This is a genomic window from Actinoallomurus sp. NPDC052274 (assembly GCF_040679475.1).
Lineage (GTDB): Bacteria > Actinomycetota > Actinomycetes > Streptosporangiales > Streptosporangiaceae > Actinoallomurus > Actinoallomurus liliacearum.
Genome location: NZ_JBFAUT010000018.1, coordinates 1 through 54,393 on the forward strand (window position 1 = coordinate 1; position 54,393 = coordinate 54,393).

General features: G+C 71.4%; 59 protein-coding genes and 3 riboswitches (1 of these 62 only partly in view). Of the genes, 38 read left to right on the forward strand and 21 right to left on the reverse strand.

What is annotated here, in order from left to right:
- Positions 1-79 precede the first annotated feature (79 nt).
- From AB0K82_RS17265 to AB0K82_RS17285, 5 genes are all read right to left on the reverse strand, one after another.
- The gene (locus AB0K82_RS17265) at positions 80-232 is read right to left on the reverse strand and encodes a hypothetical protein (RefSeq protein ID WP_364397928.1); all 153 of its coding nucleotides are present in this window, start codon (positions 230-232) and stop codon (positions 80-82) included.
- A 12-nt stretch (positions 233-244) separates the two neighbouring features.
- Complete coding sequence (locus AB0K82_RS17270; protein WP_364397930.1) at positions 245-1,036, reverse strand: ECF transporter S component; 792 nt, start codon at positions 1,034-1,036, stop codon at positions 245-247.
- Between the two features lie 55 nt (positions 1,037-1,091).
- Entirely contained in the window at positions 1,092-2,693 is a 1,602-nt protein-coding gene (locus AB0K82_RS17275; RefSeq protein WP_364397932.1) for an ATP-binding cassette domain-containing protein, read from the reverse strand.
- Positions 2,690-3,742, reverse strand: coding sequence for an energy-coupling factor transporter transmembrane component T (locus AB0K82_RS17280; protein WP_364397934.1), 1,053 nt, complete (start codon positions 3,740-3,742; stop codon positions 2,690-2,692). The genes AB0K82_RS17275 and AB0K82_RS17280 overlap by 4 nt, the downstream gene beginning before the upstream one ends.
- 200 nt (positions 3,743-3,942) lie before the next feature.
- Complete coding sequence (locus AB0K82_RS17285) at positions 3,943-4,569, reverse strand: SCO2322 family protein (protein WP_364397936.1); 627 nt, start codon at positions 4,567-4,569, stop codon at positions 3,943-3,945.
- A 114-nt stretch (positions 4,570-4,683) separates the two neighbouring features.
- Positions 4,684-4,762: riboswitch (cobalamin riboswitch) on the reverse strand.
- 177 nt (positions 4,763-4,939) lie between these two features.
- On the opposite strand from AB0K82_RS17285, the gene AB0K82_RS17290 reads away from it, so the two are divergent.
- On the forward strand, positions 4,940-5,152 hold the full coding sequence (locus AB0K82_RS17290; protein ID WP_345357895.1) for a hypothetical protein: 213 nt from the start codon (positions 4,940-4,942) through the stop codon (positions 5,150-5,152).
- Positions 5,153-5,351: 199 nt separating this feature from the next.
- On the opposite strand, the gene AB0K82_RS17295 is transcribed toward AB0K82_RS17290, so the two are convergent.
- Positions 5,352-6,353, reverse strand: a complete 1,002-nt coding sequence (locus AB0K82_RS17295; protein WP_364397938.1) for an aldo/keto reductase family protein — start codon at positions 6,351-6,353, stop codon at positions 5,352-5,354.
- Between the two features lie 22 nt (positions 6,354-6,375).
- Positions 6,376-6,963, reverse strand: coding sequence for a DUF3043 domain-containing protein (locus AB0K82_RS17300; RefSeq protein WP_364397940.1), 588 nt, complete (start codon positions 6,961-6,963; stop codon positions 6,376-6,378).
- 121 nt (positions 6,964-7,084) lie between these two features.
- Between AB0K82_RS17300 and AB0K82_RS17305 the strand changes: the two genes are divergently transcribed.
- The 8 genes from AB0K82_RS17305 (at position 7,085) to AB0K82_RS17340 (ending at position 12,222) form a co-directional block, all read left to right on the forward strand.
- Positions 7,085-7,900 (forward strand): PspA/IM30 family protein, encoded by an 816-nt coding sequence (locus AB0K82_RS17305; protein WP_364397942.1) that lies wholly within the window; start codon positions 7,085-7,087, stop codon positions 7,898-7,900.
- Positions 7,897-8,175, forward strand: a complete 279-nt coding sequence (locus AB0K82_RS17310) for a hypothetical protein (RefSeq protein WP_345357907.1) — start codon at positions 7,897-7,899, stop codon at positions 8,173-8,175. The genes AB0K82_RS17305 and AB0K82_RS17310 overlap by 4 nt, the downstream gene beginning before the upstream one ends.
- A 75-nt stretch (positions 8,176-8,250) precedes the next feature.
- Positions 8,251-9,177, forward strand: coding sequence for a zinc metalloprotease HtpX (gene htpX, locus AB0K82_RS17315; protein WP_364397944.1), 927 nt, complete (start codon positions 8,251-8,253; stop codon positions 9,175-9,177).
- Positions 9,178-9,179: 2 nt separating this feature from the next.
- A complete protein-coding gene (locus AB0K82_RS17320) occupies positions 9,180-9,749 on the forward strand; it encodes a hypothetical protein (protein ID WP_364397946.1) in 570 nt (189 codons plus the stop codon).
- Complete coding sequence (locus AB0K82_RS17325) at positions 9,746-10,417, forward strand: phosphate ABC transporter ATP-binding protein (RefSeq protein WP_364397947.1); 672 nt, start codon at positions 9,746-9,748, stop codon at positions 10,415-10,417. The genes AB0K82_RS17320 and AB0K82_RS17325 overlap by 4 nt, the downstream gene beginning before the upstream one ends.
- An 81-nt stretch (positions 10,418-10,498) precedes the next feature.
- A complete protein-coding gene (gene fetB, locus AB0K82_RS17330) occupies positions 10,499-11,266 on the forward strand; it encodes an iron export ABC transporter permease subunit FetB (RefSeq protein WP_364397949.1) in 768 nt (255 codons plus the stop codon).
- Positions 11,267-11,308: 42 nt separating this feature from the next.
- Positions 11,309-11,650, forward strand: a complete 342-nt coding sequence (locus tag AB0K82_RS17335; RefSeq protein ID WP_364397951.1) for a hypothetical protein — start codon at positions 11,309-11,311, stop codon at positions 11,648-11,650.
- Complete coding sequence (locus AB0K82_RS17340) at positions 11,647-12,222, forward strand: Fic family protein (RefSeq protein WP_364397952.1); 576 nt, start codon at positions 11,647-11,649, stop codon at positions 12,220-12,222. The genes AB0K82_RS17335 and AB0K82_RS17340 overlap by 4 nt, the downstream gene beginning before the upstream one ends.
- Positions 12,223-12,284: 62 nt before the next feature.
- On the opposite strand, the gene nadA is transcribed toward AB0K82_RS17340, so the two are convergent.
- Complete coding sequence (gene nadA / locus AB0K82_RS17345) at positions 12,285-13,436, reverse strand: quinolinate synthase NadA (protein ID WP_364397954.1); 1,152 nt, start codon at positions 13,434-13,436, stop codon at positions 12,285-12,287.
- A 196-nt stretch (positions 13,437-13,632) separates the two neighbouring features.
- Between nadA and AB0K82_RS17350 the strand changes: the two genes are divergently transcribed.
- Together AB0K82_RS17350 and AB0K82_RS17355 are read left to right on the forward strand one after the other, a co-directional pair.
- A complete protein-coding gene (locus AB0K82_RS17350; RefSeq protein WP_364397955.1) occupies positions 13,633-13,986 on the forward strand; it encodes an iron-sulfur cluster assembly accessory protein in 354 nt (117 codons plus the stop codon).
- 166 nt (positions 13,987-14,152) lie between these two features.
- A complete protein-coding gene (locus AB0K82_RS17355) occupies positions 14,153-15,118 on the forward strand; it encodes a carbohydrate kinase family protein (RefSeq protein ID WP_364397957.1) in 966 nt (321 codons plus the stop codon).
- A 157-nt stretch (positions 15,119-15,275) separates the two neighbouring features.
- Here the strand turns inward: AB0K82_RS17355 and AB0K82_RS17360 are convergent, their stop codons facing one another.
- Both AB0K82_RS17360 and AB0K82_RS17365 read right to left on the reverse strand, forming a co-directional pair.
- Entirely contained in the window at positions 15,276-15,503 is a 228-nt protein-coding gene (locus AB0K82_RS17360; protein WP_252810881.1) for a sulfurtransferase TusA family protein, read from the reverse strand.
- Positions 15,504-15,588: 85 nt separating this feature from the next.
- On the reverse strand, positions 15,589-16,725 hold the full coding sequence (locus tag AB0K82_RS17365) for a cysteine desulfurase family protein (protein ID WP_364397959.1): 1,137 nt from the start codon (positions 16,723-16,725) through the stop codon (positions 15,589-15,591).
- Between the two features lie 153 nt (positions 16,726-16,878).
- Here AB0K82_RS17365 and coxB point away from each other — a divergent pair, with 153 nt between their 5' ends.
- The 3 genes from coxB to AB0K82_RS17380 are packed head-to-tail and all read left to right on the forward strand — an operon-like array spanning position 16,879 to position 19,752.
- Positions 16,879-17,682, forward strand: coding sequence for a cytochrome c oxidase subunit II (gene coxB / locus AB0K82_RS17370; RefSeq protein WP_364397960.1), 804 nt, complete (start codon positions 16,879-16,881; stop codon positions 17,680-17,682).
- 8 nt (positions 17,683-17,690) lie between these two features.
- Positions 17,691-19,355, forward strand: a complete 1,665-nt coding sequence (gene ctaD, locus AB0K82_RS17375) for a cytochrome c oxidase subunit I (RefSeq protein ID WP_364398159.1) — start codon at positions 17,691-17,693, stop codon at positions 19,353-19,355.
- 1 nt (position 19,356) lies between these two features.
- Positions 19,357-19,752 (forward strand): cytochrome c oxidase subunit 4, encoded by a 396-nt coding sequence (locus AB0K82_RS17380; RefSeq protein ID WP_345357947.1) that lies wholly within the window; start codon positions 19,357-19,359, stop codon positions 19,750-19,752.
- A 402-nt stretch (positions 19,753-20,154) separates the two neighbouring features.
- Here the strand turns inward: AB0K82_RS17380 and trpD are convergent, their stop codons facing one another.
- Both trpD and AB0K82_RS17390 read right to left on the reverse strand, forming a co-directional pair.
- On the reverse strand, positions 20,155-21,204 hold the full coding sequence (trpD, locus tag AB0K82_RS17385; protein ID WP_364397961.1) for an anthranilate phosphoribosyltransferase: 1,050 nt from the start codon (positions 21,202-21,204) through the stop codon (positions 20,155-20,157).
- A 43-nt stretch (positions 21,205-21,247) separates the two neighbouring features.
- Positions 21,248-21,685 (reverse strand): hypothetical protein, encoded by a 438-nt coding sequence (locus AB0K82_RS17390; protein WP_364397963.1) that lies wholly within the window; start codon positions 21,683-21,685, stop codon positions 21,248-21,250.
- A 166-nt stretch (positions 21,686-21,851) separates the two neighbouring features.
- On the opposite strand from AB0K82_RS17390, the gene AB0K82_RS17395 reads away from it, so the two are divergent.
- From AB0K82_RS17395 to AB0K82_RS17410, 4 genes are read left to right on the forward strand one after another with little or no spacing between them, the layout of a single operon-like run.
- On the forward strand, positions 21,852-22,511 hold the full coding sequence (locus AB0K82_RS17395) for a heme-copper oxidase subunit III (RefSeq protein WP_345357956.1): 660 nt from the start codon (positions 21,852-21,854) through the stop codon (positions 22,509-22,511).
- Between the two features lie 22 nt (positions 22,512-22,533).
- On the forward strand, positions 22,534-23,346 hold the full coding sequence (locus AB0K82_RS17400) for a c-type cytochrome (protein WP_364397965.1): 813 nt from the start codon (positions 22,534-22,536) through the stop codon (positions 23,344-23,346).
- Positions 23,339-24,403, forward strand: coding sequence for a Rieske 2Fe-2S domain-containing protein (locus tag AB0K82_RS17405; protein WP_364397967.1), 1,065 nt, complete (start codon positions 23,339-23,341; stop codon positions 24,401-24,403). Before AB0K82_RS17400 ends, AB0K82_RS17405 begins: the two co-directional genes overlap by 8 nt.
- 49 nt (positions 24,404-24,452) lie before the next feature.
- A complete protein-coding gene (locus tag AB0K82_RS17410) occupies positions 24,453-26,129 on the forward strand; it encodes a ubiquinol-cytochrome c reductase cytochrome b subunit (protein ID WP_364397969.1) in 1,677 nt (558 codons plus the stop codon).
- A gap of 175 nt (positions 26,130-26,304) precedes the next feature.
- Here AB0K82_RS17410 and AB0K82_RS17415 read toward each other — a convergent pair whose 3' ends face one another.
- The 3 genes from AB0K82_RS17415 to AB0K82_RS17425 form a co-directional block, all read right to left on the reverse strand.
- Complete coding sequence (locus AB0K82_RS17415; protein ID WP_345357968.1) at positions 26,305-26,592, reverse strand: Lrp/AsnC ligand binding domain-containing protein; 288 nt, start codon at positions 26,590-26,592, stop codon at positions 26,305-26,307.
- Positions 26,593-26,676: 84 nt separating this feature from the next.
- Positions 26,677-27,426: a rhomboid family intramembrane serine protease gene (locus AB0K82_RS17420; protein ID WP_364397971.1), complete on the reverse strand. Its 750-nt coding sequence runs from the start codon at positions 27,424-27,426 to the stop codon at positions 26,677-26,679.
- An 8-nt stretch (positions 27,427-27,434) separates the two neighbouring features.
- Positions 27,435-29,186, reverse strand: a complete 1,752-nt coding sequence (locus AB0K82_RS17425; RefSeq protein WP_364397973.1) for a DEDD exonuclease domain-containing protein — start codon at positions 29,184-29,186, stop codon at positions 27,435-27,437.
- Positions 29,187-29,464: 278 nt separating this feature from the next.
- Between AB0K82_RS17425 and AB0K82_RS17430 the strand changes: the two genes are divergently transcribed.
- The 8 genes from AB0K82_RS17430 (at position 29,465) to AB0K82_RS17465 (ending at position 38,415) form a co-directional block, all read left to right on the forward strand.
- The gene (locus tag AB0K82_RS17430; protein ID WP_364397974.1) at positions 29,465-30,742 is read left to right on the forward strand and encodes an NYN domain-containing protein; all 1,278 of its coding nucleotides are present in this window, start codon (positions 29,465-29,467) and stop codon (positions 30,740-30,742) included.
- Between the two features lie 105 nt (positions 30,743-30,847).
- Positions 30,848-31,039 carry a hypothetical protein gene (locus AB0K82_RS17435; RefSeq protein WP_364397975.1) on the forward strand — a complete coding sequence of 64 codons (192 nt, stop codon included), beginning with the start codon at positions 30,848-30,850 and terminating at the stop codon, positions 31,037-31,039.
- Positions 31,040-31,225: 186 nt separating this feature from the next.
- Positions 31,226-31,357, forward strand: a riboswitch (cyclic di-AMP (ydaO/yuaA leader).
- A gap of 1 nt (position 31,358) precedes the next feature.
- The gene (locus AB0K82_RS17440) at positions 31,359-32,423 is read left to right on the forward strand and encodes an NlpC/P60 family protein (protein WP_364397977.1); all 1,065 of its coding nucleotides are present in this window, start codon (positions 31,359-31,361) and stop codon (positions 32,421-32,423) included.
- Between the two features lie 33 nt (positions 32,424-32,456).
- The gene (locus AB0K82_RS17445; protein ID WP_364397979.1) at positions 32,457-33,434 is read left to right on the forward strand and encodes an NlpC/P60 family protein; all 978 of its coding nucleotides are present in this window, start codon (positions 32,457-32,459) and stop codon (positions 33,432-33,434) included.
- Positions 33,435-33,719: 285 nt separating this feature from the next.
- Positions 33,720-33,889, forward strand: a riboswitch (cyclic di-AMP (ydaO/yuaA leader).
- A 57-nt stretch (positions 33,890-33,946) separates the two neighbouring features.
- Entirely contained in the window at positions 33,947-34,450 is a 504-nt protein-coding gene (locus AB0K82_RS17450) for a C40 family peptidase (RefSeq protein ID WP_364397981.1), read from the forward strand.
- A 139-nt stretch (positions 34,451-34,589) separates the two neighbouring features.
- Positions 34,590-35,651: an RNA-guided endonuclease TnpB family protein gene (locus AB0K82_RS17455; RefSeq protein WP_364397983.1), complete on the forward strand. Its 1,062-nt coding sequence runs from the start codon at positions 34,590-34,592 to the stop codon at positions 35,649-35,651.
- 29 nt (positions 35,652-35,680) lie between these two features.
- Positions 35,681-37,024, forward strand: coding sequence for a hypothetical protein (locus AB0K82_RS17460; protein WP_364397985.1), 1,344 nt, complete (start codon positions 35,681-35,683; stop codon positions 37,022-37,024).
- The gene (locus AB0K82_RS17465) at positions 37,021-38,415 is read left to right on the forward strand and encodes a M48 family metallopeptidase (RefSeq protein WP_364397986.1); all 1,395 of its coding nucleotides are present in this window, start codon (positions 37,021-37,023) and stop codon (positions 38,413-38,415) included. The genes AB0K82_RS17460 and AB0K82_RS17465 overlap by 4 nt, the downstream gene beginning before the upstream one ends.
- 84 nt (positions 38,416-38,499) lie before the next feature.
- Here AB0K82_RS17465 and AB0K82_RS17470 read toward each other — a convergent pair whose 3' ends face one another.
- Entirely contained in the window at positions 38,500-39,159 is a 660-nt protein-coding gene (locus AB0K82_RS17470) for an acetate uptake transporter (protein WP_364397988.1), read from the reverse strand.
- A 179-nt stretch (positions 39,160-39,338) separates the two neighbouring features.
- Between AB0K82_RS17470 and AB0K82_RS17475 the strand changes: the two genes are divergently transcribed.
- Positions 39,339-40,478, forward strand: coding sequence for a glycosyltransferase family 4 protein (locus tag AB0K82_RS17475; protein ID WP_364397989.1), 1,140 nt, complete (start codon positions 39,339-39,341; stop codon positions 40,476-40,478).
- Between the two features lie 64 nt (positions 40,479-40,542).
- Here AB0K82_RS17475 and AB0K82_RS17480 read toward each other — a convergent pair whose 3' ends face one another.
- Entirely contained in the window at positions 40,543-41,001 is a 459-nt protein-coding gene (locus tag AB0K82_RS17480) for a rhodanese-like domain-containing protein (protein ID WP_364397991.1), read from the reverse strand.
- Between the two features lie 72 nt (positions 41,002-41,073).
- Here AB0K82_RS17480 and AB0K82_RS17485 point away from each other — a divergent pair, with 72 nt between their 5' ends.
- Positions 41,074-42,042 (forward strand): helix-turn-helix domain-containing protein, encoded by a 969-nt coding sequence (locus AB0K82_RS17485; protein ID WP_364397993.1) that lies wholly within the window; start codon positions 41,074-41,076, stop codon positions 42,040-42,042.
- Between the two features lie 59 nt (positions 42,043-42,101).
- Here the strand turns inward: AB0K82_RS17485 and AB0K82_RS17490 are convergent, their stop codons facing one another.
- Positions 42,102-43,298 carry an MFS transporter gene (locus AB0K82_RS17490; protein WP_364397995.1) on the reverse strand — a complete coding sequence of 399 codons (1,197 nt, stop codon included), beginning with the start codon at positions 43,296-43,298 and terminating at the stop codon, positions 42,102-42,104.
- 74 nt (positions 43,299-43,372) lie between these two features.
- Here AB0K82_RS17490 and AB0K82_RS17495 point away from each other — a divergent pair, with 74 nt between their 5' ends.
- A complete protein-coding gene (locus AB0K82_RS17495) occupies positions 43,373-43,951 on the forward strand; it encodes a TetR family transcriptional regulator (protein ID WP_364397996.1) in 579 nt (192 codons plus the stop codon).
- Positions 43,952-43,972: 21 nt separating this feature from the next.
- Here the strand turns inward: AB0K82_RS17495 and AB0K82_RS17500 are convergent, their stop codons facing one another.
- Complete coding sequence (locus AB0K82_RS17500; protein WP_364397998.1) at positions 43,973-45,733, reverse strand: long-chain fatty acid--CoA ligase; 1,761 nt, start codon at positions 45,731-45,733, stop codon at positions 43,973-43,975.
- Between the two features lie 290 nt (positions 45,734-46,023).
- Here AB0K82_RS17500 and AB0K82_RS17505 point away from each other — a divergent pair, with 290 nt between their 5' ends.
- The 6 genes from AB0K82_RS17505 to AB0K82_RS17530 all read left to right on the forward strand — a co-directional run bounded on the left by AB0K82_RS17505 (position 46,024) and on the right by AB0K82_RS17530 (position 50,256).
- Positions 46,024-46,713 (forward strand): copper homeostasis protein CutC, encoded by a 690-nt coding sequence (locus tag AB0K82_RS17505; RefSeq protein ID WP_364398000.1) that lies wholly within the window; start codon positions 46,024-46,026, stop codon positions 46,711-46,713.
- Positions 46,714-46,814: 101 nt separating this feature from the next.
- Positions 46,815-47,582 carry a metallophosphoesterase gene (locus AB0K82_RS17510; RefSeq protein ID WP_364398002.1) on the forward strand — a complete coding sequence of 256 codons (768 nt, stop codon included), beginning with the start codon at positions 46,815-46,817 and terminating at the stop codon, positions 47,580-47,582.
- 74 nt (positions 47,583-47,656) lie between these two features.
- Entirely contained in the window at positions 47,657-48,091 is a 435-nt protein-coding gene (locus AB0K82_RS17515; RefSeq protein WP_364398004.1) for an SRPBCC family protein, read from the forward strand.
- 117 nt (positions 48,092-48,208) lie between these two features.
- Complete coding sequence (locus tag AB0K82_RS17520) at positions 48,209-48,559, forward strand: hypothetical protein (RefSeq protein WP_364398006.1); 351 nt, start codon at positions 48,209-48,211, stop codon at positions 48,557-48,559.
- A gap of 16 nt (positions 48,560-48,575) precedes the next feature.
- Positions 48,576-49,523 carry an ROK family glucokinase gene (locus AB0K82_RS17525; RefSeq protein WP_364398007.1) on the forward strand — a complete coding sequence of 316 codons (948 nt, stop codon included), beginning with the start codon at positions 48,576-48,578 and terminating at the stop codon, positions 49,521-49,523.
- A gap of 25 nt (positions 49,524-49,548) precedes the next feature.
- Positions 49,549-50,256, forward strand: a complete 708-nt coding sequence (locus tag AB0K82_RS17530) for an endonuclease/exonuclease/phosphatase family protein (RefSeq protein ID WP_364398009.1) — start codon at positions 49,549-49,551, stop codon at positions 50,254-50,256.
- A 22-nt stretch (positions 50,257-50,278) separates the two neighbouring features.
- On the opposite strand, the gene AB0K82_RS17535 is transcribed toward AB0K82_RS17530, so the two are convergent.
- The gene (locus AB0K82_RS17535; RefSeq protein WP_364398011.1) at positions 50,279-50,803 is read right to left on the reverse strand and encodes an RDD family protein; all 525 of its coding nucleotides are present in this window, start codon (positions 50,801-50,803) and stop codon (positions 50,279-50,281) included.
- Between the two features lie 355 nt (positions 50,804-51,158).
- The gene (locus AB0K82_RS17540; protein WP_364398013.1) at positions 51,159-51,866 is read right to left on the reverse strand and encodes a hypothetical protein; all 708 of its coding nucleotides are present in this window, start codon (positions 51,864-51,866) and stop codon (positions 51,159-51,161) included.
- 258 nt (positions 51,867-52,124) lie between these two features.
- Here AB0K82_RS17540 and AB0K82_RS17545 point away from each other — a divergent pair, with 258 nt between their 5' ends.
- The 3 genes from AB0K82_RS17545 to thiI all read left to right on the forward strand — a co-directional run.
- Entirely contained in the window at positions 52,125-52,892 is a 768-nt protein-coding gene (locus AB0K82_RS17545; RefSeq protein WP_364398015.1) for a lysophospholipid acyltransferase family protein, read from the forward strand.
- 133 nt (positions 52,893-53,025) lie between these two features.
- Positions 53,026-54,051 carry a 6-phosphofructokinase gene (locus tag AB0K82_RS17550; protein ID WP_345358043.1) on the forward strand — a complete coding sequence of 342 codons (1,026 nt, stop codon included), beginning with the start codon at positions 53,026-53,028 and terminating at the stop codon, positions 54,049-54,051.
- Positions 54,052-54,249: 198 nt separating this feature from the next.
- A protein-coding gene (gene thiI, locus AB0K82_RS17555) for a tRNA uracil 4-sulfurtransferase ThiI (RefSeq protein WP_364398017.1) crosses the window boundary here: on the forward strand, positions 54,250-54,393 show its 5' portion. The gene runs 1,110 nt beyond the window's last position; only the first 144 of its 1,254 coding nucleotides appear in the window; the start codon lies at positions 54,250-54,252; its stop codon lies beyond the right edge, outside the window.

Consider the following 54,393-nt stretch of genomic DNA (forward strand, 5'->3'; position numbering starts at 1 on the left):
GAGCATCAACGGCTACTGCGTGACGAACGGCGCCAACACCTCCATACGACTGCGGGTCCCCTCATATCAAACGCCTGTTCTACCGGATGCCGACCAGCGGGACGCCGTCGAGGAGGACGCGGGTCGGCTCAAGGGCGCGGCGCGCGGCGCGCATCCGGGTGCAGGAGGCGCAGCGGCAGCCGGCCTCGGGCCAGCCGCGCGGCCCCGCCGTGCCGAGCAGGTCGATCTCCATCCGCGCCTCCCGTCAGTCGCCGCGGCCGTCGGCCGGGGCCTCGAACGCCGCCCGGCGGGCGGCGCGGCGCAGGGCGAGGAGCACCGGACGGCCGGTGACGGCCACCAGGATCGCGGTGAAGATCGCTCGCGGCACGTCGAACCCGAGGGAGGTGGCGAGGCTGAACGCGACGAACCTCCCGAGATTGTCGGCGAGCGGGGCGCCCGGGTGGAAGGAGATCGAACTCGACATTCCCCCGACGAAGGGCCACGACCCCAGGTTCTGCAACCAGCCGTAGAGGAACGCGGCGACCGCGCCGTACGCCGCGAGCATCGCGATCTCCGCGCGGCCCCGTGGCCGCCGCGGCAGGCATCCGGCGAAGAACCCCACCCACGCCGCGCCGAGGATCTGGTACGGCAGCCAGGGACCGACGCCCGCCGTGATCAGGGCGCTGGCGAACATCGCCACCGAGCCCAGCAGGTAGCCGAACCCGCGCCCCAGCACCCGCCCGCCGTACACCAGGACGAAGAACATCGGCTCGAACCCCGCGACGTTCGTGCCGAGCGGCCGGAGCGCCGCCCCGACCGCGCCGAGCACGCCCAGCAGCGCGATCGCCTTGGCGTCGATCCCGCCCTCGGCGACCTCGGCGAGCGCCACCGCGAGCAGCAGCGGAAGGAGCAGCACGAACATCCAGGGGGCGAAGGTCGACTGGCCGATCCGCGCCCCTGGCGTGACGAGCAGCGGCCAGCAGAACGCGGCCAGTCCCGCCAGCGACACCAGCAGCAGCGCCGTCGCGGACCGCGCCCGCAGCCGGACCGCGGTCACGAGACCTCCTGCGTCGGCCAGGTGCCGTGCCTGTTGATTCCCTCGCTTCGCTCGGTCATGGCAGCACCTCCCTTGCCTGGCCCACCGTGAGGACCGGCGCCGGAGCGAGGATCTTGCCGACCTGCGGGGCGAACGCGGGCGAGGACACCACGACCTCGGCGGTCGGACCGTCGGCGACGATCTCGCCCTCGGCGACGACCACGGTGCGCGTCGCGACCTCGGCGACCAGCTCGACGTCGTGGGTGGCCAGCACCACCGCGTGCCCGTCGGCGGCCAGGTCGCGGACGATCTCCACCAGGCGTTCCTTGGCGGTGTAGTCCAGGCCGCGCGTCGGCTCGTCCAGCAGGACCAGCGGCGGCCGCCCGGTCAGGACCACGGCCAGCGCGAGAGCCAGCCGCTGTCCCTCCGACAGGTCCCGTGGGTGCAGCGCGTCGTCCACGCCGGGCGCGAGGCGCTCGAAGAGGGCGCGGCAGGTTCCCCGCTCGGCGGCCAGGTCGCGGTCCGCGGCGGCGCACTCGGCCGCGACCGTCTCGGCGTACAGCAGGTCGGCGGCGTCCTGCGGGACGAGGCCCGCGTTGCGGACCATGACGCGCGGCGGCGTCTCGTGCGGCGCCGCGTCGCCGACCCGCACCCGTCCGCCCGACGGGCGCACGAGGCCGACCAGGGCGCGCAGCAGCGAGGACTTCCCGGCGCCGTTCCGTCCCATCAGCGCGATCACCTCGCCCGAGGCGACGGACAGGTCGACGCCGCGCAGCGCCGGCAGGGGGCCGTACCTGACCTCCAGGCCGCGTACGGACGCGAGCGTCCGGCCATCGCCGGGTCCCGGTGAGGGGGCGGGCGGCGGCGCCGCGGCGAGGCGCTCCCGCAGGGGAGCGGCGGCGCGCCGGGCGTCCCGCACGGACAGGGGAAGCGGCGACCAGCCCGCCAGCCGGCCGAGCTGGACGACCGGCGGCGCCACCGGGGAGTCCACCATGATCGCGCCGGTCGGGCCGTACGCGGGCGGCCGCCCGTCGCCGGGCAGCAGCACCATCGTGTCGGCCAGGTGGACGACCCGCTCCAGGCGGTGCTCCGCGAGGAGGACGGTCAGGCCGAGGTCGTGGACGAGGCGCTGCAGCGTGGCCAGGACGTCCTCGGCGCCCACCGGGTCCAGCGCGGACGTCGGCTCGTCCAGGACGAGGACCCTCGGGTGCGTGGTGAGCACCGAGCCGATCGCGACCCGCTGCGCCTGCCCGCCGGACAGCGTGCCGAGGGGGCGGTCCCGCAGTCCGGCCAGACCGAGCAGGTCCAGGGTCTCCTCGACGCGCCGGCGCATGACGTCCGGCGGCAGGCCCAGGGATTCCATGCCGTACGCCAGCTCCTCCTCGACCACGTCGGAGACGAACCCGGCCCGCGGGTCCTGGCCGACGTAGCCGACGAGGTCGGCGAGCTCACGCGGCGGGTGGTCGCGGGTGTCCCGCCCCGCGACGGTCACCCGGCCGGTCAGCACGCCGCCGGTGAAGTGGGGGACCAGGCCGTTCACCGCGCGCAGCAGCGTGGACTTGCCCGTGCCGGTACGCCCGGCGACCAGGCAGAGCTCGCCCTCCTCGATCCTCAGGTCGACGTCGGTGAGCACCGGCGCGCCGCCGTAGTGGAAGCCGACCCGGTCGAAACGGATCATGTCCGGATCCCCCGCAGGAGCACCGGGGCGAGGGCGAGCAGCACCCCGGCGGCCGGGAGGATGGGCAGATCGGGCGCGGTCCCCGGCGTGGGCCGCAGGCCGTCCGTGCCGATGAGGCCGGCGACGGTCATCGCGGCGGCGGCCAGCACGCCCGAGCCGCCGGTGACCCACTCCGGCAGCGCCCACGGATCCGGGCGGTACCGGGTCCGCGGCGAACGGCGGCCCCCGAGCCACAGCCCGGCCGCGGCGGCGACCGCCCCCGCGACCAGCAGCGGCGTTCCCAGCGCCGCCGGCGCCTGCCCGTCCAGGAGCCCGTACAGCCCGGCGCACACCGCGAGGAGCCCGCCCAGGACCAGTGCCGCGGTGGCCCGCCGCCGGGCGCGCGGCACGGCGGCGGTACGGCCGTACCCGCGCGCGTCCATCGCGGCGGCCAACTGCACCGACCGGTCCAGCGCGCCCTCGAGCACCGGCATGGCGAGCCGCCGCAGCGACCGGATCCCCCGGTCGGCACGGCCGCGCAGGCGCTGGGCGTCGCGTACCCGCCGCACGTGCGCGACCGCCTGCGGCGCGAACGTCATCGCGACCACGACCGCGACGCCCACCTCGTACAGCGCTCCGGGCACCGACTTCAGCAGGCGGCTCGGGGCGGCCAGCGCATTCGCCGCGCCGACGCAGACCAGGACGGTGGCGAGCCGCAGCGCGTCGTACCCGGCGACGGCCAGGCCCTCGGCGGTCACCGGCCCGCCGACCCGCAGCCCCGCCATCCAGGACGGCAGGGTCACCGACGGCAGCGTGACCAGCGTGGTGCCCGGAGTCTGCGCCACGAACACCGCCCCGAACACCAGCCGCACCACGACCACGACGAGGCCGATCCGCAGGAACATCCCGTACGCCCGGGCCCAGGGGTCGTCCGTGCGGCGCACCGCCACGACCGTCCCGGTCACCGTGCCCACCAGCAGGAGGAGCAGCGGATCGGTGGTCCGCGTGGCCGCCGTCGCGAGCCCCAGCGCCCACAGCCACCAGGCCCCGGGATGCAACCGCCGGGTCACGTACCCTCCTTCGTCGGAGGGGCGACCAGGGGTGCTGTGCCCTTGGCTCGCTCGCTCCGCTCGCTCACGTGCCCTCCTCCGTCGGAGAGGTGACCAGGGGTGCTGTGCCCATGGCTCGCTCGCTCCGCTCGCTCACGGGCGCTCCTCCGTCGGAGGGATGGCCGGAGGCGTTGTGGTCCAGATCCGCTCGCTGGGCTCGCTCATCGACGCGACCGGCGCACCGCGACCAGCCCGCCGCCCGCGGCGACGAGCACGATCAGCCCGATCCCGGTGTACAGCCCGACCGGCGTGCCGGAGTCCTTCTTCTTCTCCGCGGTCGTCCTCGCCGTGGCGGAGGGGGACGCGGCGACCGGCGCGCCGCAGGGGCCGAAGGAGTCGATGGCGCAGATCAGGCCGCTCTTGTCCGTCTGCGGACGGCCCGCCGCCGCGAGGATGTCGGAGCCGGTGGCGCTCTGCGGGACGGTCGCGCAGTGCTGCTTGGCGGCCGGCGGGACCTGGCTCTTCGGGGCGTCGGCCGCCTCGCCGTAGTCGATGACGACGGCGACGCGCTTCTCGCCCGCCGGAGCCCCGGCCGTGGATCCGCAGATCGCGGCGAAGTCCGGCTTGGCGCGGGGCGGGGTGCCGGTGTTCCCGTTGGACCTGGCGAACCGCCAGCCCTCCACCGCGCCGTCCTTGGGGTGGGCCTGGGCCGGGCCCGTGCTGGCGAAGGCCCACGTGTCGCCCTTGGCCTGCCAGTACCCCCAGAACGCCACGGGGTCGGCGTGCGCCTCGGGCATCAGGGCGAACGGCAGGGCGGCGGCGAGGACACCGGCTGCGATCTTGCGCATGGGCGCCTTTCTGGGGGAAGGCGGTCCCGGGTGAAGCGGGCGCGCCGGACGCGGCACGCGCCCTGACTCCATCCGCAGACCACGACGGAACGACGGAGCCGCTCGCGCCGGCGCGGGCATTCCGGCTCGCCGCGGGCGGGTTGCCCGCAGGCCTACGGTTGCGGGTCAGCGCCGGACTTCGACCGGCTTCCCCCACGTGGCGCGTGTGCTGCTGCCGATGAGTTGACCACGGGGCGGTGAACGGCGTCAAAACGACCGGCCCCGGTAACCTGCGGATCATGAGGTGGGTCCGAGTGCGACGCCGACCTCGGAGGCTGCCGCGGCACCCGGTCGAAGCGGCCGGGCGAGCCGCACGGAGATGAGGAGAGCGATGCCCTGGAGCTGGCGGTACGAGAAGTCCGACGGGACACCGGTTGAGGCGCCCGGCTTCGGCGAGGAGACCTGGACCACTCAGGCCGACGCGGAGTCCTGGGTGGGGGAGAACTGGCGCGGCCTCCTGGAGGCGGGCGTCGACCAGGTGTCCCTCCTGGAGGACGGGCGCGTGGAGTACGGCCCGATGAGCCTCCACCCGCAGGGCGGCTGACCGGCGCGCTCCGCGACACGACCCGGCCGGCGGGCGGGCCGCGACACGGGGCCGGTGGCTGGGCGGCGACGCGGCCGGGCCGGTGGATGGGCCGGCCCGGCGGCCCCGTCCGCGATCGGCGCGCCCGGGCGGCCGGCCCGGACGCCGCGGTCGGCGTCCGCCGGGCTCTCGCGGAGGGAGACCGGCGGACGCGGCCCGGCTACGGGCGCCGCGACGGGCTGACGGTCTTGGCCGGGTCGCGCTCGACGACCGGCGCGAGGATCTCGTCGACGCGCTGCAGCAGGTCGGCCTCGAGCTTGACGCCGGCCGCCTTCACGTTGTCCCGCACCTGCTCGGGACGGCTGGCGCCGATGATGGCCGAGGAGACGTTCGGGTTCTGCAGGACCCACGCGACGGCGAGCTGCGCCATCGACAGGCCCGCCTCGTCGGCGAGCGGCTTGAGCCGCTGCACGCGGGTCAGGACCTCGTCGTCCAGGAGTCGCTGGATGAACGCCGCGCCGCTCTTCTCGTCGGTGGCGCGGGAACCCGAGGGCGGGGCGGCACCCGGCGCGTACTTGCCGGTCAGCACCCCTTGGGCGATCGGCGACCAGACGATCTGCCCGACGCCCTCCTTCTCGCACAGCGGCACGACCTCGGACTCGATGACCCGCCAGATCATGTTGTACTGCGGCTGGTTCGAGACGATCCGGTCCAGGCCCATCTCGTCGGCGATCTTCAGCGCCCGGGCGATCTCCTCGGCGCGCCACTCCGACACGCCGATGTAGAGCACCTTGCCCTGGCGTACGAGATCGTCGAAGGCCTTGAGGGTCTCCTCGAGCGGCGTCTCGTGGTCGAACCGGTGCGCCTGGTACAGGTCGATGTAGTCGGTCTGCAGGCGCCGCAGCGAGCCGTGGATCGACTCGAAGATGTGCTTGCGGGACAGGCCGCGGTCGTTGGGACCCGAGCCGGTGGGCCAGTAGACCTTGGTGAAGATCTCCAGGGACTCCCGGCGCTGACCCTTCAGGGCGCGGCCCAGGACCTCCTCCGCGCGGGTGCCGGCATAGACGTCCGCCGTGTCGAAGGTGGTGATGCCCTCCTCGAGGGCCGCCTGGACGCACGCCTTCGCGGCGTCCTCCTCCACCTGGGAGCCGTGCGTGATCCAGTTGCCGTACGAGATTTCGCTGACCATGAGGCCGCTGCGGCCCAAATGACGGAACTCCATGACCGCACCCTAAGGCGAGGGGTCAGACCTGGTCCTTCTGCCCCGGCTTGAGGCGCGGCTGCGGCATGCGGAACCGGCGGATCTGCATCGACCGGGTCGCGACGTAGAAGCCGAGACCGCGGAGGTTGTCGTCGGGGAAGCGCTCCAGGGCGAGCTTCTTGACCCGCCTGCCGAGGAGGATCGACTCGCCGATGATCAGCACCAGCATGACCGGCCAGCCGAACTGGTAGACGTACGCCTTGACGGTCAGCGGCGCGACCATCGCCAGCAGGAGGATCAGCAGGGTGAGGTACATGAAGTACTCGCCGAACGTCCGCCGGGAGTCGACGAAGTCGCGGGCGAGCCGGCGGGCCGGCCCCTGGTCGCGTTTGGGCAGGTAGCGGTCGTCGCCGCGGGCCATGCCCTCCTTGACCTTCTGGCGGTCGCGGGCCTGCCGGTCACGGGCCTGCTGGTAGGCCTCCTTGCGCGTCTTGGGCGCGGTGATCGGCTGGCGGTTGCGCCTCTCCGCCTCACGGCGCTTGGGCGTGGGGCGGCCCTTCCCTCCCGGTTTGACGATCTCGGGGGTGGTCGAGGGCTCCTGCGTGTCGGTATCGGTACGGCGTCGGAACACGCAGATCAGCCTACCGGCGCTCGCGGCGAACATAATGACTGTCTTGGACGTTAACGCGTAGGGTGGTCAGCGAACCCCAGCAGCGTTGTGAGGCACCAGCAGAAGGGACCGGCCACGCGCGATGAGCGTGATGAAGCGTATGTCGATGATCTTCAAATCCAAGGCCAACAAGGCACTGGACCGGATGGAAGATCCTCGTGAAACCCTTGACTATTCCTACCAGCGCCAGCTTGAGATGCTGCAGAAGGTCCGCCGGGGCGTCGCGGACGTCGCCACCTCCCGCAAGCGTCTCGAGCTCCAGATCAACCAGCTCGAGCAGCAGCAGAACAAGCTGACCGAGCAGGGCAAGAAGGCCCTGCAGGTCGGCCGGGAGGACCTCGCCCGCGAGGCGCTGACCCGCCGGGCGGGTCTGGACAGCCAGTTGAACGACCTGCGCGCGCAGTACCAGCAGCTGCAGGGCGAGGAGGAGAAGCTCACGCTCGCCTCCCAGCGCCTGCAGGCCAAGGTCGACTCCTTCCGTACGCGCAAGGAGACGATCAAGGCCACCTACACGGCGGCCGAGGCGCAGACCAAGATCAACGAGGCGTTCTCCGGCATCTCCGAGGAGATGGGCGACGTCGGCCTGGCGATCCAGCGCGCCGAGGAGAAGACCGAGAACATGAAGGCGCGCGCCGGCGCCATCGACGAGCTGCTCGCCTCCGGCGCCCTGGAGGACTACTCCGGCCCGCGCGACGACATCCAGGCCGAGCTGGACCGCATGGGCAGCGGCCCGGGCGTCGACCTCGAGCTCGAGCAGATGAAGGCCGAGCTGGGCATGGGCACCGCGCCGAAGCAGATCGACGCCGCGCCGGGTCAGCAGCAAGGGCACCAGGCCGCGCCGCACCAGCAGGCCCAGCCGCAGATCCAGCGGCCCCATCAGCCGGGGGAGGGCCAGTGATCGTCCGGCTGATGGGCGAGGGACAGCTCGACGTCGCCGACGGCGACCTGTCCGCGCTGAACGACCTCGACGCGGAGCTCGAGAAGGCGATCGAGTCCGGCGACGAGGACCAGTTCCGCGGCGCGCTGCACGCGCTGCTCGAGCGGGTGCGCACGGTCGGCAAGCCGCTGCCGCCCGAGGACCTCGAGCCGTCGGATCTGATCCTTCCTCCCGCGGACGCCACGATGGAGGAGGTCCGCGCGATGCTGGGTGACGAAGGGCTCATCCCCGACTGACCCGTTATGGCACAAAACGGGCCTGTTCGCGCGTTTTACCAGTAGAAAGCGTCGGACGGGGAGGAAGGGGACACAATGGAGCGCTCGCGCTTCGCGCCCGACCGAGGGCTCACATCGCGCATGCTGCTGACGATGTTCCTGCTGGGGTTGCTGTACGTCGTCTTCGTCGGGTTCTTCTTCGTGTTCGTGCCACGGCTATGGCTGGTCGTCCTGGTCATCGCCGTGGCCTTCCTCCTCGCCCAGTACTTCTTCTCCGACCGTCTCGCGCTGTTCGCCATGCACGGACGTGTGGTGTCGCCGGAAGACGCGCCGGAGCTGCACGGCGTGATCGACCGGATCTGCGCCATGTCCGACATGCCGAAGCCGAGGGTGGCGATCGCCGACACCGACGTGCCGAACGCCTTCGCCACCGGCCGCAACCAGCAGAACGCCGTGGTGTGCGTCACCACGGGCCTGCTCCGGCGACTCGACCCGGTGGAGCTGGAGGGCGTGCTGGCCCACGAGCTGTCGCACGTCGCCCACCGCGACGTCGCGGTGATGACGATCGCGTCGTTCCTCGGCATCCTGGCCGGCCTGCTCACGCGGTTCGGCCTCGAGTGGGGCCTGTGGGGCGGCTTCAACGACCGGAACCGCAACAACAACGACCAGAGCACCGCGATGGTGCTGCTGGTCGTCATCGGCGTCAGCGCCGCCGTCTACGCCATCAGCTTCCTGCTGACCCGCGCCCTGTCGCGGTACCGCGAGCTGTCGGCCGACCGTGCCGCGGCGCTGCTCACCGGGCGGCCCTCCGCCCTGGCGGCCGCGCTCAGCAAGGTCACCGGCGAGATGTCCCGCATCCCCACCAAGGACCTGCGGGCGGCCGAGCCGTTCAACGCCTTCTACTTCGCGCCGGCCTTCACCAAGGGCATCAGCATCTCCACGCTCTTCTCCACCCACCCGTCACTGGACCAGCGGCTCGAGCAGCTCGCCAAGATCTCCGCCCAGCTCGGCAGGGGAGTGTGACCATGGGGTTCCTCGACACGCTGCTGGGCCGGTCGAAGCCCAAGAAGCCCGACCTCGACCGGTTGTTCGCGCTGCCGACCGCGGCCGTGACACTCGAGGCCGCGGCCGGCCTGACGCCGACGGGCGTCGGCGCGGTCTGCTTCCGGGCGGCCGAGGGCGCGGCGTTCGCGCAGATCGAGGAGGACGTGCGCGAGCTCCTGGACGCCGGCGACGGGCCGAAGGTCGAGCTGAGCACCGACACGTACGGCTACACCTGGCTGGTCGCCCGGCACGCCCCGACCGACCTCGTGGGCCTGGTCACGGACCTGCACGCGGTCAACGCCGCCCTGGAGGCCGGCGGGTTCGGCCCGCAACTGCTGTGCTCGCTGGTCGCCTTCACCGGACCGGAGGGCAAACGCTTCGGTCTCGTCTACCTCTACAAGCGGGGCACCTTCTACCCCTTCGCCCCGCTGCCGGGCGAGAAGCGGGACAACGCCCTGGAGCTGCAAGTACGCGGCGCGGTCGGCGCCGACCTGCCGGTCGAGGGCGACCTGAGCCGGTGGTTCCCGGTATGGGGCGCTCCCGGGTTGTGACCTTCGTTCTGGAGAGCGTCGGCGTTCGCCGCGGCGACGCGGTCATCCTCGAGGACGTCGGCGCCACCATCCGATCCGGCCGCTGTACGGCGATCGCCGGGCCCAGCGGCGCGGGCAAGTCGACGCTGCTGCGCCTGCTCAACCGGATGCTGGAGCCGACGAGCGGCCGCGTCCTGCTCGACGGCACGCCGCTGCCCGCGCTCGAAGTCCTCGCGCTGCGCCGCCGCGTCGGCCTCGTCGCCCAGCAGCCGACCCTGCTGACCGACACCGTCCTGGACGATCTGCGGGTCGGCCGTCCCGACCTGACGGAGGCGGACGCACGTTCTCTCCTCGTCGAGACCGGTCTGCCAGCCGCCTTCGCCGACCGCCCGACCGCCGGGCTGTCCGGGGGAGAGGCCCAGCGCGTCTGCCTGGCCCGTACGCTGGCGCTCCGCCCCGAGGTGCTCCTCCTCGACGAGCCCACCTCCGCCCTCGACCGCGCCAGCGCCGAGGCCATCGAACAGGTCGTCAAGGACCTGCGGGCGGCCGGCGGCACCGCCGTCCTGGTCAGCCACGACACCGCACAGGCCCGGCGCCTCGCCGACGACGTCCTCGTCCTGCGCGCCGGACGGCTCGTCGAGCACGGCCCTCCCGACGAGATCGAGTACCTCCGGGCCGTGGCGTCGTGAGCCAGGAGGCCGTGTGAGTGAGCGGAGCGAGCGAGCCATGAGCGCAGTGTCTCTGGTCGCCCCTCCGACGAAGGAGGGCGCATGACTCACGAGGTGCACGTCCCGTCGTGGCCGGGCGTCGTGGCCTCGCTCGCGCTGGTCGCGCTGGCACTCGGCATCGTCGCGCGGGCGCGCCTGCGGATCAGTCGCGACCTCGTCGTCGCGGCCGTCCGCGCGGGAGTGCAACTCGTCGCCGTCGGCGCCCTGCTGCTCGCCATCTTCAGGTACGCCGGGCTGCCGGGGGCGTTCGCCTGGGCGGCGGTCATGGTGCTGATCGCCGGGCAGGTCGCCGGGCGGCGCGGCTCGGGGGTGCCCCGGTCGCGAGTGGCGGCCACCGCGGGCCTGGCCGTGGGTGGCGGCACGACGCTGCTCGCCCTCGTCCTGCTCGACGTCATCCCCGCTCAGGCACGCGTCGTCGTCCCCGTCGCCGGGATGATCATCGGTGCCTCGATGCAGGCCGTGGGCCTGGCCCTGCGGCGCGTACGCGACGCGGTCACCTCCGGCCGGGCCGCGATCGAGGCCCGCCTGACCCTTGGCCTCACCGCCCGGGAGGCGTTCGCCCCGCACACCCGCGACGCGTTGCACACCGCCCTGCTGCCCGTCATCGACTCCACGAAGGTCGTCGGGCTGATCACTCTGCCCGGCGCGATGACCGGTCTGATCCTCGGCGGCGTCGACCCGCTCACCGCGATCCGTTACCAGATCGTCGTGATGTACATGCAGCTCGCGGCCGCGGCCGTCAGCGCCTACATCACGACCCGCCTCGCCGAGGCCACGCTCTTCGACGAGGCCCACCGCCTCCGCGCCTAAGTTGTACAGCAAGTTGTACACGTACCAAGTATTCTTGGAGGCATGACATCCTTCGCGCTCTCCGTGCAGCCGCTGTCGGAAGTCCGGAAACGGCTCTCCGAGACGCTCGCGCGGTTCAGCCGCGAAGGAGCGCGCGCCAAGCCGGTGATCTTTGGCGCGTATCGCAAGCCACAAGCGATCGTTCTGCCTTATGCGGCATATGAGGAGATGGTCGATCAAATCGCCCGTCTTCAGGCCGCTCTCGATGCGGCGCGCTCTGTCCAGGTCGAAGTGCCCGGTGCGTTCAGTGCCGAGCATGAGCAGGCCGTAGCCGATTATGTGGCGGGGGACATCGACGCGAATGAGATGTATGAGCGCACGCTGGCTCGATATCGTCAAGTGTGAGCTTCGATCCCTATATCGATCCCGCGACCGGCGTTCTGAAGAACAAGCTCGGTTGCGACACCCATGAGGCACTGCGGCAGGCCGAGCGGGACATCACCCGAGCGGCGCTCATTCGTCTTGCCGTACGCCCGGTGGTCGGAGCGTACGATCTAGATCATCTCTGCGCCTTCCACCGCGCGGTCTTCGGAGACATCTACGAGTGGGCCGGAGAGGTCCGAACGGTGACCATCGCGAAGGGCGACGTCTTCTGCCTTCCGCAGTTCATCCCCTCCGAGGGGGAGCGCATCTTCGGCTCCCTGGCCAAAGAGGAATTCCTCGTGGGACTACGACGGAGGGACTTCGTCGACCGTCTCACCTACTACTTCGGAGAGATCAACGCGTTGCATCCGTTCAGGGAAAGGAACGGCCGGACCCAACGGGCTTTCTTAGGGCAACTCACCCGTGAGGCGGGATTCGCCGTTAGATGGGCGAGAATGGACGCGGCTCGAAACGTGGCCGCATCCATCGCCATCATGCGCGGCGATCCCGCGCCGATGCGCCGCATGATGGACGAACTCGTCGAGCCCGTCTGACCGGCGTATCCCTGGCGGCGTCACGGACGGGCTCGCCGCCACCGCCAGGGATCGGTCGGAGGCTACGGGAGGGCGAGCATCTGGTCGAGGGCGGCGCGGGCGTAGCGCGCCGTCTCCTCGTCGACAGTGATCTGGTTGACGACCTCGCCCCGGGCCAGGGACTCCAGCGACCAGACCAGGTGCGGCAGGTCGATGCGGTTCATCGTCGAGCAGAAGCAGACGGTCTTGTCCAGGAAGACGATCGTCTTGTCGGGGTGCCGGTCGGCGAGTCGCTTCACGAGGTTGAGCTCCGTGCCGACGGCCCACGCCGACCCGGCCGGGGCCTGGTCGAGCATGCGAATGATGTACTCCGTCGACCCGATGTGGTCGGCCTCCTTGACGACCTCGTGGCGGCACTCGGGGTGGACCAGCACGTTGACGCCGGGGATGCGCGCCCGTACGTCGTCGACGGACTCCTTGCTGAACCGCCCGTGCACCGAGCAGTGCCCGCGCCACAGGATCATCGTGGCGGCCCGCAGTTCGTCCGCGGCGAGCCCGCCGTCCGGCCGGTGCGGGTTGTAGACCACGCAGTCGTCCAGCCCCAGGCCCATCTCCAGCACGGCGGTGTTGCGGCCCAGGTGCTGGTCGGGCAGGAACAGCACCTTCGAGCCCTTGGAGAACGCCCACTCGAGGGCGCGGCGGGCGTTGGAGGACGTGCAGACGGTGCCGCCGTGCCGGCCGACGAACGCCTTGATGTCGGCCGAGGAGTTCATGTACGTGATCGGCACGACGTCGTCGGCGATCCCCGCGTCCTCCAGGACCTCCCAGCACTCCTCGACCTGGTCGTAGGTCGCCATGTCGGCCATCGAGCAGCCGGCGGCCAGGTCCGGCAGGACGACCCGCTGGTCGGCGCCGGTCAGGATGTCGGCGGACTCGGCCATGAAGTGCACACCGCAGAAGACGACGTACGGCGCCTGCGGCCGGGCCGCCGCCTCCTGGGCGAGCTTGAAGGAGTCGCCCGTGACGTCCGCGAACTGGATGACCTCGTCGCGCTGGTAGTGGTGGCCCAGCACGAACAACCGTTCGCCCAGGGCGGCCTTGGCGGCATGGGCCCGCTCGACCAGGGCCGGGTCGGAGGCGGGCGGCAGGTCGCCCGGACAAGAGACCCCGCGCTCGCTCGCCGGGTCGGCGCCGCGGCCGAGGAGCAGCAGGGGGCTGCCGATGTCGATGGTCACTGGGAGGCTCCCTTGACAGACTTATCGTCTCTTTGACGATACGTCATCGTACGCGGCGCCGGTCAAGCCGCCGGGAGCGGCTGTGAAAGAACCGGTCCATTGGGGAATGCCCCCCGGCAGCGGGTACGTTGTGCGGAGAGGCAAGCGACAACACCACGGCCGCCACAAGGCGACCGAGCCAATCGGGAGTCAGCACATGACGGTTCCAGCCGAGACCGGCACGCAGCAGGGCGTCGTCCTCACGGACGCCGCGGCGGAGAAGGCCAAGGGCCTGCTCGAACAGCAGGGCGAAGAAGGCCTCGCGCTGCGCGTGCAGGTCCAGCCGGGTGGGTGCTCGGGCCTGATCTACCAGCTTTACTTCGACGACCGCCAGCTGGACGGTGACCTCGTTCAGGACTTCAACGGCCTCGCCGTGCGCGTCGAGCGGAAGAGCGTCCCCTACCTCACCGGCGCCACGATCGACTTCGTCGACACCATCGAGAAGCAGGGCTTCACGATCGACAACCCGAACGCCAGCGGCTCCTGCGCCTGCGGCGACTCGTTCCACTGAGCCTTTAGGGCTTCGCGCGACGATGCCCGTGACCGGGTCCACCCCGGGCACGGGCATCCGGCGTTTCAGCGACCGGTGACGCAGTACCCTTGCCGGGTTTGGACCGCCATTCGAGACGGCCTCGCGGTGATGACGGGGCCGCCGAACCGACGAGGAGATCGACGTCGTGCGCATCGCTGTAGCCGGCTCCATCGCAACCGACCATCTGATGAGTTTCCCGGGCCGGTTCGCGGACCAGCTCATCCCCGACCAGCTGCACACCGTGTCCCTGTCCTTCCTCGTCGACGAGCTGGAGATCCGGCGCGGCGGCGTGGCGGCCAACATCTGCTTCGGCATGGGCCTGCTCGGCCAGCATCCGGTCCTCGTCGGCGCGGTCGGCGACGACTTCGCCGACTACCGCTCCTGGCTGGAGCGGCACGGCGTGGACACCTCCGCGGTGCACATCTCCGACCTGCACCACACCGCCCGGTTTCTGTGCACGACCGACCAGGACCACAACCAGATCGCCTCCTTCTACGCGGGCGCGATGAGCGACGCCCGCCAGATCGAGCTGCAGCCGATCGCCGAGCGGCTCGGCGGCATCGACCTGGTCCTCATCGGCGCCGACGACCCCGAGGCGATGATCCGCCACACGGAGGAGTGCCGCACCCGGGGGATCCCGTTCGCCGCGGACCCGTCACAGCAGCTCGCCCGGATGGACGACGTGCGGGAGCTCATCGACGGCGCCGCGTACCTGTTCACCAACGAGTACGAGGCGTCGCTGTGCGAGCAGAAGAGCGGCTGGTCGAGCGAGGAGATCCTGTCCCGCGTCGGCGTCCGCGTCACCACGCTCGGCCCGAAGGGCGTGCGCATCGACCGCGCCGGCGAGCCGAGCCTGCACGTCGACGCGGCCCCGGAGGTGGAGAAGGTCGAGCCGACGGGCGTCGGTGACGCGTTCCGCGCCGGGTTCCTGACCGCGCTGGCCTGGGGACTGTCCCTCGAACGCGCCGCGCAGACCGGGAACCTCCTCGCCGCGCACGCGCTGGAGGTCGCCGGCCCGCAGGAGTACACCCTCCACGGCGAGCGCTTCGTCGAACGGTTCGCCGGCGCGTACGGCGAGCAGGCCGCCGCCGAGGTCGCGCAGCACCTCTGACCAGTACCCGAAGCGCTCGCTCCGCCGCCGATCGCCGGAGCGGGCGCTCACCCGTTGGCCGGCGCGCGTCGCTGGACCGAGGAGCGCAGCGACCGGAGCGACGAGGGAAGACGGCGCGTTGAGCGCCGGCGAACCGTGCCCGCGGAGCGGGCGCCATTCAATACGTGCGGCGTATGTGGAAGGCCCAGCCGCGGGGGAGGGTCTCCTCGCGGACGAAGTCCTGGGACTTCATCCGGCACCAGGCGGGCACATCGGTGCGCGCCGCGACGTCGTCGGCCTGCACCGCGATGATCTGGCCGACCGGCACCTCGCCGATGCGCTCGGCGAGCATGATGATCGGGATGGGGCACTTACGGCCGAGCGCGTCGATGGTCAGGACCGGCAGCGGTCCGTGGTACGCCGGGGGCGTCGCCTCCTGCGGCGTCTCCCGCTCGGCCCGGCGGCGCCTCAGCCCCATCGCATCTCCCTACTCAATGACTGGTCACCCCCGCCGCACGGCGGAGTCTGGCCACGGCCCCGGGAAGAACCGCGAGGAAACGGTCGACGTCGGTCGCGCTGGTTCCGCGAGGGAGCGATACCCGGACGTTTCCATGGGTAATCACCCCCATCGCCTCCAGAACGTGGCTGGGACGCAGCGTATCGGCCGTACAGGAGCTGCCGGAAGAAACGGCGAAACCGAGCCGGTCGAGTTCGGTGAGGAGCGCCTCGCCCTCGACGTACAGGCAGGAGAACGTCACCAGGTGCGGCAGGCGGCGTACGGGGTCGCCGATGACCTCGACGTCCTCGACGAGCTGCGGCACGCGGTCGCGGATCCGGTCGACCAGCGCGGACAGCCGTGGGCCGTCGCGTTCCAGCTCCGCGGCGTACGCCTCCAGCGCCGCGGCGGCGGCGACGGCTCCGGGGACGTTCTCGAACCCGGGGACCCGGCGGCCCTCGCGCTCGTCCTCCGGGAGCGGCGACCGCCACCGGGTGTTCTTCCGGATGACGAGGACGCCGACGCCCGGCGGACCGCCCCACTTGTGGGCGCTGGCGGCCAGCAGCGACCAGCCGGCGGGCACCTCGACCCGGCCGACGGACTGTGCGGCGTCGACGAACAACGGGACGCGCGCCGCGCGGCACGCCTCGGCCACCTCCGCGACCGGCTGTAGCGTGCCGACCTCGTGGTTCGCGGACTGCAGGCAGGCCAGTGCCGTGTCGGGGCGCAGCGCCGCCGCGAACTCCTCCGGGTCGACCCGGCCCGTACGGTCCACGCCGACCGTGGTCACCTTCCCGCCCTCGCGCTCGTGCAGCGCCGCGGTGTGCAGGACGCTGGAGTGCTCGACGGCGCCGACCACCAGGTGGCGGCCGGTCCGGCGGCGGGCCGACAGCGTGCCCAGCATCGCCAGGTGCACCGCCTGGGTGCCGGAGGAGGTGAAGTACGTCTCGTCGGGGCGCACGCCGAACGCGACGGCGACCTTGGCTCTGGCCTGGTCGAGCAGCAGCCGGGCGCGCCGCGCGTCGCCGTAGAGCCGCTGCGGGTCGGCCCAGCCGCCGTCCAGCGCCGAGATGAGGGCGTCCCGGGCCGCCGGATGCAGGGATTCGGTGGACGCCGCATCGAAGTAGGCCACGAAGAAGACACTAATGGGGGTCCCAAGTGGGTGTCCGCGACCCTCACGCTAATGTTTGGTCGACAAGCGTGAACATCGAACTGATCGCCCGGAGATTCGGGCTTCATCGTGGGAAGGCAATCCGTGAGTCCGACCCGCCGTAGGAAGCGGCACATGCCCGTGCGCACTGGAGCGCCGAGCCCGCGGCGACGCATGCTGCAGGGCGCCGTGGTGCTCTCCATGTTGGCGCTCGCCACGACGGCGTGCTCAGGCCAAGGCAAGCGTCTCGGTCTGCCGACGCCGGTGACCGAGCAGGCCAAGCGCGTCGTGACCCTATGGCAGGGGTCATGGATCGCGGCGTTCGTCGTCGGTGCGCTCGTGTGGGGGCTGATCATCTGGGCGGTGCTGTTCCACCGCAAGCGTTCTGACCAGCTGCCGCCGCAGGTCCGGTACAACCTGCCGATCGAGATGCTCTACACCGTCGTGCCGTTCATCATCATCGCGGTGCTGTTCTACTTCACCGCGCGCGACGAGACGTATCTCAACAAGGTCAGCAAGACGAACGATCCGGGCCAGGTCACGCAGGTCAACGTGACCGCCTTCCAGTGGAGCTGGCAGTTCGACTACCCGCAGTACCACACGAAGCCGATCGTCGGTCAGCCCACGAGCCCCGACGCGACCAACAAGCCCGTCCTCGTCATCCCGGTCGGGCAGCGGGTACGCTTCCACCTCGTCTCGACGGACGTCATCCACTCCTTCTGGGTCCCCTCGTTCATCTTCAAGCGGGACATCCTCCCCGGTGCCCGCACCGGACAGGACTTCGAGGTCACCCCGACCAAGACGGGTACGTTCGAGGGACGCTGCGCTGAGTTCTGCGGCGTCGACCACAGCCGGATGCTCTTCCAGGTGAAGATCGTCACGCCGCAGGAGTTCCAGCAGTTCATCTCGAGCCACCAGGCGAGCGGGAGCGCTCAGTGACCACGACCATTACTCATTCCACCCCCTCCGCGCCGGCGTTCCGGCCGCGGCCGAGCAAGGGCCGCGTCATCGTGTCGTGGCTCACGTCCACGGACCACAAGGTGATCGGGTACATGTACCTGATCACGTCGTTCGTGTTCTTCGGCATCGGCGGCATCATGGCGCTGCTCATGCGCAGCGAGCTGGCCAAGCCAGGTCTGCAGTTCCTGAGCAACGAGCAGTTCAACCAGCTGTTCACCATGCATGGCACGATCATGCTGCTGATGTTCGCGACGCCGCTGTTCATCGGCTTCGGCAACGTGATCATGCCGCTGCAGATCGGATCGCCGGACGTGGCGTTCCCGCGCATGAACATGCTGAGCTTCTACTTCTTCCTGTTCGGCAGCAGCATCACGCTCATCGGATTCCTCACGCCGGGCGGCGCCGCCAGCTTCGGCTGGTACGCCTACACACCGCTCTCGGACATCGTCCGGTCCCCGGAGGTCGGCGGCGACCTGTGGATCATGGGTCTGACGCTCTCCGGCCTCGGCACGATCCTCGGTGGCGTCAACTTCATCACGACGATCTTCTGCATGCGGGCGCCCGGCATGACGATGTTCCGGATGCCGATCTTCACGTGGAACATCCTGCTGACCTCGATCCTCGTGCTGATGGCGTTCCCGGTGCTCGCCGCCGCGCTGCTGGCCCTGGAGGCCGACCGTAAGCTCGGCGCGCACGTGTTCGACCCGGCCACCGGCGGTGCGATGCTCTGGCAGCACCTGTTCTGGTTCTTCGGCCACCCAGAGGTCTACATCGTCGCGCTGCCGTTCTTCGGCATCATCACCGAGATCCTGCCGGTGTTCAGCCGCAAGCCGGTGTTCGGTTACATCGGCCTGGTCGGCGCCACCATCGCGATCGCGGGCCTGTCCGTGACCGTGTGGGCGCACCACATGTTCCCCACCGGCCAGGTGCTGCTGCCGTTCTTCTCGTTCATGACGTTCCTGATCGCGGTCCCGACCGGTGTGAAGTTCTTCAACTGGGTCGGCACGATCTGGCGAGGGCACCTGACGTTCGAGACGCCGATGCTCTGGTCGATCGGCTTCCTGGTGACGTTCCTGTTCGGTGGCCTGACCGGCATCATCCTGGCCTCGCCGCCGCTGGACTTCCAGCTCAACGACTCCTACTTCGTCGTCGCGCACTTCCACTACGTGCTGTTCGGCACCGTGGTCTTCGCGATGTTCGCGGGCTTCTACTTCTGGTGGCCCAAGATGACGGGGAAGATGCTCAACGAGACCCTCGGGAAGATCCACTTCTGGCTGCTGTTCATCGGCTTCCACACCACCTTCCTGGTCCAGCACTGGCTCGGCGCGGAGGGCATGCAGCGTCGTGTCCCGGACTACGCCAAGCAGTTCACCGCGCTGAACGTCGTCTCGACCATCGGCGCGTTCATCCTCGCAGTGTCGATGATCCCGTTCCTGTGGAACGTCTTCATCACGGCGAAGAGCGGCAAGCGGGTGAACGTCGACGACCCGTGGGGCTTCGGCAACTCGCTCGAGTGGGCGACGTCCTGCCCGCCGCCGCGGCACAACTTCACCTCGATTCCGCGGATCCGGTCGGAGCGCCCGGCCTTCGATCTGCACTACCCGCACAGAGACCAGGCCGCGGTGACGGCCGGAGCCGGGACGGAGGACTGACATGAAGATCGAGGGTTACCTGTTCGTCTTCTGCGCCCTGTTCTTCGCGGTGATGGACGCCATCTACTGGCTGTGGTCGCACGACCCGACCGGTACGACGGCGCTGGCGCTGACCATCGGCCTGGCGGGTCTCACCGGTTTCTACCTGCTGTTCACCGGCCGGCGGATCGACCCGCGGCCGGAGGACGACAAGGACGCCGACATCGCCGAGGGCGCCGGTGAGCTCGGGTTCTTCAGCCCGCACAGCTGGTGGCCGCTGTTCACGGCGCTCGCCGCCGCGACGGCCGCGCTCGGCGCCGTGTTCGGCTGGTGGCTGCTGCTCATCGGGATGCTCGGGGTCGTCCTCGCGGCGATCGGGTTCGTCTTCGAGTACTACCGAGGCCACTTCTCGCACTGAGGCAGAGGCAACGGAAGGCCGGCACCGCGCAGGCGGTGCCGGCCTTCGTGCGTCCGTACAGAAGTCTCGGAGAACGTAACGACCGCCATCCTGTTCGGCCCGCTTCGCCGTTTCCGCGAGGCCGGACGTACGGCCTTCACCGAGCCTTCCGCACACGCGCGCCCGAAGGCGGCGCGAGCAGGGCGGTCCGGACGGTCGGTGCGGCGCGTGGTGGCGCGCCGCAGGAGTCAGGCGGCGTGGTGGGGCTCAGACGGTGTGGTGAAGCTCAGCCGACGTGGTGGGGCTCGGGCGAGGCGCGGCGAAGCTCAGCCGGCGTGGTGCGGCTCAGGCGGCGCGGTGGGGCTCGGACGAGGCGCGGCGAAGCTCAGGCGGCGTGGTGGGGCTCAGACGGTGTGGTGGGGCTCAGGCCGCGTGGCGGCGGGTGGCGGCGATCCAGCGGTCCAGCAGGGCGGCGGCCGCACCGGAGTCGATGGCCTCCAGGGCGCGGGTGTACGCCGCCGCGAGCGTCTCGGTCAGCGCGTCGGCCTGAGGGGCGCCCTCCGCCACCACGAGCGCCGCTGCGGCGTTGAGGGCCACGATGTCGCGCACCGGGCCGCGCTCCCCGCCCAGCACCGCGTGGGCCACGCGGGCGTTGTGCGCGGCGTCGGCGCCGCGCAGGTCGTCCGGCGTGGCGCGGGGGATGCCGAGGTCGGCCGGGTCGAAGACGGTCTCGGTGGCGGTGCCGTCGCGGACCACCCAGATGACCGACGTGGAGGTGGTGGTCAGCTCGTCGAGCCCGTCGTCGCCGCGGAACACCAGCGACGAGCAGCCGCGCTCGGCGAACACTCCGGCCATGATCCCCGCCATGCGCGGGTGGAACACGCCCACCGCCTGAGCGGAGGGCCGGGCCGGGTTGGTGAGCGGCCCGAGGAAGTTGAACACCGTCGGTACCCGCAGCTCGGCGCGCGTCTTCGAGGCGTACTTGAGCGCGGAGTGGTAGAGCGGGGCGAAGCAGAACGTGATGCCGACCTCGTCGGCGACCCGCGCCGTCGCCTCCGGCGGCAGGTCGATGACGACGCCGAGCTCCTCGAGCAGGTCCGCGGCGCCGCAGGACGACGACGCGGCACGGTTGCCGTGCTTGACCATGCGCGCGCCGACGGAGGCGGCGACGATCGCGCCCATGGTGGAGACGTTGACGGTGTGCGCGCGGTCCCCGCCGGTGCCGACGAGGTCGACCGCGCGCCCGGGCACGGTGATGGGCCGCGCGTGCCCGAGCATCCCCTCGGCGAGCCCCGCGACCTCGGCGACGGTCTCGCCCTTGGCCCGCAGCGCGACCGCGAAGCCGGCGATCTGCACGTCGGTCGCCTGACCGGACATGATCTCGTTCATCGCCCAGGCGGTCTCGTCTGACGACAGCGACTCGCCGTCGATCAGCGCGTTGAGGAGCGCGGGCCACGTCGTACGCGGGTCCATGGGTGCCTCTTCGGGGTACGCCGGCGTCCGCGGCGGCGGACGGCTACTGGACGGACAGGCGGGGCTCGGAGCCGCCGACGCGCCCCTCCAGGCGGCGGCGCATCAGGTCGGCGACGCCCTCGGCCAGCGCGACCGGGTCGATCGGCTGGGAGGCCACGGCGTCGGCGCGGGACCAGGTCGCCAGCCAGCCGTCGTCGCGGCGGGCGATGATGACCATGATCGGCGGGCAGTGGTAGATCTCGTCCTTGGCCTGCCGGCAGATGCCCATGCCGCCGGCCGGGCGCGCCTCGCCGTCGAGGATCACCACGTCGATGTCGCCCCTGTCGAGGTGGACGAAAACCGCGGGCTCCGTCGCGACCTCGACGAACTCGACCTTCGGCAGGCCGGGGGCGGGGCGGCGGCCGATCGCGAGCCGCACCTCGTTGCGGGTGTTCGCGTCGTCGCTGTAAACGAGGACCTTCATGGTCTCTTCGGTGCTCATCGGCTCATCCATGGGTTACGTGGTCGCGTGCTACGTGCCCGATGCTACCGGGAGATGGCGCGGCGGCGGGTAGGGCCGTCCGTCCGGGGCGCGTGCGACGTGCTGTGAGGAGGCGAATCGCCTCTACAGGGGGGTCCTGCACGGAGCGCGGGCGGGTGCCGCAATAATGCTGCCCGTGGCAACAGCAACCGCGACAGAAACGGCACCCCGGTCCCACGCCAACCGGCCCAACCTCGTAAGCGTGGGCACGATCGTGTGGCTGTCGTCTGAGCTCATGTTCTTCGCGGCGCTGTTCGCGATGTACTTCACCATCCGGTCGGTGACCAAGGGGGACGGCGGCGCGTGGCCCCAGGCCCACTTGGACATCCCGTACGCCTCGGCCAACACCTTCATCCTGCTGATGTCCAGTGTGACCTGCCAGATGGGCGTGTTCGCCGCGGAACGGGGGCAGGTCAGGCGCCTGGGGTCGATCTTCAACCTCAAGCGCTGGGGTCTGCGCGAGTGGTACGTCCTGTCCTTCCTCATGGGCGCGGTCTTCGTGGCCGGCCAGCTGAATGAGTACCGCAGTCTCATTCACGAGGGCACGACGATCTCCAGCAGCGCGTACGGCTCGGTCTTCTACCTGACCACGGGCTTCCACGGGCTGCACGTGACCGGTGGACTGATCGCGTTCATCTTCATGCTGGGACGCACGTACGCCGCGAAGCGCTGGACACATGAGCAGGCGACGAGCGCCATCGTCGTGTCCTACTACTGGCACTTTGTCGATGCGGTCTGGGTGGGGCTGTTCTTCACCATCTACGGGATCGACAAGATCTTCACCTGACCCAGAACGAGGGATCTCTTCCGTGAAATGGATCACCGCATGGCGACGGCGCCCGTGGGCGGGCTACGCCGTTGTGCTGGCCGCGCTCGCGATCATCGGCGTCGCCTACGCCGGTGTTTCGCCGCGCACTGACCGAGCACAGGCGGCCGCCGCGGCGGCGTCGGATCAGGACGTGGCCAAGGGCAAGCAGCTGTTCAACCAGGCCTGCTCGAGCTGCCACGGAGCCAACGCCGAGGGTACGAAGAACGCCCCCAGCCTGCTCGGCGTCGGCGCGGCCTCGGTCGACTTCCAGGTCGGCACCGGGCGGATGCCCGCCATGAACCTCGGCGCGCAGATTCCGCGCAAGAAGCCGGTCTTCAACGAGGAGCAGACGCGTCAGATCGCCGCGTACATCGCCTCTCTCGGCGGCGGCCCCGCGATCCCGTCGAAGGACCAGGTCGACCCGGCGAGCGGCGACGCGGCCATGGGCGGAAAGCTCTTCCGGGCGAACTGCGCGCAGTGCCACAACTTCGCCGGCTCCGGTGGGGCACTGACCGGAGGCAAGTACGCCCCGCCGCTGACCAAGGCGACGCCCGAGCAGATCTACGAGGCCATGCTCACCGGCCCGCAGGCCATGCCGGTCTTCAACGACACCACGCTGACGCCGGCGCAGAAGCGGGCGATCATCGCGTACGTCACCCAGACCCGCAGCGAGCCGAATCCCGGCGGCAACGGTCTCGGCCGGGTCGGCCCGGTGGCCGAGGGCCTGGCCGGCTGGCTGGTCGGACTTGGACTGATCGTCATCGCGGCGATGTGGATCACCGCCAGGAAGCCCAAGAAGAAGCACAATGTCTGAGACCAACGAGACTCACGGAGCGCCCTCCGAAGAGGAGCGGGCGCCGAAGCGCGTCATCGGCACTCCGCCGCAGGTGCAGAGCCATGACCTGCTGCCGTCCGAGGGAGACGGCGGGGAGAGCACCGGGTACAAGCTCGACCCGGTGAAGGCGCGCAAGGCCGAGCGTGCGGCGGCGTTCTTCTTCTTCCTGACCTTCCTCGCGGGCGTCGCGTTCATCGTCTTCTACGCCGTGTGGCCGGGCCACGTCGGCAACGACGACATCGTCCGCGCGATGCACTCGAACTACGCCCTGGGCAGCGCGCTCACGGTGATCTTCCTCGGCATGGCCGTCGGCATGACGATCTGGGTTCGTCACCTGATGACGACCAAGGAGATCATCCAGGAGCGGCACGAGCTGGCGTCCCCGGCCGAGGACCGGCAGGTCTTCAACGAGTACTTCCTCCAGGGCGCCGAGGAGAGCGGCATCACCAAGCGGCCGCTGCTGCGCCGCTCCCTGCTGCTGGCCTCCGCGCCGCTGGGTCTGCTCCCGCTGATCCTGCTGCGCGACCTGGGCCCGCTGCCGGAGAAGAAGCTCCGCCACACCTCGTGGAAGAAGGGCACCCGGCTCGTCGTCGACGGCACCGGCCAGCCGCTGAAGCCGTCCGACTTCAACTCCCCGGGCGGCATCATCACCGTCATCCCGGAGGGCGCCGAGGACAACCTCGACGAGCTCGCCAAGGCCACGGTGCTGCTGATCAACGTTCCGGAGGACCAGCTCAAGGTCAAGAAGGGCCGGGAGAACTGGAACGTCGGCGGCATCATCGCCTACTCCAAGATCTGCACGCACGTCGGCTGCCCGGCCGCGCTGTACGAGCAGACGACGCACCACATCCTGTGCCCCTGCCACCAGTCGACGTTCGACGCGCTCGACGGCGCCAAGGTCATCTTCGGTCCGGCGGCCCGGCCGCTGCCGCAGCTGCCCATCGGCGTCGACTCCGAGGGTTACCTCATCGCGACGAGCGACTTCCACGAGCCGGTCGGACCCAGCTTCTGGGAGCGGGGGAGGCCCAAGGCATGACAACCCTCATCGGCGACCGATTCGATGAGCGAGGATCGGTGAGCGACCAATGACGACGCAAGCACCCCCGAAGGCGGTCGACGGCGCGATCGGCTTCCTCGACGAGCGCTTCGGCACCGCGGGATTCCTCCGCGGCAAGATGAAGAAGGTCTTCCCCGACCACTGGTCGTTCATGCTCGGGGAGATCGCGCTCTACTCCTTCATCATCCTGCTCGCGACGGGCACGTTCCTGACGCTGTGGTTCAAGCCCAGCATGTCCGAGGTCGTGTACAACGGGCACTACACCAAGCTCGTCGGCGTGCACATGAGCGAGGCGTACAGCTCGACGCTGAACATCAGCTTCGACGTGCGCGGTGGCCTGCTCATGCGGCAGATCCACCACTGGGCCGCGGTCATGTTCGTGGCCTCGCTCACGGTGCACATGCTGCGCGTCTTCTTCACCGGCGCGTACCGCAAGCCGCGCGAGGTCAACTGGCTGATCGGCCTGGGCCTGTTCACGCTGGCGCTGCTGGAGGGCCTGTTCGGCTACTCGCTGCCGGACGACCTGCTCTCCGGCACCGGTCTGCGGATCACCCAGGGCGTCATGCAGTCGATCCCACTGGTCGGGACGTACCTGTTCTACTTCGCCTTCGGCGGCGACTTCCCGGGTCACGACTTCATCCCGCGCCTGTACACGGTGCACGTCCTGCTGATCCCCGGCATCCTGCTGGCGCTGGTCGGCGCGCACTTCATGATCCTGTGGCACCAGGGGCACACCCAGTTCCCGGGCAAGAACCGCGCGGAGAAGAACGTCATCGGCAAGCCGTTCTACCCGGTGTTCATGATCAAGGCCGGTGCCTTCTTCATGTTCACCTTCGCGGTCATCGCGCTGCTCGGGACGTTCGCCCAGATCAACCCGATCTGGCTGTTCGGCCCGTACACGCCCGACTCGATCACGGCCGGCTCGCAGCCCGACTTCTACATGGGCTTCCTCGAGGGCGCGCTGCGCATCATGCCCAACTGGGAGACCAACCTGTGGGGTCACACGGTCTCGTGGAACGTCCTCGTTCCCGCGCTCGTGCCGCTGGGGCTCATCATGACCGGCGCGGCCCTCTGGCCGTTCATCGAGCAGTGGGCCACCGGCGACAAACGGATCCACCACATCGCCGACCGGCCGCGGAACGCCCCGTTCCGTACCGCCGTCGGCATGACCGCGGTCACCTTCTACGGTCTGCTGTGGCTGGCTGGCGGTAACGACGTCATCGCCGACAAGTTCCACGTGTCCCTGTACGCGACGACGTGGTTCTTCCGGTTCGCCGTCTTCATCGGCCCCGCCCTCGCGTACTTCGTCACCAAGCGGCTCTGCCTCGGCCTGCAGCGCAAGGATCAGGACATCCTGCACCACGGTGTCGAGTCCGGCATCATCATGCGGCTGCCGAGCGGTGAGTTCATCGAGGTGCACGAGCCGGCGCGCGACGAGGACAAGGCGGTGCTCACCGGCAAGAAGCCGCTGCCGGACCTGGCGATCGAGGACGAGGACGAGAACGGCGTTCCGGCGCCGTCCGCGCGTGGCCCGCTGGGCAAGCTGCGCAAGAACCTCAACCGTGCCTTCACCGCCGACGACGTCCCGGCGGACGGCCACGACGAGGGGCACGACGACACCAGCCCGCACGCCGAGGAGGACCTCGAGGCGGGCGGCGTCGAGCCCGGCGGCACCGGCGGCAGCAGGGCGATCAGCCACCACTGACGCCGCCGCCCGCACACGAGTACGGCCCGCCACCCGATTCCGGGTGGCGGGCCGTTCCGCGTGTTCTGGGAAGGATGAGGCGCCGAGCACGAGGGGCGACTCGCCTGCGCGGGCCGAGGAGTGGTCGCCGGGGCGGGCGTGGGCGGCCTCGCCGGCGCCGCTCGTCCCGGCCCGGTCAGTCCCCGTCCGGCAGGCCGAGGGCGAACGCGGCCTCCAGGTCGTGCTGGGAGTACGTGCGGAAGGCGATGTGGGTCTCGGTGTGCGTCACGCCGGCGACCTTGTTCAGGCCGCCGGGGATGACATCCGCGATCTGCTCGTACTGCCGCACGCGCACCAGCGCGACCAGGTCGAACTCCCCGGTCACCGAGTAGACCTCGCTCACCCCGTCGAGACCGGCGATGATCTCGGCGACCTCCGGGATGCGCGAGACGTCGGCCTTGATGAGCACGATGGCGGTGATCACGGAATGCCTCCTGCGTGGGTTGCGCGCGATGTCGGATCGCCCGTCGCAAAGCCTAGTGGAGGGGGCCGTGCTGGATGGCGCCCGCTAGGTCCAGCTGAGGGCGGCCGACTTGCGGGCCACGGTGCCGCGCCGGACGAGCAGGCCGACGATCACCCCGGCGACGAAGCCGTAGATGTGCGCGACGTACGCGGTCTGGCTCTGGCTGTCGCCGAGGCTGAGCCACTGGAACACGAAGAACTGGACGAGCAGCGTCCAGGACGGCAGCCGGAACGGGAAGATCGACAGGATCAGCGCGATCGTCCGCGACCGCGGGTAGAGCACGAGGTGGGAGCCGAGCACGCCCGCGATGGCGCCGGACGCGCCGACCAGGGGGGTGTCGGAGCCGGGGTAGGTGATCGCGAAACCGTACGCCGCGATGTAGCCGACCAGAAGGTAGAAGACCAGGAACCGGAGCCGGCCGAGGCGGTCCTCGGTCGCCGCGCCGAAGATGAAGAGGTACACCATGTTGCCGAGGATGTGGGCGACGCCGCCGTGCAGGAACATCGACGACAGCGCGGACAGCCACGGCCGCTTGTGGAACGGTTTCGGCGCGCAGAGGTGGGCGACCTCCTCCGGCACCGGATTCTGCCGGTTCGAGACCATCTCCTTCGGGACGGCGCCGTACTTCAGCAGGAACGTCACCTGCTCGCACCGGCGCTGTTCGACCCCTTCGCCGTGGTGGCCGATCGAGGCGATCGGCGACAGCAGGAAGATGACCACGTTGGCGGCGATCAGCAGGTAGGTGACCAGAGGCGCGCGCCGCGTCGGCTGGTTGTCGTACAGCGGCAGCGCCACACCTGCTCCTATCGCATCGGCCGACCGGCGCGGTCAACCTTACGGGAATCGGGGCGCGCGGCGGCGCTCTCGATCCACTGACGCACGCTCTCGGCGCCGTGCGGCGGACAGGTCCACGTGCCGTCGACCTCGACGAGGCGCACGCCGGGGGAGTCGAGCCAGCGCAGCACGCACTCCATCTCCTCGGCGGAGGCCCGCGGGGTGGCCCCGATGCCGGGCCGCACGGTCTCGGCGGTGGCGACCAGCGCCTCGACGTACGGGACGGGGTGGGCGTGCGGGGGAACGGTGCCGGCGGCGGCGAGGCGCCCGTGGCGGACGACGTGCAGCTCCCAGCCGCCGTCGAAGGCCGGCCGGGCCGCGACCAACTGCGCGAGTCCGGCCAGGGCGGACAGGCGCTGGCAGCGCGCCGCGCCGCGGACGAAGGCGGCCAGCCGGTCGCGCTGCACCGCCGCCTCTTCGTAGCGCAGCTCGCCGGCGAGCCGGTCGATGCGGGCCCGCGCGGCGGCGACGACCGGACGGACGTCGCCCTCCAGGATCCGCCGGGCCAGGGAGGCGTGGCGGGAGTAGTCCTCCGGCGCCTGCCGGCCCTCGCACGGGGCACCGCAGCGGCCGAGCTCGGCGAGCGCGCAGGTGGCGGCCCGGCGGGTCTCGATCAGCCGCAGGGTGAGCCGCTGGGTGCACTGGCGCAGGGGGACGGCGTCGTGCACGGCGGCGCGCGCCTCCTCGGCCGTGCGGGTGCTGCCGAACGGGCCGAGGTAGGCGGCACCGTCGTCGCGCACCTCCCGGACGATCGACAGCCGGGGGAAGGACTCGGCGGTGAGCTTCAGCCAGACCGCCCGCTCCGGGTGGCGCGACCGGCGGTTGTAGCGCGGCTTGTGCGCCGCGATGAGTCGCAGCTCGCGGACCTCGGCCTCGAGGGGGCTCGCGCACACGATGGTGCGGACCCGCTCGGCGACGCCGATCATCTCGCGGACGTGCCGGCGGGTCTCCGAGGCGGTGAAGTAGGAGGTGACGCGGCTGCGCAGCCGGCCGCTCTTGCCGACGTAGAGCACCTCGCCGCGCGCGTCCTCGAAGAGGTAGACGCCCGGCGCGGCGGGCACACCGTCGGCCAGGTGGCGCTTGCTCCGCTGCTCCGGCGTCGGCGCGCGCTGGAAGCCGGTGAGCTCCTCCAGGGTCTCCACACCGAACGCCCCGGCGCGCTCCAGCAGGCCGTGCAGGACGTCGACGGTCGCGCGGGCGTCGGTGAGCGCGCGGTGACAGGGCTCGACGCGGGCCCGGAAGAAACGGGAGAGGGTGGCGAGCTTGCAGTTGGGGACCTCGTCGCGGGTGAGGACGCGGCGCGCGAGGTCGGCGGTGTCCACCACCGGCGGCGCCGGCCAGGGCCGCTCCTGCGCGGCGCAGGCCGCCTTCAGGAAGCCCATGTCGAACGGCGCGTTGTGCGCGACCAGGACCGCGCCCCCGGCGAACTCCAGGAACGACGGCAGGACCTCGCCGATGCGGGGAGCCGCCACGACCATCTGCTGCGTGATGCCGGTGATCACCGAGATGAAGGGAGGGATCGCCATCCCGGGGTCGACGAGGGTGGCGAACTCGCCCACGATCTCGCCGCCGCGCACCTTGACGGCGCCGATCTCGGTGATCGCGTCTTCCTTGGCCGACCCTCCGGTGGTCTCGAGGTCGACGACGACGAAGGTGACGCCGGCCAGCGGGGTGCCGAGGTCATCGAGGGTGCCCTGCACCGCAGGGCCGACGGAGGCCATGGGCGGAACCGTACGCGGGAAGACCGACATTCGTTCGGGCGGCCTGGGGCGGGGGCCACTCTGCGGCATCCACATTCGTTGCGGCGACCCGGCGCGCGGATACCTTGTGGTATTCGTCGGGGGGATTGCGGACCGTAGGTCGCCGAGCCGTCTACGCTGGGCAGCGACGGCGACACGGAGCCCGGCGCACGCGTCCCGGCGCGCCGCCCCGCGACCATGAGGAGCAGACCATCGACACCGGCCCGGGCGAACACCTCGATCAGCCGCTCCCCGAAGCGGTGCGCCAGCGTGTCGTCGAGGCCGCGGCCGGCGTCATCGGCGGGCTGCGGCCCGACGAGGTCCCGCCGCCGCTCCGGCGGGTGGCCCGGTTCGAGCCCCGGCGCCGCGCCCGGCTGGCCGCGACGCTGATCGCCGCCCAGCTCGAGGACGACAACGGGTTCCGCGAGCGTGTCGCCGATGTCGTACGGGAGAGCGAGCCGGTGCTGGCCGAAGCGGTCGGCTCGGGCGCCGTGCCGCCCGCCGCGGACCCGGTGACCGTGGCCGCCCTCGCGTACCTCCTGCGCCCGCCGGACTGGGCCGAGCGGATCGAGACCGCGCGCCGGGACCTGGAGCGGTCGGCGGCGGCCGCCGAGGACGCCAAGGTCATGCGCCAGGTCGCCGACCTCCGGGACCAGATCGCCGCGGTGAAGGCCACCCGGTCAGAGGAGACCGAGAAGCTCCGCGCCGAGCTGCGTGAGCTGCGCACCGAGAACGCCGAGCTGCGCAAGCGGCTGCACGAGGCGCGGGGCAAGGCGAAGCGGGAGCACGCGCGGGCGGAGGAGCTCGACCGCCGGCTGGGGGAGGAGCGTGCCGCGTCCTCCGTCGCGGCGGCCGCCGCCGAGGCGGAGCTGCGCCGGCTGCGCAGCCGCTTGTCCCATGCCGAGGCCGCCGCCGAGAGCGCCCGGCGCGCCGCCCGCGAGGGCCGCAACGTCGACGAGGCCCGGCTGCGCGTCCTCCTCGACGCCCTCACCGACGCCGCCAAGGGGCTCCGCGACGAGATCGCGCTGCCGCCGGGCATCACCCGGCCGGCCGACAGTGTCGGCGGCATCACGCCCAGCCGTCCCGGGCACCGCACGCTGCCCGGACGGGCGCTGGCCGACAGCGACCCGGCGCTCCTGGACCAGTTGCTCACGCTCCCGCAGGTGCACCTCATCGTCGACGGCTACAACGTCACCAAGACCGGGTACGGCGACCTGCCGCTCGCCGACCAGCGGTCCCGCCTCGTCTCGGGCCTGGGCGTGCTGCACGCGCAGACCAAGGCGGAGGTGACGGTGGTCTTCGACGGCGCGGAGCTGAACGCCCCCGTCGCCGTGCAGGCGCCGCGCGGTGTGCGCGTGCTGTTCAGCGAGCCCGGTCAGACGGCCGACGAGCTGATCGGCCACCTGGTCCGCGCCGAGCCGAGCGGGCGCGCCGTGGTGGTCATCTCCTCCGACCAGGAGGTCTGCGACTCGGCCCGGCGGGCCGACGCCCGGCCGGCGCCGTCGTCGCTCCTCCTCCGCCGTCTCGGCCGCACCTGACCGTCCGTGCCCGCCCGGCCCGGCCCGCGCGGGTGGATATTGCGGAGGGAATTGTCGGTGGGTCCTCGTAACGTCTGGCAATGACGACGACACGAGGAGGAATTCGTGCTCATCGACTGCGCCAAGTGTGAGCTACGCAACGTCGGCTGCGCCGACTGCGTCGTCACCATGATGCCCGCCATCCCCGAGTCCGGCCTGGACATTGATCCGCTCGAGCGCCGCGCGCTGGGCATTCTCGCCGCGGAGGGGCTGATCCCGCCCCTGCGAATGACGATCTCCGTCGACCGCGCATCGTGACGATCCGCGCGCGCCCTGTTGCGTAAATGACGTGAATTGCTCGAATTCCCGGAGAAGCGGTTGTTACCAGCGTGAGACTTGACTAGTCTCACGCGCTGAGCCGGTCGCTGGTTCGTCGCCCCCCAGGCGACGGCGACGGCTTCCGCCGAGTCGTCACGTTCGGTGAGGACGCCCGGGCTCCGGGCCGTAGGATCCTCACCGGCACGACGAGCCGGGGAACCAGGTTTCAGGGGTGAATCGGAGCGCTGTGGGCTCCGTAGGGCGACTTCCACGCCCGAATCCGTCAGCTAACCCGGTAGGCGGACAGTGGGAGAGGGGCGTGCCGCAAATCGTGGCAACAGAGCGCAGTGCCGACGGCTCGGCCGTCGGACGGCCGATGAGCGGCTGGATCCGCGGTCGCACGTTGGCCACCCTGTGCGTCGCCGCCTCGGCGGCGCTGGCTCTGCCGGCCGGTACGGCCGAGGCGAAGCCCAAGGAGACGCTGAGCCAGGCGAAGGCCAAGCTGGCCAAGCTGAACTCGCAGGTCGACCACCTGGACAACGACTACAACAAGGCCAAAGAGCAGTGGGCGGCGGCCGACAAGAAGCTGAAGGCGCTCAAGGCCTCGGTCAAGCAGCAGCGCCAGACGTGGGCCGAGCTCCGCGTCCGTGTCGCGCAGATGGCCGCGTCCGCGTACAAGAACGGCTCGAACGGCGCCGACATCCCCGCCCTGGTCTCGGCCAAGGACCCGCAGACGGTGCTCGACCAGATGTCGGCCTTCGCGCAGCTGTCCAAGAACCGCTCCACCGAGCTCACCCAGTTCCTCAACGCCGCCCAGTTGCTCCAGCGGCAGCAGGCGCAGGCCGAGCAGGGCACCACCGACCTGGTGCAGAAGAAGAACGCTCTCCTCGCCAAGAAGAAGAGCATCGAGAAGTCGGTCGAGCAGCAGAAGGCCCTGGTCAAGAAGCTGGGCCCGGCGGCGGACTCCGGCGGCGGTGACAGCGGTCCCGTGGCGAGCAACTGCGGCGGCGGCTACCAGGGCTCGGCGACCGGCAAGGCGCGGACCGTACTCGAGTGGGCCTACAGCAAGTGCGGCACGCCGTACCTCTACGGCGGCACCGGCCCGCGGTACGACTGCTCCGGCTTCACGATGAAGGCCTACGCGGCGGCGGGGAGGACCATTCCCCGCGTCGTCCCGGACCAGTACGACGCCACCACCAGGGTCACTCCCCAGTCCGCCCTGTCCCCCGGCGACCTGGTCTTCTTCGACAACCTCGGGCACGTCGGCATCTACGTGGGCGGCGGCAAGTTCATCCACTCGCCGCACACGGGCTCTTACGTCAAGATCGACAGCCTGAGCAACCCCTGGTACAGCTCGCATTACGTCGGCGCGGGCGCGCTCTAGGAACGGATCATCATGGCCAAGGAGCGTACGATCATGCCCAGGACCGGCCGCCGGTTCCTGACGACCGTCGGGTTCGTCGCCGTCGCGGGGCTCGCCCTGCCGGGGGTTCCCGCGCACGCGGACCCCGGCTCTTCGCTGAGCGCGGCGAAGAAGGAGCTCGCGCAGCTGAACGACAAGGTCGACCAGCTGAGCAACCAGTACAACCAGACCAAGGCGGACTGGAAGGCGGCCCAGAGCCGGGTCAACGCGCTGAGCAAGTCGGTGCAGGCCGAGCGCAAGACGTTCCAGCAGCTGCGGCTGCGGGTCGCGCAGCTCGCCGTCGACGCCTACAAGACCGGGGACAACGGCTCGATCCCCCAGCTGGTGAGCTCCAAGGACCCGGACGCCGTGCTCTCGCAGATGTCGGCGTTCAACCAGATCGCGCACAACCGGTCGGCGGAGTTCCAGCAGTACCTCGCCTCCGCGCAGCGGCTGGAGCGTGAGCAGGCGCTGCGCGTTCAGGCCGCCCAGCAGCTCACGGCCAAGAAGAACCAGCTCGAGACGCAGCGCAAGCAGGCCAACGCGGCCATCGCGCGGCAGCTCAACCTGGTCCGCAAGCTCGGCGCCGGCATCGATCCGGGCAGTTCCAAGGAGAACTGCTCGGTCCTCGCCTCGGGCAAGGCGGAGATCGTGCTGAAGTTCGCCTGCGCCCAGCTCGGCAAGCCGTACGTCTTCGGCGGCTCGGGCCCGAGCACCTGGGACTGCTCCGGGATCACGATGGTCGCCTACCGCAAGGTCGGCATCAAGCTCAACCACTGGGTGCCGGATCAGTGGGACGCCAGTCGCCGGGTCTCCAAGGCCGACCTGCAGCCCGGTGACCTCGTCTTCTTCCACGACCTCGGGCACGTCGGGTTCTACCTGGGCAACGGCAAGTTCCTGCACGCCCCGCACACCGGCGACGTCGTGAAGATCTCCAACCTCAGCGACGCCTGGTACACCTCGACCTTCATGGGCGGCGGCCGGCTCATCTGAGACGACCGATCGACAACTGAACAACGGACGCCGACAGGCCGGGGGGACGGACTCCCGGCCGGAGCGCCGAGGCGCGGACCGGATCCGGTCGGCCTGCCGGCGTCACACCTTTCGAATCTTCCGCACCGACGGTGCGGATCGCGGCGCACGCCATGTGTCGCTCGGCCGGAGGGGGCCTCGGTCAGCGGGGTGCGGTTCGACACGCGCCGTGCGGACATGCCGCTTCCGGCTTGTCAGAGATGCAGAGCAACGGTCATCGCCGAAGTGGCCCGACCGGGCCGCGGGTGGCCGTGCACGCCTAATCCGTGGGCACACGGAGCCGGGGAACCGATCGCGCCGAAAGGCGCGGATTTCACGGGGGTGAATCGGGGCGCCTGTTCTCCCGCAGGCATGCCGTAGGGCGGCTTCCAGCCCGAACCCGACAGCTAACCCGGTAGGCGTAGTGGAAGGAGAGACCTCTGTCTCGCAACCCCTCGACCGCTTCGTCCCTGCGCCTCCGCCTCGCCGGAGGCATGGTCGCCGCGGGTGCGGTCCTCGCACCCGTCGCCCTGACGGCCACCGCCGCGCACGCCGCGACCCCCCAGACGGCCGTCACCGTCGCCAAGGCGACGACGAAGCACAAGTCCTGGAGCCAGCGACACAAGGTCGGTCTGGAGGCGGTCGCCATCGCCCGCAAGCAGATCGGCAAGTGGTACCGCTACGGGGGCGCCGGGCCCAAGACGTTCGACTGCTCCGGTCTGGTGCAGTACTCCTACCGCAAGGCCGGCGTCCGGCTGCCGCGCACCGCGGGCCAGCAGCACCGCCACATCAAGCGGCACGTCCGCTGGAAGAACCTCGCGGCCGGTGACCTGGTGTACTTCAACGACAACAACCACACCGGGATCATCTCGAAGGTCGTCGGTCACAAGATCTACATGATCCACGCGTCGCACACCGGCACGCGGATCAAGCAGATCCGGATCGACAACAACAGCTACTACAAGCACGCGTTCTACGGCGCGGCCCGGCCGTACTGAGCCGGATCGTCCGCCGGACCGGCACACCACGGCGCCGAGTCCGCTGATCACCGCCGGGGTCGTCCGCAAGGACGGCCCCGGCGGTGCTTCGTCAGGGATCTCGGTCTCTGGGCATTATCAGTTGTGTACGTTGGTGGCCGTGCAGCTTCGGTACGGGTTTCGCCTGTACCCGAACGGGCCCCAGCGTGCGGCGCTGGCCAGGGCGTTCGGGTGCGCTCGCGTGGTGTTCAACGACGCGTTGCATGTCCGTAAGGATGCCCGGGTGCAAGGTCTGCCGTTTCCGAAGGCGGCGGAGCTGTCCAGGCGGGTGATCACCGAGGCGAAGAAGACGCCGGAGCGCGCGTGGCTCGGCGAGGTCTCCGCAGTCGTCTTGCAACAGCCCCTGCGGGACCTGGAGGCGGCCTACTCCAACTTCTTCTCCTCGCTCAAGGGAGCCCGGAAAGGGCCGAAGGTTCAAGAGCCCCGCTTCAAGTCCCGTAAGGACACCCGGCAGAGCGTACGGTTCACCGCGAACGCCCGGTGGTCGATCACGCCGGGCGGTGACCTGCGGCTTCCGAAGATCGGTGATGTGCGGGTGAAGTGGTCCCGCGCCCTGCCGTGTGCGCCGTCCACCGTGACGGTGATCAAGGACAGCGCGGGCCGGGCCCAGCAGGCCCTGAGCCGCAAGGTGAAGGGGTCGAACAACCGGGAGAAGGCTCGGCACAAGGTCGCCCGCGCTCACGCGAGGGTGGCCGACGCACGGCGGGAGTTCCACCACCAGCTCTCCACCAAGCTGATCCGCGAGAACCAAGCGATCGCGGTGGAGAATCTGGCGATCAACGGACTCGCCCGTACGCGCATGGCCAAGTCCGTACACGACGCCGGATGGGCTCAGTTCCTCGCGATGCTGGAATACAAAGCCGCACGGTACGGCCGTACCCTCGTGCGCATCGGCCGGTTCGAGCCCACCTCTCAGGTGTGCTCGGCCTGCGGCACCAAGGACGGTCCCAAGCCCCTGCACGTCCGACACTGGACGTGCAGGACGTGCGGGACCGTCCTGGATCGGGACACCAACGCGGCCGTGAACATCGGCCGGGCCGCCGGACTGGCGGTGACAGCCTGTGGAGCGCAGGTAAGACCGGGAGTCCTCCCGGCGCAGCGCCGTGAAGCAGGAACCCACCGAGACGGTCAGCCGACCGTGGTAGGAATCGCCCGGTTCTAGCCGGGGGAGCGGAAGTCAACATCACGCGCATGTCATCGTCGGCGGGCACCTGGCAGGGACGGGTCGCCGCGCTGACCGGGGTGGCGATCGCGCTGCAGCTGGTCACCGCGGTCGGCTACGCGGCCCTGCACCGCGAGACGGGGCACGCGGCCGCCTCGTTGCGGAGCGCGGCCACGGTGCCCGCGCCGAGCCCGGCGACGGTGACGGCGCTGCTGCAACGCCGCTCCCGCGCCGTCCTCACCCATGACCGCACGGCCTTCCTCGCCACCGTCGACCCGTCGGCGCAGGCGTTCCGCGCCGGGCAGGAGACGCTGTTCGACAATCTGGCGAAGGTCCCCCTGTCGGCGTGGCGCGAGTCGCTCGCGGACACCCGGGCCGCGGCGGCCGCCGACGATGGCTGGACGGCGCGGCTGACGCTCACCTACCGGCTGCGCGGCTTCGACACGAAGGACGCCGCCTACACCGAGTACCTCACCTTCCAACGGCGCCAGGGCACCGGCTGGGTCGTGTCCGGTGACGGCTCCACGCACGGCCTGCGCGACGATCCGCAGATCTGGGACGGGCCGGACCTGACCGTCATCCGCGGCGAACGCAGCCTGGTCCTCGGCGAGGGCGGCGCGGGGGTCGGGGACGGCACCGGAGTCACCGAGGGCGGGGAGACGCGGACCGCCGAACTCCGCGACATCGCCCGGCGGCTGGACACCGGGGTCGGCCTGGTCTCGAAGGTCGTGGGCGACCGCTGGGCACGGCGCGTCGTGGCGCTCGCGCCCGCGACGGAGCAGCAGGCCGAGGAGCTCGTGGGGGACGTCCGGAACCTCGGCGACATCGCCGCGCTCGCGACCGTCAGCGGCGGCGCGGGCGAGGCGAACGGCGGCGTGGACCGCGTGGTCATCACCCCCACCGCCTTCGGCCGGCTGAACGGGCTCGGCCGGCACGTCGTCCTCACCCACGAACTCGTCCACGTCGCGATGGGCGGCGCCCGCGACGGCCACACGCCCATGTGGCTGGTCGAAGGGCTGGCCGACTACGTCGGCTACAAGGGCGCCGGCGTCTCGACGCGGGCGGCGGCGCGCGAGCTGGCCGGTCTGATCTCCTCCGACGGCCTGCCGGCGGCGCCGCCGGGCCGCAGCGCCTTCACCGGGTCGGGCGAACGCCTGTCCGCCGCGTACGAGGAGGCGTGGCTGGCCTGCCGGATGATCGCGGAGCGCTACGGTGAGGGCAGGCTGGTCCGGTTGTACCGGGCCGCCGCGGCGGTACCCGGCGACGCCGGCGACCCGCGTATCGAGGACCGCGCCCTGCGTGAGGTGCTCGGCGTCGACGCGAGCCGGTTCGCCGCGCAGTGGCGGGCCTACCTGCGGAAGGAGCTCACTTGACGGAGGCCGGCGAGCAGGAGGGCGCCGGGTCGCCCGTGCGCACCGAGGCCGATCCCGGGCCCGCTCCACGGGTGGAGGCGCGCGGGGCGCCCCGGCGCGCCGCGGCCGTCGCCGCCGTGGTGCTGGGCGCGCTGCTGGTCGTCGTCGTGGCGGCGGTGACCCCCTGGCATCCGCTGTCCGGCGGGCGGGCCGTCGCGGATCCGGCGCTCGACTTCACGCGGGAGCAGATCGCGCGCAACGAGAGGTTCAGCGCGGCCATGGACGGTCCGGCGTACGCCGGGCTCGCCGCCGGCCTGGTGGTGGTCCTCGTCCTCGGCCTGACGCCCTGGGGCGCCCGGCTGCTCGGCAGGGTCGTGCGGCGGCCGTCCACGTCGGACGCCAGGCCCGCGCCGTGGCGGCGGGGCCTGCGCCTGATCGCCGTCGCGCTGGTGCTGTCCGCGCTGACCCAGCTGGTCGCGCTGCCGTTCGCCGCGTGGTCGGAGTCGGTGCTGCGACGGTACGGCCTGTCGACCCAGGGCTGGGGGTCGTGGTTCGGCGACCGGCTCACCGGGTTCGGGGTGAGCCTCGTCATCTGGGTCGTCGCGCTGCTCGGCCTGCACCTGCTCATCCGCCGCTTCCCGCGGCACTGGTGGGCGGGCGCGGCCGTCGGCGGCTTCCTGCTCGTCACCGCCGTCTCGTACGCCTACCCGGTGGTGGTCGAGCCGCTGTTCAACTCCTTCACCTCGATGCCCGCCGGGCCGTTGCGCACGGACCTGCTCCGGATGGCGCGCGCGGACGGCGTACCGGTGCGCGACGTCCTCGTCGCCGACGCGTCGAAGCGCACGACCGAGCTGAACGCCTACGTCTCGGGGTTCGGCTCGACCCGGCGCATCGTCGTCTACGACACGCTCCTGGCGTCCCAGTCGCCGAAGGAGGTCGAGCTCGTCGTCGCGCACGAGCTCGGCCACGCCAAGCGGAACGACGTGCTGACCGGCACCCTCGTCGGCGGCCTCGGGGTCGCGACCGGCGCCTGCGTCCTCTACCTGGTGATGACCTCGCCGCGCCTGCTGCGCCGGGCCGGCGTACGGTCGGCGGCCGACCCGCGGTCGACGGCGCTGCTGCTGGCCGCGGTCACCGTTCTCGCCCAGGCGGCGGGACCCGCGCAGAACCTCGTCAGCCGCCACATCGAGGCCCGGGCCGACGCGCACTCCCTCGAACTGACGCGGGACCCGGCGACGTTCGCGGCGATGCAGCGGTCGCTCAGCCTCCGCAACCTCGACGACCTGTCCCCGAGCCGGTTCGCCTACGCGCTCTGGAACACCCATCCCTCCGGACCGGAGCGCATCGCGATGGGCCGCGCGTGGGCCCGCCTGCACCACGTCGCGGTGCCCCCGCCGAGCGTCCGTCCCTGACCGGGCCCGCGCCTCTCACGGCGTACGCCCCCGACCACGGCCCGGCCGTGGTCAGGGGCGTACGGACGATGGTGAGCGTGGCGCCTACTGGGTGACCGGGGCCGTCTCCACGGTGCGGCGCGCGCCGAACGGCCCGCCGACCGGCAGCGCGTACCGGCCGCCCATCCCGTTGACCACGCCGGCCGCGGAGGCGTACCAGGCGACCAGGGCGGTGAGGACGCCCACCCAGCCGCCGAACTTGATGACCCCGCTGCTGTGCGAGAGGTTGCCGATGAACAGGATGATCTCGGTGAGCTCCAGGGTCAGGAACACCCCGAAGACCGCCGCCGTCACCTGGGTGCTCCACAGGAGCATGTAGGCGTTGAAGATCGCGAACGCCAGCAGGATCCAGCCGAGGTCGTTCTGGACGAGGTGCTCCGGGTTCGCCTTCGTGGCCGCCGCCGTCGCCGCGGCCATGGGCGCGACCCAGCGGACGTACAGCGCGAGGCCGATCCAGAATCCGCCGTAGGAGGCGAACGCGGTCGCGCCGAAGACGTTCCGGTTGCGGAACTCCCACATGCCGGCCAGCAGCTGGATCAGGCCGCCGTACGCGAACGCGTATCCGAGCCAGGCGTCCGTGCCGTCGGTCCACCCGGCGTTCTTCGCGGAGAGAAGGAAGGTGGTCAGTGCGAACGCCGCCAGCCCGAGCGGGGCGGGATCGGCGATCGTGGAGAGGGGGGTCGGGGGTCGGGGGGTCTCGGTCATGGGTGGCTCCTCCTCGTCGTGAAGCTCACCGCCGTGCCTCGTCGGGTCCGCCGTGCACACTTCGCAGGCCGGGCGGGGACCGGGCGGCCAGGACGCGCGTAACCACATTAACTCCCTGTTTCGCTCCGGTCACGGGGGCGCGTAAAGGTGATCACAGAACCCATGCGATGCTGGCATCGATGAGGAAGACGCTCGTCCTGACCAACGACTTCCCGCCCCGGCCGGGCGGCATCCAGGCGTTCGTGCACAACCTGGCGGCCCGCCGGCCGCCGGGCTCCCTCATCGTGTACGCCCCCGCGTGGGAGGGCGCGGCGGAGTTCGATGCCGCACAGGCGTTCCCGGTGGTCCGGCACCCAAGGCCGTTGATGCTCCCGGTCCCGTCCGTGCTGCGGCGCGCCGCCGAGATCGTCCGCGCGGAGGGTTGTGACTCGGTGGTCTTCGGCGCGGCGGCGCCGCTCGGGCTGCTGGCCCCGCGCCTGCGGCGGTCCGGCGTCGAGCGGTTCGTCGGGATCACGCACGGTCACGAGGCGGGGTGGGCGGCGCTGCCCGGATCGCGCCGGTTGCTGCGCCGGATCGGGGACCACGTCGACGTGCTCACCTACCTGGGCGAGTACACCCGCAGCCGGATGGCCCGCGCGCTGTCGCCCGCGGCGGTGGCGCGGATGCGGCGGCTGGCCCCCGGCGTCGACGAGGCGGTGTTCCACCCCGGCGCCGGGGGAGAGGAGATCCGGGCCCGGTACGGCCTGGCGGACCGCCCGGTCGTGGTCTGTGTCTCCCGGCTGGTCCCGCGCAAGGGGCAGGACGCGCTGATCCGCGCCTGGCCGCAGGTGCTGCGGGCCGTCCCGGACGCCGCCCTCCTGATCGTCGGCGGCGGCCCGTACCGCACCACGCTCGACCGGCTCCGCGTCGAGCTGGGCGTGGCGGACGCCGTGCACCTGACCGGCACGGTCCCCTGGGAGGAGCTTCCCGCGCACTACGACGCCGGTGACGTGTTCGCCATGCCCTGCCGGACCCGCCATCGCGGGCTCGACGTCGAGGGCCTGGGGATCGTCTACCTCGAGGCGTCCGCCACCGCTCTGCCGGTGGTGGCGGGCGACTCCGGCGGCGCCCCCGACGCCGTCCTCGACGGTGAGACCGGCATCGTGGTCGACGGCCACTCGGTGGGCGCGGTCGCCGACGCCGTCATCGGCCTGCTGCGCGACCCGTCCGCGGCGCAGGCGATGGGCAAGCAGGGGCGTTCGTGGGTCGAGCGCGAGTGGCGCTGGGAGGTCCAGGCCGCCCGCTTCGCCGCCCTCCTCGCGGGCCGACCCGGGGCTTGATCACTGGTGTTCACCGCCTTCCAGGGGCGGTGGCCACCAGGGTTCCTCACCGGAACGGACTGCGCTAGCAGCCGCAGGAGGCGCCCGCCACCGGGGCGGTCAGGGCGTCGACCGGCCTGCTGAGGCGCCCGGTCGCGGTCTCGACCGCGAATCCCTCGCGCACCCAGTACTCGTAGCCGCCGATCATCTCCTTCACCCGGTAGCCCAGCCGGGCGAAGGCCAGCGCGGCCCGGGTCGCCCCGTTGCATCCCGGTCCCCAGCAGTAGGTGACGACCGTGGTGTCCGGAGAGACGAGGGCGGGGGCACGTTCCCCGATCAGGGCGGTGGGCAGGTGCAGGGCGCCGGGCAGGTGGCCCTGCTCCCACGCCTCGACGTTGCGGGAGTCGACGACGACCAGGCCGGGCACGCCGGCCTCCAGGTCGGCGTGGACGTCGGACACGTCGGCCTCGAAGGCCAGGCGGGCGGCGAAGTGGCGGGCGGCCTCGTCGGGAGGAGCCGGCGCGGTGCTGAGGACACTGGACATGACGGTCATCGTGGCCGACGACGCCTCCGGGGGAACAGTGGCGTCAACGTCACCCACCGCTAGGATCCCGCCATGCGCTCGAGGCCGGGGTCGGTGGTCGCGGTGCTCGCCTACGCGGGCATGTCGCCGTTCGAGACGGGCATCGTCACCGAGGTGTTCGGGCTGCCGAGGCCGGAGCTGGACGTGCCGTGGTACGACCTGGCCGTGTGCGCCGAGCGACCCGGTCCGGTCCCGATCGTCGGCGGTGCCGCCATCCACACCGAGCACGGCCTGGACACCTTCGCCTCGGCCGACACCGTCATCGTCCCCGGCGTCCCCGACGTACGCGGGGAGTCCTCGCCGGAGCTGGTCGCGGCCCTGCGCCTGGCCCACGAGCGGGGCGCCCGCGTCGTGTCGATCTGCTCCGGCGCGTTCGCCCTGGCCGCCGCCGGACTGCTGGACCACCGGCCGGCGACCACCCACTGGCAGTACGCCGGCCTGCTGCGGCGGCGGTTCCCTCTCGTCCGGGTGAACCCCGACGTCCTCTACATCGACGACGGCGACGTCCTGACCAGCGCCGGCAGCGCCGCGGGTCTGGACCTGTGCCTGCATCTGGTCCGCCGTGACCACGGGCCGAGCGTCGCCAACGCGGTGGCGCGGCGGCTGGTGATCCCCCCGCACCGCGACGGCGGCCAGGCGCAGTTCATCGAGGCGCCCGTGACCGTCGACGCCGGCGACGACCGGATCGCCCGGGTGACGACCTGGGCACTGGCCAATCTGCGGGAGGAGATCACCGTCGACGTGCTCGCCGCCCGCGCGCACATGTCCGCCCGGACGTTCCTGCGCCACTTCGCGCGCTGCATGGGGACCAGCCCCGCCCGGTGGCTGATCGGCCAGCGGATCCAGGCCAGCCTGCCGCTCCTGGAGAAGACCTCCGCGCCGGTCGAGGAGATCGCCCGCGCGGTCGGTTTCGCCAGTCCCGTCACCTTCCGCTCGCACTTCCTGCGGGTCATGCGCACGTCACCCTCCGCGTACCGCCGCGCGTTCACCACCACGTCATGACGAACGGACCGTCGTCCCCCCGGAGATCCGGGGGGACGACGGTCCGTGAGCCGGAGCGGTCAGCGGCGGGCGGTCAGGGTGAGCGCCGCGCCCAGGGCGAGCAGGGCCGCGAGGACGAACGCCAGGGTGGGCAGGCCGTGCGCGCTCAGCGCGCCGGCGACCTGCGGGCCGACGCTGGCACCGACGAAGAGGATGAAGGTGAACAGGGACACCGCCGTGCCCCGCGCCGCACCGGCGCGGCCGCCGATGGTCTCGATCAGAGCGGGGGCGGTGAGGCCGACACCGGCGACGAAGGCGTTCAGCAGGATCGCGAGCCCCAGGGTGCCCGGGTGGGTCAGTCCGATCAGCGCGGCCGACACGGCGGACAGCGTCAGCGCTCCGGTCGCGCGGCGCGCTCCGGGGACGCGCTGCAGGACGGGCGTCACGAAGGGGATCGCGAGGATCGCCGGAAGCGCCGCCGCGCGCAGGGTGAGCAGTGCCGCCGGCCCGCCCGCCGCGCCGGTGAGGGCCAGGCCGGTGTAGAGGGCGACGAACGAACCGAGGACCATCGGGCTCGCCAGGTAGAGCGGGATGAGGCGGCGGTGGGCGAGGAGGCGCGGCATGGCGCGGTACGCGTCGAGCGGGGAGCCCGTGGTGCCGGGACGGCCGGGCAGCATCACCCGCCGCAGCGCGACGGCGACGAGGGCGAAGGCGACCGCGAACACGGCGAACACCGCGCGCCAGCCCCCCACCGCCGCGATGCCCTGCGCGGCGAGCTGACCGAACACCGCCGACGCGAGGAACGCGCCGATCACCGCGGACAACAGGGTGGGGCGGTGCCGTGGCTCGGCGCGTTCGGCGATGTAGGTGAACGCGACGGGAGCGAACGCGGCGGTGGTCACGCCCTGCAGGACCCGAAGGCCGATCGCCATGCCGAGACTGGAGGACAGGGCCACGAGCGCGGTCGTCACCGCGGTGGCGGCGATGCCCGTCACGATGATCCGGCGTCGGCCGAACCGGTCCGACAGCGGGCCGAACACCAGGAACCCGGCCGCGTATCCGAAACCGAACGCGCTGGCCATCCACGTCAGGGCGGAGGCCGGCGCGTGCCACTCCCGGCCCATCGCGCCCAGCAGGGGGATCACGCCGTAGAGCTGGCCGGTGGCCAGCAGGGCCGTCGCCACGAACGTCACCAGGGTCGCCACGAAGGGGGCGTGGGCGGGCTCCGCCTGGGGGGCGGTCGTTCCGGTACGGCCGGAGAAGCTCAACGTCGTCATGCCGAGGAAAGTAGCCAACCAACCGGTTGGATGTCAACCAACTAGTTGGATTGAGCTTCGGGTAAGCTCATCGCATGCCCAGAGACACCGCCGCCGCCACGAAGCAAGCCCTGCTCGGCGCCGCGCGGGAGGAGTTCGCCGCGTACGGCATCGCCGGAGCGCGGGTGGACCGCATCGCCGAGCGCGCGGGCGTCAACAAGGAGCGCATCTACGGCCACTTCGGCAACAAGGAGAAGCTGTTCGACGCCGTCATGAGCCAGGTGCTCGACGAGGTCGTCGAGCTGGTCTCCCAGGACGTCGACGACGTCGGTGACTACGTCGCCCGCATGTACGACTACCACCGCGCGCACCCCGACCTGCAGCGACTGTTGCTGTGGGAGGCACTGCACTACGGCCACCAGCGCGAGTTCGACGAAGGCAGGCGCGCCCACTACCGCCGGAAGATCGAGGGGCTCGCGAAGGGCCTCGGCGCCGAGCCCTCGGTGGACGTCGGCCGCACCCTCCTGACGGTGTGCGGCATGGCGGCATGGCCCACCGCCGTACCGCAGATGGCGCGGCTCATCCTCGGGCCGGACGCCGACGACCAGGACGCGATGCGCGCCCACCTGATCGACTTCGCGCGGTCGGCCGTCGTCCGCAAGACGCCGGCCTGACCGCCCGGCGACCTTCGGGGGTCAGGCGTAGAGTGCCTCGATCTCGTCGGCGAAGTCCTTCTCGACGAGGTTGCGCTTGACCTTCAGGGTCGGGGTGAGGTGGCCGGACTCCTCGGTGAAGTCCACGTCGAGGATCCGGTACTTCTTGATCGCCTCGGCCCGGGACACCGTGGTGTTGGCGTCGGCCACCGCCGCGTCGATCTCCTTCACCAGATCCGGGTCCTTCACGAGCTCCGCGGTGGACAGCCCCGTCTTGCCGTGCTGCTCCTTCCACGGCTCGAGCGCCTCGGGGTCGAGGGTGATCAGGCAGCCGATGAACTTACGGGCGTCGCCGACCACCACGCACTGGCTGATCAGCGGGTGCGCGCGCAGCCGGTCCTCCAGCGGCGCCGGCGCGACGTTCTTCCCGCCCGCGGTGACGATGATCTCCTTCTTGCGGCCGGTGATCCGGAGGTAGCCGTCCTCGTCGAGCTCGCCCACGTCGCCGGTATGGAACCAGCCGTCCTCGAGGGCGGCCTTGGACGCCTCCTCGTTGTGCCAGTAGCCGGCGAAGACGTTCGGCCCCTTGACGAGCACCTCGCCGTCGTCGCCGATGCGCAGCGTGCTGCCGGGGATCGGCTTGCCGACGGTGCCGATGCGGTTGTCGCTGGGCAGGTTGACCGCCGCCGGGGCGGTCGTCTCGGTGAGGCCGTAGCCCTCGAGGATCGTGATGCCGACGCCGTCGAAGAAGTGGCCGAGCCGCTCGCCCAGCGCCGCGCCGCCGGAGACGGCGTGGGTGACGCGGCCGCCGATCGCGGCGCGCAGCTTGCCGTACACCAGCCGGTCGAACAGCGCGTGCTTGAGCCGCAGCCCGAGCCCGGGAGAGTCGGCGCGGCTGTAGGCGATCGCGGTGTCGGCCGCGACGCGGAAGATGCGGCCCTTGCCGTCGGCGGCGGCCTTCTGCTCGGCGCCGATGTAGACCTTCTCGAAGACGCGCGGCACCGCGAGCAGGAAGGTCGGCTGGAAGGAGGCGAGGTCGTCGACGATGTGCGCCATGTCGGCCGTGTGGCCGAGCGTCACGCCCGCCTCGACGCAGCCGACCTCGATGAGCCGCGCGAAGACGTGGGCGAGCGGCAGGAACAGCAGCGTCGAGCCGCTCTTCAGGCCGAACACCTCCGTCAGCGCGCCCTCGGTGACGTTCCGCGCGGTCGCGAGCAGGTTGCCGTGGGTGATCTCGCAGCCCTTCGGGCGGCCGGTCGTGCCCGACGTGTAGATGATCGTGGCCAGGTCGGCGACGGACCGCGACTCCCGCCGCTCCGTCAGGTCCTGGTCGGATCCCGTGCCGCTCGGCAGGTCGTCCATCCGCCAGACGTGCGCGAGCTCGGACAGCCGGTCCCGGAGGGACTCGACGGCCTTGGCGTGCTCGTCCGTCTCGACGAAGACGGCCTTGGCCCCGGAGTCGCCGACGATCCACTCGACCTGCGAGGCCGAGGACGTCTCGTAGATCGGCACGGTCACGCCGCCCGCCGCCCAGATCGCGTAGTCGGCGACGGTCCATTCGTACCGCGTGCGGGACATGAGCGCCACGCGGTCGCCCGGCTCGACACCGGCGGAGATCAGCCCCTTGGCGACGCGGGCGATCTCCTCGGCGAACTCGCGCGCGGTGACGTCCCGCCACCCGGATCCGGCCTTGCGCCGAATGACGACGCGGTCCGGCTCTTCGGCGGCCCGGGAGAAGAGCGTGTCGGTGAGGTTCGCCGAGTCGGCGATCGTCACTTGTGCGGGAACGCTGTACTCGCGCACGACTTCTCCTCAGCTGATACGGCGGGCATTCGCACGGACGCTATCGCCTCAAGATACTGATCGGTAGCCTTTGGCGCGGTGACACGTCTCGCATTTCTTCTTACCACGCGTGTAACGACCTCGTTGATGCGCGTTCCCGGCCCCGTCTCGTGGTCGCGATAGCGGAACGAAGCGGTAACGACCTCGTCTGTTCGGCCTAAAGGCAGGTCAGGTCCGGGGACGGTGGCGAAGGGGCCGGGCCAGAATACGCCTCACCGCGGGGATCGCGGCGCCGGTGCGCGGGGGAGGCGATGTCGTTGCTCGAGGTGGTCGCGATGAACGAGGTGGACGCCGAGGCCGCCGAGACGGGCGGTGCCGACCGCATCATGGCGGTCGCCGACCGGCAGGCCGGCGGCCTGACCCCGGATCCCAAGACCGTCGCCGCCATGCGCAAGACGACCTCCCTGCCGATCCGGGTGGTGCTCCGGGCCAAGAACGGCTTCCGGACGACCGAACCGGAGCTCGGCCGGCTCTGCCGCGCCGCGGCCGCCCACGCCGACGCCGGGGCGGACGGCTTCGTGTTCGGCTTCCTCCACGCCGACCACACGGTCGACCTGTCCGCGACCGCCCGGCTCGCCGACACGGTGCTGCCGTTGCCGTGGACGTTCCACCGCGCGATCGACCACGCCGCCGAGCCGGAGGCCGCCTGGCGGACCCTCCGCCTGCTGCGCGGCCTCGACTCCGTCCTGTGCGCCGGGGCCGCGGGCGGCGTGGGGGCGGGGATGGAGGCGCTGCTGCGCCGGGCCGCCCACGACGCGCGGCTCATGCTCGTCGGCGGCGGCCTGCGGCGCCGGCACGTCCCGGCCCTCGTGGCCGCCGGGGTCCGGGCCTTCCAGGTCGGCGACGCCGTACGGCCGGTGGGCGGCGGGCCCCAGGCCCCGGTCGACGCCGCGCGCGTCCGCGAGTGGCGCACCCTCGTCGACGCCGCCGCCGACCACTGACCGCGGCCGAGACGCCGACCGTGGCGGCGCGGCCGAGCGCCGACCGCGGTCGCCGGTCCGCGGCGACGTGCCGCACCGCCGGCGGGTCTTACAGTTGGCGCATGCGGGTTCATGTGGTCAGCGACGTGCATGGACGGGCGGACGCGCTCGCCCCGGCCGGTGACGGGGCGGACGCGTTCATCTGCCTCGGGGATCTGATCCTGTTCATCGACTACGACGACCACGGCAAGGGCATCTTCGCCGAGCTGTTCGGGGCGGAGCACGCCGCGACCTTCATCGAACTGCGCACCCAGAAGCGATTCGACGAGGCACGGGCGTTCTCCCGCTCGATGTGGGCGACGCTGGAGGGCGACGCCGGACCGCACATCGAGGCCGCCGTGCGCCGCCAGTACAAGGAGCTGTTCGGCGCCATGCCCACGCCCGCGTACCTCACCTACGGCAACGTCGACATCCCCCGGCTGTGGGCGGAGAGCCTGCGGCCCGGCCAGCGGGTGCTCGACGGGGAGGTCGTGGAGATCGGCGGCCTGCGCTTCGGATTCGTCGGCGGCGGGCTGCGCACCGAATACCGCACGCCGTACGAACTCGACGACGAGGTCTACGCCGCCAAGGTCGCGGCGATCGGAGCGGTCGACGTGCTGTGCTGCCACATTCCGCCCGCCGTTCCCGAACTGCTGTACGACACGGTCGCCCGGCGATTCGAACGCGGCAGCGAGGCGGTCCTGCGCGCCATCCAGGAGACGCAGCCGAGATACGCGCTGTTCGGCCACGTCCACCAGCCGCTCGTCCGCCGCACCCGCATCGGCCGCACCGAGTGCGTGAACGTCGGTCACTTCCGCGCACGCGGGGTTCCGTACGTTCTGGAGTTCTAGAGACTACGCTCCGCTCAAGGCGAAGCGCCGCACCCTTTTATCGCCCGGAAGAAAGTTGAAAGAAGGAAACGCCGATGGCGGACCGTACGAGCTCCAGCATCACCATCGAGGCTGAAAAGCCAGAGATCATGGCGGTCATCGCCGATTTTGCGGAATACCCTGAATGGGCGGAAGGGATCACCGCGGCCGAGATCGTCGCCGCCGGAGACGACGGCCGCGCCGAACAGGTGCGGATCACGCTGGAGGCTGGGCCGATCAAGGACACCTACGTCCTGGCCTACGACTGGGACGACGACGAAGCGGTGCACTGGCACCTCGCGGAGCGCGGCACCATGCTCACCGGCATGACCGGCGCCTACCGCCTCGCCGAGCGCGACGGCGACACCGAGGTGACGTACGAGCTCGCGGTGGACGTGCGCGTTCCCATGATCGGTATGGTCAAGCGGAAGGCGGAGAAGCGCATCATCGACACGGCCCTCAGAGGGCTGAAACGACGCGTCGAGGGGTAGCCGATGCGACGGGCACCGAGAGCGGGCGCGGCCCCGGCCGCCACGGGCACCCCGTGGCGCGCGCGCACCCTCCGAGACGGTACGGTTTCACGCCGGACGATAGGTAGATGATGACCAATGAGTGAGCAGCCACCATCCGTGCTGTACGAGGCCGTGCGTCTCGTCGACACGCTCCGTCGGCGGTTCAACGCCGGCGGCGGGTCGAAGGACGACGTATGGAGCGAGGCCACCAGCGAAGCGTGGGGCGACCACTTCGCGACCGGCGCGCCCGAGTGCCGCTACTGCCCGGTGTGCCGGGCGATCGCGGCGTCCCGCGAGTCCGGTCCGGAGGTCCTCTCCCACGTGATGGCGGCGGGTGAGCAGCTCTACTCGGCGGTCCGTGAGGCGATGGCAGGGTTCGAGCGCACGCGGCCGCGCCCCCGCGCGGCGGGCGACGACCCGGCGGGCGCCGGCACGGCGACGGGTTGACGGAGGAGAAGCGTCCATGACGCTGACCATTGGTGTGGATGTCGGCGGTACGAAGGTCGCCGCCGGAGTGGTCGACGACCGTGGGCGGATTCTGGAGAAGGTGCGTCGGCCGACGCCGTCCACGAGCCCGCACGAGACGGCCCGGGTGATCGCGGAGGTCGTCGAGCTCCTCAAGAGCCGCTTCGGTGAGGTCGAGGCGGTCGGCCTCGGCGCCGCCGGATTCGTGGACGAGAGCCGCGCCACGGTGCTCTTCGCCCCGAATCTCGCCTGGCGCGACGAGCCCATCAAGAAGAAGGTCGAGGGCGAGGTCGGCCTCCCGGTCGTCGTGGAGAACGACGCGAACGCCATCGCCTGGGGCGAGGCGAAGTTCGGCGCCGGCCGCGGCGAGGACCACATGATCCTCGTCGCCCTCGGCACGGGCATCGGCGGCGGCCTGATCCTCGGCGGCGAGCTCTACCGCGGCCGCTTCGGCATCGGGGCCGAGTTCGGGCACTACCGGGTCGTCCCCGACGGCCGGCGCTGCGGCTGCGGCAACCGCGGCTGCTGGGAGCAGTACGCCTCCGGCAACGCCCTGGTCGCCGAGGCCCGCGAGATCGCCCGGGTGTCCCCGGCGCTCGCCGGCCGCCTGCTCGAGCTGGGCGATGGCAGGCCCGAGGGGATCAGCGGCCCGGAGATCACCGAGGCGGCACGCGAGGGCGACAGCGCGGCGCTGGAGTGCTTCCGCACGATCGCCCGCTGGGTCGGGCAGGGACTCGCCGACCTCGCGGCCATCCTCGACCCCGGGGCGTTCGTCATCGGCGGTGGCCTGTCGGAGGCGGGCGACCTGCTGCTCGGGCCGACGCGGGAGGCCTTCGAGAACGCCCTCACCGGCCGGGGCCACCGCGCGTTCGCCGACATCAGGATCGCCGAGCTCGGCCCGGACGCCGGCATCGTCGGCGCCGCCGACCTCGCGCGCTCCCGCTAGGGCAGCGAGCCACCGGACCTCCTGGATGCCCACCGTTCGACTGGTCAGTTACAACATCCGGTCGATGCGGGACGACCGGGCGGCGCTCGTGCGCGTCGTCCGGCGGCTGCGGCCGGACATCCTCTGCGTCCAGGAGGCCCCGCGTTTCCAGCTCTGGCGGTACCGGCGGAGGTGGCTCGCCCGGCGTGCCGCGCTCGTCCCGGTGGCGGCGCGGCGCGGCCGCGTCGCCGGGCTGCAACTGTACGCCGGAGCGCGGGCCACCGCCCTGCACGGACGGCACCGTCTGCTGTCGCCCGTGCCCGACATGCACCAGCGCGGCCTCGCGCTGGCGCTGTTCGACGTCGGCGGCGTCCGCCTGGTCGCCGCCTGCGTCCACCTCGACCTCGCCGCCGGGCCGCGCCGCCGCCACGCCGAGGAGATCATCGAGGAGCTCGACCGCGTCCGCGCGGAGACCGGCGCACCGGTCGTGGTGGCCGGGGACGTCAACGAGGAGTCCGGGGGCGCGGCCTGGGACCTGCTCGCCGAGCGCTTCCAGGACGCGGGCGCGACCGCGCCGTACGGGCTCCGGGAGACGTTCAGCGCCGCGAACCCGACGCGCCGGATCGACGGCGTGTTCGCCGACCACGGCATCGAGGTCCTGCGCTGCGGCGTACCCGACGACCCCGAGCTGCTCACCGACTACCCGGCCGCCACCGACCACCGTCCCGTCCTCGCCGAGCTGCGCGTCGGCTGACGCCCGCTCCGCGCCGGACCGATCACCCGCCGGCGAGGGCGCGACGCGCGGCCCGGTCGTCGATGACCACGGTGCCGACGACCTTGTCGTGCAGGCACTGGTGGAGGGCCGGGTCCCAGAACTGCCACAGCACGTTGAGCATGCTCAGCAGGCCCACCATCGGCACCACCTGAAGGACGGCGAATCCGGGCGGATAGACCGCCGCGCGCAGGTACGCCTTCCCGGGGGACAGCGGGGCGCCGGGCGGCGTCGCCCGCACGACGCGAAGACCCAGCCACCGCTTGCCCAGGGTCTTCCCCCACGCGGCGAGCTGTGCGCCCTCGTACAGGACGATGACCATGGTCACGATGAGGACCGAGCCCACGGCGCCGATCGCGGCCAGGCCGGAGTCGCCGTCGGGGGCCAGGTAGCCCACCCAGACCCACACGAGCGCGACCGGCACCGCCGCGACGGCCATCATGAGCACGGCGTCGATCATCCGGGCCAGGAGCCGCTTGCCCCGATGCGCGAGCGGCAGCACCGGGCCGGGGTCCGGACCGTCCGGCACCGCTCCGTACGGAGGCGCGGCCGCAGGATGAGCCGGCGGCCCAGGGACGGGCGGCGGGCCGTACGGGCCGGGCATTCCCACCGCCTCCTCGGGCGGCGGTCCGGGCGTCGCCGGCGCCTCCCCGGGCGGCGGTCCGTGCGGTCCGGGTGCCGCCTGAGCCTCCCCGGGCGCCGGGCCGTATGCGCCCGGTTCCGCGGGCGCGACCCTGGGCGGTTCGTGCTCTTCGCTCAGTGCTGGCTCTTCGCCGGACATGAGATACCTCGCGGTTTCTGGACTGCCTGGCCGCCGATCGTAGCGAGACGAAGCGGTACGCCGCCGGGCGCTCAGGCGCGAAGTGTCTCAGCCGTGATCTCCGTCAGACCACGGCGCCGTCGTCGTCCGGGGGATCGTCGCCCATGCGGAGGACAAGTGCCACGAAGCCGCCGATGAACGCCGCGACGGCGGCGAACGCCGCCCAGCTCGGCACGGCCCAGCCGAGGAACACCGACAGCACGAGGTACACCGGACCGCCGAGCAGCGCGATCCACGCGAACCGCGTCATCGGGTCCGCCTTCGGCAGCGGCGGCGGGGGAGGCGGAACGAAGTGCTCGTCCTCGTCCTCGTCCTCGGCCGCGGGCTTGACGACGCGGGCCGTCGCGGTGCGCTCCGACCCGGAGTCCTCCAGCGCGGGTCCGGCGGTGTCCTCCGGACCGTCGTCGAGGTTCTCCTCGGCGGGCCACGGCGTCTCGCCCTCGACCGTCGGCAGGTCGAACCCGGCCACGATCTCGGCGAAGATCTCGTCCTCGTCGCGGGAGGCGGCGTAGTCGGCGCGCAGCTCGGGGAGGTGCCTTTCCAGGATGTCCTCGGCGGCCTGCCGGGCCTCCGCGTCGGCGTACAGCCGGTCGGTGGGCTCCTCGGGCAGCCGCACGTCGAGGTAGCCGCCGGTCTTACCCGGCGCCGGGGCGGCGTAGGCGGCGATGCCCGCCTCGCGGAGGGCGGACAGCATCGCGTCGGCGAGTTGCGGAGTCAGGTCGGCGAGCGGGACGTAGGCGTCCGCCGTGAGCCCGTTACCCCGCCGACTCATACCCCGGTCTCCCGTCGCATCGTGGCCAGGCCGTCGTACGGCACGTCGGTCACGCGCGACCGGACGTCCGGCGTCAACGCCATGGCGCCTCCCCTCGAACTGCCATCGGCCGACGCTTCAAAGATGAGCCTACGGCCCCCGCGCCGCGCAAGGTCGAAAACGTGCCGTGTGTGGATGTGGGTGTGTCCGGCCTGAGATGGGAAGATGATTATCATCCCACGGACGGGTGAACGGCAGGGGGTAACGAAAGGCGGGGCGTTGTTCTACTGGGTCGTCAAGGCCATCCTGGGTCCCATTCTGTATCTGGTCTGGCGACCGCGGGCGCACGGCACGCGCAACGTTCCGCGGCACGGTCCGGCCATCCTGGCCGGCAACCACCTCTCCTTCGCCGACCACTTCTTCGGGCCGCTGCCGTTGCCGCGCAAGGTGACGTTCCTGGCCAAGGCCGAGTACTTCACCGGAACGGGGTTGAAGGGCCTCCTCAGCCGGCTGTTCTTCAGCGGCGTCGGGCAGGTGCCCATCGACCGTACGGGCGGCCGGGCGAGCGAGGCGGCGCTGCGGACCGGGCTGCGGGTGCTGGCCGAGGGCCGGTTGCTCGGCATCTACCCGGAGGGCACGCGCGTCCCGGACGGGCGGCTCTACCGCGGCAAGACCGGCGTGGCCCGGCTGGCCCTGGAGTCGCGCGCGCCGGTCATCCCGATGGCCATGATCAACACTTTCGAGCTGATGCCCGCCGGGCGGCCGCTGCCCAAGCTGCGCCCGCGCCCGGAGGTGCGGTTCGGCGAGCCGCTCGACTTCTCCCGGTACTACGGCATGGCGCACGACAGGGTCGTGCTGCGCGCGGTCACCGACGAGATCATGTACGCCATCATGCGGTTGTCCGGCCAGGAGTACGTCGATCGCTACGCCGCGGACGTCAAGGACGACGCCGCGCCCGGCCCCGCGGCAGGGAGGGCAACGGCGGACGAACTCACCCGGGCGGAAGAGCAGGGTGCCGAGCGGGCATCAAACACCTCGAAGGGCTGATCAGAGGGGCCGCTTTCCGCTATGGTCTAGACCAATCGGAGAGGTGTGCCCGGTGGGCGCGCCGTCTTCGATCAGGTCCTACCCGCGCCACTAGGCTGGCGGGTGAATCCAGGGTTACACGGAGGAGTTGGGCATGCGAGTCGGAGTGCTGACCGGCGGCGGTGACTGCCCCGGGCTGAACGCCGTCATCCGCGCCGTCGTCCGCAAGGGCATCCAGGTCTACGGATACGAGTTCGTCGGCTTCCGCGACGGCTGGCGTGGTCCGCTCGAGGGCGACACCACGCCGCTCGACGTCCAGGCGGTCCGCGGCATCCTGCCGCGCGGTGGCACCATCCTCGGCTCGTCCCGGACGAACCCGATCAAGATCGAGGGCGGCGTCGAGCGGATCAAGGACAACCTCGCCGGGCTGGGCGTCGACGCGCTCATCGCCATCGGCGGCGAGGACACCCTGGGTGTGGCGCGTCAGCTGCACGACAGGGGGGTCAAGGTGGTCGGCGTTCCCAAGACCATCGACAACGACCTCAACGCCACCGACTACACCTTCGGGTTCGACACCGCGGTCAACATCGCGATGGAGGCCATCGACCGGCTGCACACCACGGCCGAGTCGCACCACCGCGCGCTGATCTGCGAGGTCATGGGCCGGCACGCGGGCTGGATCGCGCTGCACGCCGGCATGGCGTCGGGTGCGAACGTCATCCTCATCCCGGAGAAGCCCTTCGACATCGAGAAGGTCTGCGGGTACGTCGAGAGCCGCTTCCAGACGAAGTACGCCCCGATCATCGTGGTCGCCGAGGGCGCCCACCCGGTCGACGGCCAGATGGACGTGCAGACGCAGGAGCTCGACGCCTTCGGTCACGTGCGTCTCGGCGGCATCGGCGAGCGTCTCGCCGCCGAGATCGAGAAGCGCACCGGCAAGGAGGCCCGCACCACGGTCCTCGGCCACATCCAGCGCGGCGGCACCCCGACCGCGTTCGACCGCGTGCTCGCCACCCGGTTCGGCGTGCACGCCATCGACGCGGTGCACGACGGGGCGTACGGCAAGATGGTCGGCCTGCAGGGCACCGAGATCGTCCGCGTCGACCTGAGCGCCGCCACCGACCAGCTCAAGACCGTCCCGGTCCAGCGCTACGAGGAGGCCGAGGTCTTCTTCGGCTGATCGCCGAGGCTTCCTCGCCCGTACGATCGTTGAAGGCACCGCACCGCCGTGTGGTGCCTTCATCATTTCGAACGGCCGTCCGATCGGTGACACTGGAAGGGAACAGCGACCGCCGGCCGGGCGTTCGGTCCAGACAGTCGCGTTCGTGCGCGACACTTGATGTTCGCACCCCGTCAGTGTCCGCTGGAGGTTGGACGCATGCCCACGCTCGAAACCACGACGCAGCCCCAGAACGCCGAGCGGCCCGCCGTCGTCGGTGAGCCCTGCGTTCTCCTCAAACTGGGGGAGATCGTCCTCAAGGGCAAGAACCGCGAGCTGTTCGAGCGGCGGCTGCAGAACAAC

Bases quoted from the DNA above. Each gene is read 5' to 3' on its own strand.
- AB0K82_RS17540 (WP_364398013.1), bottom strand. From the start codon at position 51,866: ATGAGTCGGCGGGGTAACGGGCTCACGGCGGACGCCTACGTCCCGCTC.
- AB0K82_RS17425 (WP_364397973.1), bottom strand. From the start codon at position 29,186: ATGGCCTCCGTCGGCCCTGCGGTGCAGGGCACCCTCGATGACCTCGGC.
- AB0K82_RS17275 (WP_364397932.1), bottom strand. From the start codon at position 2,693: ATGATCCGTTTCGACCGGGTCGGCTTCCACTACGGCGGCGCGCCGGTG.
- AB0K82_RS17475 (WP_364397989.1), top strand. From the start codon at position 39,339: ATGAGGAAGACGCTCGTCCTGACCAACGACTTCCCGCCCCGGCCGGGC.
- AB0K82_RS17505 (WP_364398000.1), top strand. From the start codon at position 46,024: ATGTCGTTGCTCGAGGTGGTCGCGATGAACGAGGTGGACGCCGAGGCC.
- AB0K82_RS17380 (WP_345357947.1), top strand. From the start codon at position 19,357: ATGAAGATCGAGGGTTACCTGTTCGTCTTCTGCGCCCTGTTCTTCGCG.
- AB0K82_RS17290 (WP_345357895.1), top strand. From the start codon at position 4,940: ATGCCCTGGAGCTGGCGGTACGAGAAGTCCGACGGGACACCGGTTGAG.
- AB0K82_RS17525 (WP_364398007.1), top strand. From the start codon at position 48,576: ATGACGCTGACCATTGGTGTGGATGTCGGCGGTACGAAGGTCGCCGCC.
- AB0K82_RS17510 (WP_364398002.1), top strand. From the start codon at position 46,815: ATGCGGGTTCATGTGGTCAGCGACGTGCATGGACGGGCGGACGCGCTC.
- AB0K82_RS17450 (WP_364397981.1), top strand. From the start codon at position 33,947: ATGGTCGCCGCGGGTGCGGTCCTCGCACCCGTCGCCCTGACGGCCACC.
- AB0K82_RS17460 (WP_364397985.1), top strand. From the start codon at position 35,681: ATGTCATCGTCGGCGGGCACCTGGCAGGGACGGGTCGCCGCGCTGACC.
- AB0K82_RS17285 (WP_364397936.1), bottom strand. From the start codon at position 4,569: ATGCGCAAGATCGCAGCCGGTGTCCTCGCCGCCGCCCTGCCGTTCGCC.
- htpX (WP_364397944.1), top strand. From the start codon at position 8,251: ATGGAGCGCTCGCGCTTCGCGCCCGACCGAGGGCTCACATCGCGCATG.
- AB0K82_RS17295 (WP_364397938.1), bottom strand. From the start codon at position 6,353: ATGGAGTTCCGTCATTTGGGCCGCAGCGGCCTCATGGTCAGCGAAATC.
- AB0K82_RS17405 (WP_364397967.1), top strand. From the start codon at position 23,339: ATGTCTGAGACCAACGAGACTCACGGAGCGCCCTCCGAAGAGGAGCGG.
- AB0K82_RS17395 (WP_345357956.1), top strand. From the start codon at position 21,852: ATGCTGCCCGTGGCAACAGCAACCGCGACAGAAACGGCACCCCGGTCC.
- AB0K82_RS17485 (WP_364397993.1), top strand. From the start codon at position 41,074: ATGCGCTCGAGGCCGGGGTCGGTGGTCGCGGTGCTCGCCTACGCGGGC.
- AB0K82_RS17550 (WP_345358043.1), top strand. From the start codon at position 53,026: ATGCGAGTCGGAGTGCTGACCGGCGGCGGTGACTGCCCCGGGCTGAAC.
- AB0K82_RS17470 (WP_364397988.1), bottom strand. From the start codon at position 39,159: ATGACCGAGACCCCCCGACCCCCGACCCCCCTCTCCACGATCGCCGAT.
- AB0K82_RS17335 (WP_364397951.1), top strand. From the start codon at position 11,309: ATGACATCCTTCGCGCTCTCCGTGCAGCCGCTGTCGGAAGTCCGGAAA.
- AB0K82_RS17490 (WP_364397995.1), bottom strand. From the start codon at position 43,298: ATGACGACGTTGAGCTTCTCCGGCCGTACCGGAACGACCGCCCCCCAG.
- AB0K82_RS17520 (WP_364398006.1), top strand. From the start codon at position 48,209: ATGAGTGAGCAGCCACCATCCGTGCTGTACGAGGCCGTGCGTCTCGTC.
- AB0K82_RS17495 (WP_364397996.1), top strand. From the start codon at position 43,373: ATGCCCAGAGACACCGCCGCCGCCACGAAGCAAGCCCTGCTCGGCGCC.
- coxB (WP_364397960.1), top strand. From the start codon at position 16,879: ATGCCCGTGCGCACTGGAGCGCCGAGCCCGCGGCGACGCATGCTGCAG.
- AB0K82_RS17445 (WP_364397979.1), top strand. From the start codon at position 32,457: ATGCCCAGGACCGGCCGCCGGTTCCTGACGACCGTCGGGTTCGTCGCC.
- AB0K82_RS17410 (WP_364397969.1), top strand. From the start codon at position 24,453: ATGACGACGCAAGCACCCCCGAAGGCGGTCGACGGCGCGATCGGCTTC.
- AB0K82_RS17265 (WP_364397928.1), bottom strand. From the start codon at position 232: ATGGAGATCGACCTGCTCGGCACGGCGGGGCCGCGCGGCTGGCCCGAG.
- AB0K82_RS17530 (WP_364398009.1), top strand. From the start codon at position 49,549: ATGCCCACCGTTCGACTGGTCAGTTACAACATCCGGTCGATGCGGGAC.
- AB0K82_RS17390 (WP_364397963.1), bottom strand. From the start codon at position 21,685: ATGAGCACCGAAGAGACCATGAAGGTCCTCGTTTACAGCGACGACGCG.
- trpD (WP_364397961.1), bottom strand. From the start codon at position 21,204: ATGGACCCGCGTACGACGTGGCCCGCGCTCCTCAACGCGCTGATCGAC.
- AB0K82_RS17320 (WP_364397946.1), top strand. From the start codon at position 9,180: ATGGGGTTCCTCGACACGCTGCTGGGCCGGTCGAAGCCCAAGAAGCCC.
- fetB (WP_364397949.1), top strand. From the start codon at position 10,499: ATGACTCACGAGGTGCACGTCCCGTCGTGGCCGGGCGTCGTGGCCTCG.
- AB0K82_RS17515 (WP_364398004.1), top strand. From the start codon at position 47,657: ATGGCGGACCGTACGAGCTCCAGCATCACCATCGAGGCTGAAAAGCCA.
- AB0K82_RS17305 (WP_364397942.1), top strand. From the start codon at position 7,085: ATGAGCGTGATGAAGCGTATGTCGATGATCTTCAAATCCAAGGCCAAC.
- AB0K82_RS17480 (WP_364397991.1), bottom strand. From the start codon at position 41,001: ATGTCCAGTGTCCTCAGCACCGCGCCGGCTCCTCCCGACGAGGCCGCC.
- AB0K82_RS17350 (WP_364397955.1), top strand. From the start codon at position 13,633: ATGACGGTTCCAGCCGAGACCGGCACGCAGCAGGGCGTCGTCCTCACG.